The sequence below is a fragment of the Nocardia sp. NPDC058176 genome, from assembly GCF_042883805.1.
In the GTDB taxonomy this organism is placed as follows: Bacteria; Actinomycetota; Actinomycetes; order Mycobacteriales; family Mycobacteriaceae; genus Nocardia.
This window is the reverse complement of record NZ_JBHVVA010000002.1, coordinates 432,793-489,090: the sequence shown is the minus strand read 5'-3', so window position 1 is coordinate 489,090 and position 56,298 is coordinate 432,793. Positions and strand designations below refer to the sequence as shown.

The 56,298-nt window shown below is 67.9% G+C and carries 54 protein-coding genes, 4 tRNA genes and 1 pseudogene (1 of these 59 only partly in view); 36 read left to right on the top strand and 23 right to left on the bottom strand.

What is annotated here, in order from left to right; genetic code table 11:
* Positions 1-280: 280 nt before the first annotated feature.
* From ACFVVM_RS14725 to ACFVVM_RS14715, 3 genes are all read right to left on the bottom strand, one after another.
* The gene (locus ACFVVM_RS14725; RefSeq protein ID WP_387617637.1) at positions 281-817 is read right to left on the bottom strand and encodes a hypothetical protein; all 537 of its coding nucleotides are present in this window, start codon (positions 815-817) and stop codon (positions 281-283) included.
* A 158-nt stretch (positions 818-975) separates the two neighbouring features.
* The gene (locus ACFVVM_RS14720) at positions 976-1,137 is read right to left on the bottom strand and encodes a hypothetical protein (RefSeq protein ID WP_387617635.1); all 162 of its coding nucleotides are present in this window, start codon (positions 1,135-1,137) and stop codon (positions 976-978) included.
* 351 nt (positions 1,138-1,488) lie between these two features.
* Positions 1,489-1,827: a hypothetical protein gene (locus tag ACFVVM_RS14715; protein ID WP_387617633.1), complete on the bottom strand. Its 339-nt coding sequence runs from the start codon at positions 1,825-1,827 to the stop codon at positions 1,489-1,491.
* Between the two features lie 188 nt (positions 1,828-2,015).
* On the opposite strand from ACFVVM_RS14715, the gene ACFVVM_RS14710 reads away from it, so the two are divergent.
* Complete coding sequence (locus tag ACFVVM_RS14710; protein WP_387617631.1) at positions 2,016-2,351, top strand: hypothetical protein; 336 nt, start codon at positions 2,016-2,018, stop codon at positions 2,349-2,351.
* A 144-nt stretch (positions 2,352-2,495) separates the two neighbouring features.
* A complete protein-coding gene (locus ACFVVM_RS14705) occupies positions 2,496-2,930 on the top strand; it encodes a DUF4189 domain-containing protein (RefSeq protein WP_387617629.1) in 435 nt (144 codons plus the stop codon).
* Between the two features lie 3 nt (positions 2,931-2,933).
* On the opposite strand, the gene ACFVVM_RS14700 is transcribed toward ACFVVM_RS14705, so the two are convergent.
* The gene (locus ACFVVM_RS14700) at positions 2,934-3,887 is read right to left on the bottom strand and encodes a MerR family transcriptional regulator (RefSeq protein ID WP_387617627.1); all 954 of its coding nucleotides are present in this window, start codon (positions 3,885-3,887) and stop codon (positions 2,934-2,936) included.
* A gap of 120 nt (positions 3,888-4,007) precedes the next feature.
* Here ACFVVM_RS14700 and acpM point away from each other — a divergent pair, with 120 nt between their 5' ends.
* Together acpM and ACFVVM_RS14690 are read left to right on the top strand one after the other, a co-directional pair.
* Positions 4,008-4,334: a meromycolate extension acyl carrier protein AcpM gene (gene acpM, locus ACFVVM_RS14695; protein WP_387617625.1), complete on the top strand. Its 327-nt coding sequence runs from the start codon at positions 4,008-4,010 to the stop codon at positions 4,332-4,334.
* A 33-nt stretch (positions 4,335-4,367) separates the two neighbouring features.
* Positions 4,368-5,432: pseudogene (locus ACFVVM_RS14690) on the top strand (erythromycin esterase family protein); the annotation flags it as partial.
* Positions 5,433-5,645: 213 nt separating this feature from the next.
* Here the strand turns inward: ACFVVM_RS14690 and ACFVVM_RS14685 are convergent.
* The 3 genes from ACFVVM_RS14685 to ACFVVM_RS14675 form a co-directional block, all read right to left on the bottom strand.
* Positions 5,646-6,296 carry a hypothetical protein gene (locus ACFVVM_RS14685; RefSeq protein ID WP_387617623.1) on the bottom strand — a complete coding sequence of 217 codons (651 nt, stop codon included), beginning with the start codon at positions 6,294-6,296 and terminating at the stop codon, positions 5,646-5,648.
* A gap of 73 nt (positions 6,297-6,369) precedes the next feature.
* A complete protein-coding gene (locus ACFVVM_RS14680; RefSeq protein WP_387617621.1) occupies positions 6,370-6,564 on the bottom strand; it encodes a hypothetical protein in 195 nt (64 codons plus the stop codon).
* Positions 6,565-6,678: 114 nt separating this feature from the next.
* The gene (locus ACFVVM_RS14675; RefSeq protein ID WP_019049435.1) at positions 6,679-6,888 is read right to left on the bottom strand and encodes a BldC family transcriptional regulator; all 210 of its coding nucleotides are present in this window, start codon (positions 6,886-6,888) and stop codon (positions 6,679-6,681) included.
* Positions 6,889-7,050: 162 nt separating this feature from the next.
* Here ACFVVM_RS14675 and ACFVVM_RS14670 point away from each other — a divergent pair, with 162 nt between their 5' ends.
* From ACFVVM_RS14670 to ACFVVM_RS14645, 6 genes are all read left to right on the top strand, one after another.
* Positions 7,051-7,377 (top strand): DUF4229 domain-containing protein, encoded by a 327-nt coding sequence (locus ACFVVM_RS14670; protein WP_071931996.1) that lies wholly within the window; start codon positions 7,051-7,053, stop codon positions 7,375-7,377.
* Positions 7,374-8,459, top strand: a complete 1,086-nt coding sequence (locus tag ACFVVM_RS14665) for a PLP-dependent cysteine synthase family protein (protein ID WP_387617618.1) — start codon at positions 7,374-7,376, stop codon at positions 8,457-8,459. The genes ACFVVM_RS14670 and ACFVVM_RS14665 overlap by 4 nt, the downstream gene beginning before the upstream one ends.
* A 57-nt stretch (positions 8,460-8,516) precedes the next feature.
* On the top strand, positions 8,517-9,059 hold the full coding sequence (locus ACFVVM_RS14660) for a dihydrofolate reductase family protein (RefSeq protein ID WP_387617616.1): 543 nt from the start codon (positions 8,517-8,519) through the stop codon (positions 9,057-9,059).
* A 52-nt stretch (positions 9,060-9,111) separates the two neighbouring features.
* Positions 9,112-9,333 carry a hypothetical protein gene (locus ACFVVM_RS14655; protein WP_019049431.1) on the top strand — a complete coding sequence of 74 codons (222 nt, stop codon included), beginning with the start codon at positions 9,112-9,114 and terminating at the stop codon, positions 9,331-9,333.
* On the top strand, positions 9,333-9,914 hold the full coding sequence (locus tag ACFVVM_RS14650; protein ID WP_387617614.1) for a Clp protease N-terminal domain-containing protein: 582 nt from the start codon (positions 9,333-9,335) through the stop codon (positions 9,912-9,914). Before ACFVVM_RS14655 ends, ACFVVM_RS14650 begins: the two co-directional genes overlap by 1 nt.
* A gap of 64 nt (positions 9,915-9,978) precedes the next feature.
* Positions 9,979-10,374: a phage holin family protein gene (locus ACFVVM_RS14645; RefSeq protein ID WP_387617612.1), complete on the top strand. Its 396-nt coding sequence runs from the start codon at positions 9,979-9,981 to the stop codon at positions 10,372-10,374.
* A gap of 9 nt (positions 10,375-10,383) precedes the next feature.
* Here the strand turns inward: ACFVVM_RS14645 and ACFVVM_RS14640 are convergent, their stop codons facing one another.
* Positions 10,384-11,253 (bottom strand): 1,4-dihydroxy-2-naphthoate polyprenyltransferase, encoded by an 870-nt coding sequence (locus ACFVVM_RS14640; RefSeq protein WP_387617610.1) that lies wholly within the window; start codon positions 11,251-11,253, stop codon positions 10,384-10,386.
* Positions 11,254-11,275: 22 nt separating this feature from the next.
* Positions 11,276-11,740, bottom strand: a complete 465-nt coding sequence (locus ACFVVM_RS14635; RefSeq protein WP_387617608.1) for an SRPBCC family protein — start codon at positions 11,738-11,740, stop codon at positions 11,276-11,278.
* 115 nt (positions 11,741-11,855) lie between these two features.
* On the opposite strand from ACFVVM_RS14635, the gene ACFVVM_RS14630 reads away from it, so the two are divergent.
* Positions 11,856-15,365, top strand: coding sequence for a BTAD domain-containing putative transcriptional regulator (locus tag ACFVVM_RS14630; RefSeq protein ID WP_387617606.1), 3,510 nt, complete (start codon positions 11,856-11,858; stop codon positions 15,363-15,365).
* 48 nt (positions 15,366-15,413) lie between these two features.
* Here the strand turns inward: ACFVVM_RS14630 and ACFVVM_RS14625 are convergent, their stop codons facing one another.
* The 5 genes from ACFVVM_RS14625 to ACFVVM_RS14605 all read right to left on the bottom strand — a co-directional run bounded on the left by ACFVVM_RS14625 (position 15,414) and on the right by ACFVVM_RS14605 (position 19,918).
* Positions 15,414-16,238 carry an ABC transporter permease gene (locus tag ACFVVM_RS14625; RefSeq protein WP_387617604.1) on the bottom strand — a complete coding sequence of 275 codons (825 nt, stop codon included), beginning with the start codon at positions 16,236-16,238 and terminating at the stop codon, positions 15,414-15,416.
* The gene (locus ACFVVM_RS14620; protein ID WP_387617602.1) at positions 16,235-17,221 is read right to left on the bottom strand and encodes an ATP-binding cassette domain-containing protein; all 987 of its coding nucleotides are present in this window, start codon (positions 17,219-17,221) and stop codon (positions 16,235-16,237) included. The genes ACFVVM_RS14625 and ACFVVM_RS14620 overlap by 4 nt, the downstream gene beginning before the upstream one ends.
* Positions 17,222-17,296: 75 nt before the next feature.
* Positions 17,297-18,430: an o-succinylbenzoate--CoA ligase gene (gene menE / locus ACFVVM_RS14615; protein ID WP_387619203.1), complete on the bottom strand. Its 1,134-nt coding sequence runs from the start codon at positions 18,428-18,430 to the stop codon at positions 17,297-17,299.
* 187 nt (positions 18,431-18,617) lie between these two features.
* Complete coding sequence (locus ACFVVM_RS14610) at positions 18,618-19,010, bottom strand: VOC family protein (RefSeq protein ID WP_387617600.1); 393 nt, start codon at positions 19,008-19,010, stop codon at positions 18,618-18,620.
* A 14-nt stretch (positions 19,011-19,024) separates the two neighbouring features.
* Positions 19,025-19,918, bottom strand: coding sequence for a 1,4-dihydroxy-2-naphthoyl-CoA synthase (locus tag ACFVVM_RS14605; RefSeq protein WP_387617598.1), 894 nt, complete (start codon positions 19,916-19,918; stop codon positions 19,025-19,027).
* 141 nt (positions 19,919-20,059) lie between these two features.
* Here ACFVVM_RS14605 and ACFVVM_RS14600 point away from each other — a divergent pair, with 141 nt between their 5' ends.
* From ACFVVM_RS14600 to menD, 3 genes are all read left to right on the top strand, one after another.
* Entirely contained in the window at positions 20,060-20,506 is a 447-nt protein-coding gene (locus tag ACFVVM_RS14600; protein ID WP_071930539.1) for a DUF6918 family protein, read from the top strand.
* 432 nt (positions 20,507-20,938) lie between these two features.
* Positions 20,939-21,319 carry a hypothetical protein gene (locus ACFVVM_RS14595; RefSeq protein WP_387617595.1) on the top strand — a complete coding sequence of 127 codons (381 nt, stop codon included), beginning with the start codon at positions 20,939-20,941 and terminating at the stop codon, positions 21,317-21,319.
* A gap of 253 nt (positions 21,320-21,572) precedes the next feature.
* Entirely contained in the window at positions 21,573-23,204 is a 1,632-nt protein-coding gene (menD, locus tag ACFVVM_RS14590; protein ID WP_387617593.1) for a 2-succinyl-5-enolpyruvyl-6-hydroxy-3-cyclohexene-1-carboxylic-acid synthase, read from the top strand.
* Here menD and ACFVVM_RS14585 read toward each other — a convergent pair.
* A complete protein-coding gene (locus ACFVVM_RS14585; RefSeq protein WP_387617591.1) occupies positions 23,201-23,431 on the bottom strand; it encodes a hypothetical protein in 231 nt (76 codons plus the stop codon). The two genes, menD and ACFVVM_RS14585, sit on opposite strands and share 4 nt — an antisense overlap.
* 162 nt (positions 23,432-23,593) lie before the next feature.
* Between ACFVVM_RS14585 and ACFVVM_RS14580 the strand changes: the two genes are divergently transcribed.
* Positions 23,594-24,196 (top strand): TIGR03086 family metal-binding protein, encoded by a 603-nt coding sequence (locus tag ACFVVM_RS14580; RefSeq protein WP_387617589.1) that lies wholly within the window; start codon positions 23,594-23,596, stop codon positions 24,194-24,196.
* A gap of 18 nt (positions 24,197-24,214) precedes the next feature.
* Here the strand turns inward: ACFVVM_RS14580 and ACFVVM_RS14575 are convergent, their stop codons facing one another.
* Positions 24,215-24,826 (bottom strand): TetR/AcrR family transcriptional regulator, encoded by a 612-nt coding sequence (locus ACFVVM_RS14575; protein WP_387617587.1) that lies wholly within the window; start codon positions 24,824-24,826, stop codon positions 24,215-24,217.
* A gap of 82 nt (positions 24,827-24,908) precedes the next feature.
* On the opposite strand from ACFVVM_RS14575, the gene ACFVVM_RS14570 reads away from it, so the two are divergent.
* The gene (locus tag ACFVVM_RS14570; RefSeq protein ID WP_387617585.1) at positions 24,909-25,955 is read left to right on the top strand and encodes an aldo/keto reductase; all 1,047 of its coding nucleotides are present in this window, start codon (positions 24,909-24,911) and stop codon (positions 25,953-25,955) included.
* 1 nt (position 25,956) lies between these two features.
* On the opposite strand, the gene ACFVVM_RS14565 is transcribed toward ACFVVM_RS14570, so the two are convergent.
* From ACFVVM_RS14565 to ACFVVM_RS14550, 4 genes are all read right to left on the bottom strand, one after another.
* Positions 25,957-30,177, bottom strand: coding sequence for a molybdopterin-dependent oxidoreductase (locus ACFVVM_RS14565; protein ID WP_387617583.1), 4,221 nt, complete (start codon positions 30,175-30,177; stop codon positions 25,957-25,959).
* A gap of 186 nt (positions 30,178-30,363) precedes the next feature.
* Positions 30,364-31,077: a demethylmenaquinone methyltransferase gene (locus tag ACFVVM_RS14560; protein ID WP_387617581.1), complete on the bottom strand. Its 714-nt coding sequence runs from the start codon at positions 31,075-31,077 to the stop codon at positions 30,364-30,366.
* A gap of 33 nt (positions 31,078-31,110) precedes the next feature.
* Positions 31,111-32,253, bottom strand: coding sequence for a glycosyltransferase family 4 protein (locus tag ACFVVM_RS14555; RefSeq protein WP_387617579.1), 1,143 nt, complete (start codon positions 32,251-32,253; stop codon positions 31,111-31,113).
* Positions 32,254-32,325: 72 nt separating this feature from the next.
* A complete protein-coding gene (locus ACFVVM_RS14550) occupies positions 32,326-32,766 on the bottom strand; it encodes a DUF3592 domain-containing protein (protein ID WP_387617577.1) in 441 nt (146 codons plus the stop codon).
* Between the two features lie 104 nt (positions 32,767-32,870).
* Between ACFVVM_RS14550 and ACFVVM_RS14545 the strand changes: the two genes are divergently transcribed.
* Entirely contained in the window at positions 32,871-33,368 is a 498-nt protein-coding gene (locus ACFVVM_RS14545) for a DUF2505 domain-containing protein (RefSeq protein WP_387617575.1), read from the top strand.
* Positions 33,369-33,447: 79 nt separating this feature from the next.
* Here the strand turns inward: ACFVVM_RS14545 and ACFVVM_RS14540 are convergent, their stop codons facing one another.
* The gene (locus tag ACFVVM_RS14540) at positions 33,448-34,713 is read right to left on the bottom strand and encodes a geranylgeranyl reductase family protein (RefSeq protein ID WP_387617573.1); all 1,266 of its coding nucleotides are present in this window, start codon (positions 34,711-34,713) and stop codon (positions 33,448-33,450) included.
* A gap of 145 nt (positions 34,714-34,858) precedes the next feature.
* Here ACFVVM_RS14540 and ACFVVM_RS14535 point away from each other — a divergent pair, with 145 nt between their 5' ends.
* Positions 34,859-35,881: a polyprenyl synthetase family protein gene (locus ACFVVM_RS14535; RefSeq protein WP_387617571.1), complete on the top strand. Its 1,023-nt coding sequence runs from the start codon at positions 34,859-34,861 to the stop codon at positions 35,879-35,881.
* Between the two features lie 36 nt (positions 35,882-35,917).
* A complete protein-coding gene (htpX, locus tag ACFVVM_RS14530) occupies positions 35,918-36,778 on the top strand; it encodes a zinc metalloprotease HtpX (RefSeq protein ID WP_387617569.1) in 861 nt (286 codons plus the stop codon).
* A 15-nt stretch (positions 36,779-36,793) separates the two neighbouring features.
* Here the strand turns inward: htpX and ACFVVM_RS14525 are convergent, their stop codons facing one another.
* Entirely contained in the window at positions 36,794-37,285 is a 492-nt protein-coding gene (locus tag ACFVVM_RS14525; protein WP_071930525.1) for a YajQ family cyclic di-GMP-binding protein, read from the bottom strand.
* Positions 37,286-37,461: 176 nt separating this feature from the next.
* On the opposite strand from ACFVVM_RS14525, the gene ACFVVM_RS14520 reads away from it, so the two are divergent.
* The 11 genes from ACFVVM_RS14520 to ACFVVM_RS14470 all read left to right on the top strand — a co-directional run bounded on the left by ACFVVM_RS14520 (position 37,462) and on the right by ACFVVM_RS14470 (position 43,117).
* Positions 37,462-37,544, top strand: a tRNA-Tyr gene (locus ACFVVM_RS14520).
* Between the two features lie 229 nt (positions 37,545-37,773).
* Positions 37,774-37,846, top strand: a tRNA-Thr gene (locus ACFVVM_RS14515).
* An 86-nt stretch (positions 37,847-37,932) separates the two neighbouring features.
* Positions 37,933-38,008 (top strand) — tRNA-Met (locus tag ACFVVM_RS14510).
* A 36-nt stretch (positions 38,009-38,044) separates the two neighbouring features.
* On the top strand, positions 38,045-38,215 hold the full coding sequence (rpmG, locus tag ACFVVM_RS14505) for a 50S ribosomal protein L33 (RefSeq protein ID WP_019049401.1): 171 nt from the start codon (positions 38,045-38,047) through the stop codon (positions 38,213-38,215).
* Between the two features lie 106 nt (positions 38,216-38,321).
* Complete coding sequence (locus tag ACFVVM_RS14500) at positions 38,322-39,383, top strand: fused (3R)-hydroxyacyl-ACP dehydratase subunits HadA/HadB (RefSeq protein ID WP_387617566.1); 1,062 nt, start codon at positions 38,322-38,324, stop codon at positions 39,381-39,383.
* 202 nt (positions 39,384-39,585) lie between these two features.
* Positions 39,586-39,658, top strand: a tRNA-Trp gene (locus ACFVVM_RS14495).
* Positions 39,659-39,689: 31 nt separating this feature from the next.
* A complete protein-coding gene (gene secE, locus ACFVVM_RS14490) occupies positions 39,690-40,070 on the top strand; it encodes a preprotein translocase subunit SecE (RefSeq protein ID WP_387617564.1) in 381 nt (126 codons plus the stop codon).
* A gap of 113 nt (positions 40,071-40,183) precedes the next feature.
* Positions 40,184-40,999 carry a transcription termination/antitermination protein NusG gene (gene nusG / locus ACFVVM_RS14485; RefSeq protein WP_387617562.1) on the top strand — a complete coding sequence of 272 codons (816 nt, stop codon included), beginning with the start codon at positions 40,184-40,186 and terminating at the stop codon, positions 40,997-40,999.
* Positions 41,000-41,236: 237 nt separating this feature from the next.
* Positions 41,237-41,671, top strand: a complete 435-nt coding sequence (gene rplK / locus ACFVVM_RS14480) for a 50S ribosomal protein L11 (protein WP_387617560.1) — start codon at positions 41,237-41,239, stop codon at positions 41,669-41,671.
* A gap of 80 nt (positions 41,672-41,751) precedes the next feature.
* Positions 41,752-42,465, top strand: coding sequence for a 50S ribosomal protein L1 (gene rplA, locus ACFVVM_RS14475; RefSeq protein WP_387617558.1), 714 nt, complete (start codon positions 41,752-41,754; stop codon positions 42,463-42,465).
* A gap of 112 nt (positions 42,466-42,577) precedes the next feature.
* The gene (locus tag ACFVVM_RS14470) at positions 42,578-43,117 is read left to right on the top strand and encodes an NADPH-dependent FMN reductase (RefSeq protein WP_387617556.1); all 540 of its coding nucleotides are present in this window, start codon (positions 42,578-42,580) and stop codon (positions 43,115-43,117) included.
* Between the two features lie 51 nt (positions 43,118-43,168).
* On the opposite strand, the gene ACFVVM_RS14465 is transcribed toward ACFVVM_RS14470, so the two are convergent.
* On the bottom strand, positions 43,169-44,785 hold the full coding sequence (locus tag ACFVVM_RS14465) for an MFS transporter (protein ID WP_387617554.1): 1,617 nt from the start codon (positions 44,783-44,785) through the stop codon (positions 43,169-43,171).
* A gap of 405 nt (positions 44,786-45,190) precedes the next feature.
* On the opposite strand from ACFVVM_RS14465, the gene rplJ reads away from it, so the two are divergent.
* The 6 genes from rplJ to ACFVVM_RS14435 form a co-directional block, all read left to right on the top strand.
* On the top strand, positions 45,191-45,736 hold the full coding sequence (rplJ, locus tag ACFVVM_RS14460) for a 50S ribosomal protein L10 (protein WP_071930519.1): 546 nt from the start codon (positions 45,191-45,193) through the stop codon (positions 45,734-45,736).
* Between the two features lie 64 nt (positions 45,737-45,800).
* Positions 45,801-46,187: a 50S ribosomal protein L7/L12 gene (gene rplL, locus ACFVVM_RS14455; protein WP_071930518.1), complete on the top strand. Its 387-nt coding sequence runs from the start codon at positions 45,801-45,803 to the stop codon at positions 46,185-46,187.
* A 243-nt stretch (positions 46,188-46,430) separates the two neighbouring features.
* On the top strand, positions 46,431-47,498 hold the full coding sequence (locus ACFVVM_RS14450) for an ABC transporter ATP-binding protein (RefSeq protein ID WP_387617551.1): 1,068 nt from the start codon (positions 46,431-46,433) through the stop codon (positions 47,496-47,498).
* Between the two features lie 534 nt (positions 47,499-48,032).
* Positions 48,033-51,533, top strand: a complete 3,501-nt coding sequence (locus ACFVVM_RS14445) for a DNA-directed RNA polymerase subunit beta (RefSeq protein ID WP_387617549.1) — start codon at positions 48,033-48,035, stop codon at positions 51,531-51,533.
* 109 nt (positions 51,534-51,642) lie between these two features.
* Entirely contained in the window at positions 51,643-55,596 is a 3,954-nt protein-coding gene (locus tag ACFVVM_RS14440) for a DNA-directed RNA polymerase subunit beta' (protein WP_387617547.1), read from the top strand.
* Between the two features lie 127 nt (positions 55,597-55,723).
* Positions 55,724-56,298 carry the 5' portion of an SDR family oxidoreductase gene (locus ACFVVM_RS14435; protein WP_387617545.1) on the top strand. It continues 259 nt past the right edge of the window, so the window shows 575 of its 834 coding nt (coding positions 1-575); its start codon is at positions 55,724-55,726; its stop codon lies beyond the right edge, outside the window.

Here is a 56,298-nt window from a genome sequence, read left to right as displayed (position 1 = left end):
TCGGGCGCACCTCACCGCCCGGCGCGTCGGCACGTCGGCGGCGTGCACGCCGTATCAGCAGGCGGCCCACTCCTGACAGCTCAAACAGCATCGACCCGAGCTGTTGACCGGGACCCTACGTGATGGCGCCACCCTTGACCCGCGGGCCTCTGCGCACGAAGGGCAGGCCCTACGGGGCAGGCGGGTAGCCAGCCCCTTCATGCGCAGGCCAACCCAGACCAGGGCCAATCGGGGACCGGGGGATTTCACTCCCTGGGCGGAGTTCGGAATCGATTACTGGTCACCAGGATGGAAACTCTGACCGCACCCGACCCGTCCAGATTTCATCCAGTAGGTCCCGGAGGTGCGCTGGCTCGTCGAACACTTCCTCGGCGGTCTCGATCGCCGCGTACACGTCGGGGTGTGCGTCGATGAACTCTGCGGCTCCGTCGAATCGGGGGTAGTGGCACCTCAGTTCCTCAGCCCATGGTTCGACCAGCACGCCGATTTGCCACATCGCTGTCAGGATGTCTGCGAGCCGCATCTGTGCGGGTATCACCGCATCGGTATCGAGATCCGGTTCCGTCCACCCGCCGGCGAGTATGGACAATCGCAGTCGTGAGGACCATGCCGAGACTCGGTGAGCTCGATCCCAGATGCTCGAGGGCAGTGGGTAGGGCTCGAGATTCACCATCGGATACGAGCCATTGCACAACAGGTACGCCACGTGTCGTTCGAAATCGGCGGGAATCCAACTTCCGCGCCGCAACTGCCGACGGGCCTCCACGACGATCGCTCGCGCATGCATTACGCGCGCGTTGAAGGCAGTGAGATCCACAGGCGAACGATAGCGAACGACCCGCTCATCGGCATGAGCGGACGTTGGGCTGACCCCAGCAGATTCGGTGCGCAGTGAGTACGCGGCGCTGCCCAGCAGTACCCATTTCATCCAACGCTGTGACCGGACACGACGAAGCCGCGGACCATCTCGCACGTTCACAGCAATCGGTAGGAGTACTGACGCATCTGCCACTCGCCCGCATACCGCTCACTCCAGCCCGAAGGGCGGACGAGTACGAGTTCGTCGTCCTCGACCCAGAATCGAGTGCCGCGTTCCACGAACACTGGCGCGAACAGGACGAAGGCAGAGGCGCACATTCCCGGCCCGTCCGACTCGACTGCATCGATCAGTAGCGCGCGCGGCGCTGTGTACCGGCCATGCTGGTCCTCGAATCGCACCTGTGCATTCTCGCGTCCGACAGCGGAAACCTGCCATCTTGCATGTCATTCCGGTACGCACTGACGCCATTCGGTGCCAGGACCGCCTAGCCCTCGAGCGCCTGGCCCAACGGAAACGTGGGCACAATAGCCGCAGTCAGGCATCCCCTGTGGGCGAACAATTCCTGGCGTGAGTGGGGCGCAGACACCAGCACCGAACGGAACTCGTCGTCCGCTTCGTCGACAGTGGTATCGCAGAAGGCGCAAAGGTAGGAATTCATTCGCCAACTACTACTTCGACGGCTTCTTGTTCAGCCCGTCCCAGACCTGATTCAACCAGGCACGAGGTTTCGGAAACGCCATCAGGGGTAGCGATAACACGCGCAGCGCGACCAGCAGGTAGCCCACGACTTCCCCGAGCACCTGCGCAGCGACGGCCACCAAGCAGGCGATTGCCACAACTGCCAACAGCGCGAAAAGGGGCCAATGCCCTTGACCCCAGGCTTCGAAGGAGCCGAACCCGGCGGCACCACCGGCAACAACGACCAGCAGAAAGACGGGAACGTCCCACCAGCTGTTCGATCCGCTGGACCACCACCTGATGACTGGATGGGTGTTGGGCACGGCCATGTGGGATCTCCCTATCGATGAACAGGATCGGACACTACACTCCGCCGAGCCGAATCCAGCCCATCAGCACGAACGCAGGGACAGTCATCAACATGGTGATCAGCGGGTTGCACAGCTACGCGGGACTGAACTGAACGGTCCTCCAAGCGTCCTCGGCGTTCGGGCCTGGTGTCACCTAGGCTTTTGGGGTGCCGAAGCTCATGTTGTCCAACTCCGACTCGGACAAGACCCTTGTGGTCTGGCTCGAACCGCTGGGCGAGGACTACTGGATGAATCCAGGCGATGAGCTCACCTTCGATTACGAGGATGCCGACTACTGCGAGAGCGTGATCGGCGAGGGCAACGGGCACTTTCTGGTGTCGTGGCTGGCCGAGGGCTTCGTGGTCTGGCCGGCCGCCCGCTATGGCAGCACCGTCCGCGATCGATCAGGCGCCGAGGTCGATTGCGGTCATCAGCGCCCGGCGGATGTTGATCTCGCGTGGCGACGCGCCGGATGCTTCGGCCCGCGCGACCAGGGCCGATAGCAGCATTCTGGGCACTGACGGCGACGGTGGTGATAGCCATCGGTGGTGGGTGTGATCCCGTGGAAAGAATTGGGCGAATCGGACAGTGGTCCGGCATGATTCGTCGGTTCGTGTCGACGTGTGTTCACAAAGGAAAAGTGCTTGATGAAGTTCATGGGTAAGGCTGTCGTCGCGGTGGCGGCGGTGGGTCTTGCGGCCGGGTCGGTGTTCGGTGCCGGTGCGGCGAATGCGGCCGGGTTGCACGGTGCGATCGCGTTCAGTGTCGAGGACTGGAGTTACGGGACCAGTATCGACGCGCCGAGTCGCGACGAGGCCATCGACGAGGCGCTCGCGTGGTGCGGGCTGGGTGGGATCTCCGACTGTGTCGTGCTGGTGGATTGGGCGAATGGCTGTGGCGCGCTCGTCTACACCGACGGTGCGGTCGCCTCGGGCGCCGGCTTCAACAGCTCGGCCGCGTTGTTCGGCGCCTACACCAGTATGGCCGGCTACCACCCGCCCGCGATGCTCGCCAATGTCGGTTCCGCGGACAAGTCCGATACGAAGGTCAGTGAGGTGCTCTGCACCGCCAACGCGAGCTGACCGTCAAAGTCGTCGGCGGCGCTGATCGACGCGCGGTGCTTCGGTGGAGTGGGTCAGGGCGTTGTACAACCAGTTGTGGGCTCTGCCGACGGTGACGCGGGATCCGAAGAACTGTTCCGTCAGGGTCCAGTAGCGATGGATTCGGTGGTCGGAATCGGTTGCGTCGGTGCGCAATCGCCGACGGAAATCGGGAGAGTCGCGTTCTCCTCGGGCGTGCGCGTGGGCGTGGACGAAACGGTCGAGTTCGGTTCCGGCGTGCGGAAGCACGTCTGCCGAAACGAGTGGTGCGACGTCCCGCATCACCTCGTCCATGTCGGCGTAGAGTTCGCGACTGTCCCGGATCAGCTCCGACCGGTGTCGCCAGTATTGCCGTCGGACGGCGCCGTGCATGCCCGGCGAGGCGGCAAGGGCAGCCAATTCGGCATAGGCGACGACGTCCTCGACGGACGGATCAGCGGGCGGCTCCGGGACGTTCCAGTACACCCACAGATCGATGTCGTGCCGAGGTATCGGCGCGAGGACGCGCCGCCAGAACTGGATGAGGCCATCGTGTACGACGCCACCGTCCTGTGCGGCGGCCAGCAGCGCGAGCCGCTCGGTTCGCTGTAGTGGGCCGGCCGACTCCACCGCCCGCAGTGCTGCCCGCCGCCACGCCAGCGATCTGAATTCGATGTCGAGTCGGGCACTTTCGGCGGCGATGGCTTCGGCGATCGACTGTTCACCGCGCAGCACATCGACGATCGAACCGAGTCCGAGGCCGAGCGCGCGCAACCGGCGCACCAGGAGCAGTCGTTCGGTTGCGCTGTCGGCGTCGAACAGGCGATGCCCGCCCGCGCTGCGCTGGGATTCCACGATGCCTTCGTCGCAGTAGAACCGAATCGTGCGCACGGTGAGGCCGGTGCTGCGCGCCAACTCCCCGATACTCACCAGCCCGCTGCGCAGTGTGTCGTCCGTCACAAGCAGTTGCACCTCCACCCCACTGGAGCTTTTAGCGTACTGACACCGCCGCTCGACCCCGTCGAGGCACCGGGCCTCCGGCCGACGCGGACAGGTGATCGCACCGAGGAAGGGTGATTCGTGGCTACCACGCAGGAAGAGATCGTCGCAGGCATCGCGGAGATCGTGGAGGAGGTGACCGGCATCGACGCCGAAGAGGTGGTGCTGGAGAAATCGTTCGTCGAGGATCTGGAGATCGACTCGCTGTCGCTGGTGGAGATCGCCGTGCAGTTGGAGGACAAGTACGCGGTGAAGATCCCCGACGAGGACCTGGCGAGCCTGCGCACCGTCGCCGACGCGGTCGCCTATGTCCAGAAGATGGAGGCCGAATTGCCGCAACTCGCTGCGGAAATGGAGGCGAAGTACAAGGAGGGACAGGGAGGTGCCGGCGGCCCGGCGGTGTCTTGACCTGAAGTGTGGTTGGGGATTCAGAGTGGTGGCATGGAGTTCTCGGGCGTTGAAGGGCAAGGCGACGATGCGGTGCTGCTGTCGGAGGCGATGACCGTCCGGGAGTGGGTGGCTCGGGCGGCTCGGCCGTTGACGACGGTGCAGCCGTCGGCGCCGCTCGATGACCTACTGCCGCTGGTGGCGATGGTGGGGGAGGCGTCGGTGGTGGGTTATGGGGCCGGTACGCGTGGCGCCCATGAGGTGTTCTCACTGCAGGACCGCATCGCCCGTTTGCTGGTGGGGGAGGCGGGGTTCCGGGTGATCGCCTTGGATCAGGATTGGACCTTGGGTCTGCGGTTGGACGCGTTCGTGCGTACCGGCGTCGGAGATCCGCGCGAGATTCTGGCCGAGGCGGAGGCGTTCGCCGCTACCGAAGAGGTCCTCGCGCTGGTTCTGTGGATGCGCGCGTTCAATCGGGAGCATCCCGCGGATCCGGTGCGGGTGGTGGGGGTGAGCCCGCACGCGGTCGATCGCAGTGTCTATGACGCGGTTGTGGAGTACGTGCGGGAGGTCGCTGCCGACCGGGCGGCCGAGCTGGCGGATCTGTATGCCGATGCACTGCCGAGTGGGAACATCGACGCTCATGTCGACCGATTCCGCGGACTGTCGCATCGTGCGGACCGGGTCGAGCGGGTGCGCGACGCGTATCGGCTGGTCGCGGAGGTGGCCGCCGGACAGTCGGGGTGGGCGGTGCAGGCGGCGCGGGTGATCGTGCAGTTCCATGAGCTGCACGATCACGACAGCAGTCCCGATGATCCGTTGAACATGGCCTATTACGAGGCGGCGTTCGCCGAGAACGTCGAATGGTGGCACCGCTACACCGGGCAGAAGGTGCTGTTCTGGTCGTCGAGCTCGCACACCGCCAATGCCCGCCACCGGGGATTTCCGCCCGACCCGGCGGCGGAGTCCCGCAACGCGGGCAGTTACCTGCGTGAACGCCTCGGGGCCGGCTACAAGTCGGTGGGGCTCACCTTCCGCGACGGTGACCTGGCCACGTTCGACGACCAGAAGTCCGTGCACGTACCAGGCGTCTCACCACGGTTGTTCGAGGCGTTCTTGAGCGCCGTCGACCTCGACCACTACCTGCTCGACCTGTCGACCGACGCACCGGCGGCGGTGACCCGACCGGCTTTCCCGCACGGCCGAATTCAGAATGATCGGTCGCGACTACGACACCGACGACGACCACTACATGACGGGCGGATCAGCCAGGGAATTCTTCGACATCATCGTGCACTGCCGACAGGTCACACCGGCCCGCTCTTTGTGACCTCAGCAGTAGTAGCAGACCTTGTTGGCCGGGAGTTCCACGTGGCAGTTCAGGCAGACGGGCTTGCGGACCGGTTCCGGCTTGGGAACGGTGACGGCGCGGCGGGAGGTGGCGGTGCGCTTGGCTTCGACCGCCTCGGCGGCTTCGGTGGCGGCCAGGTCCTCGGAGGTGCGGTGGCGGACGGCGGCGACCTTGGGGGGCAGGGTGGGCAGGCCGCCGTCGGCGGGGAGGTCGGTGGCGTAGTGCTGGTAGCACTGCCAGCGGGCCGCGGCGGCGTGCATCTCGAGATCGTCGGGGATGGGCAGGCCCGCGAGTTCGAGGATGTAGCGGTAGCCGGTGCCGACGGTCTGGTTCTTGCGCACGCACAGCGCGCTCAGCGGCGGCTCGTTGTTCTTGTGACAGCGCTCGGCGACCTTGTCCAGCACGACGGGCAGCCAGTGCTGCCACTTCACCTGGGTCCGGATGCCGGACTCCTCCTGCACCAGCTCGGCGAGCTCGGTGTTGACGATGAAGTTGTTGAAGCGGCTCGCGGTCGCGGCCAGCACTTCGTGTGCCGCGTCCGTCCACGCCGACCGTGCCTCGGTGAACGTCACGGCGCTGCCGTCGGCCGCGCGCCAGGTGGTCGGGACGGAACTCTGCTGCACATCGATCACCGGAATACGTTATCTACCCGGCTGTTTCGATGCGCATCGGGGGTATGTGCGTCAGCTCACGCCCGGCCATGGATCAGTGTTCGTTCGGACCGGAGTCGTCGCGGTGTTGCTTGCCCAACCGCCACAGGAACTCCGGGTCGTCGTCGGGGCCGAGGACCGGTCTGCGCGGGGGCGGTCCGGATCCCGGTCGGGGATTCTCTGGGCCGAACGCCTTCCAGCACAGCACCGCTACGGCCACGATCGCGATGAGTGCCAACAGGTACGTCACGTCGCTCACCTCCTGCTATCGAGGGTAGCCGTGTCCGCCCCGTGTGCACATCCGCAACGGAAGGGAAATTTCCGGCAAACGCGAGCCGAGTGGCCCGCGTCGGCCGGAGGTGAGTCAGCGGGGCGCTGCCTCGGTGGTGAGCGACTTCAGCAGCTGCAGAACTTCGGACTCGCGGAATCGACGGTGTCCGCCCGGCGTACGCAGCGAACCGAGCCTGCCCGCATGAGCCCACCGAGTGACGGTCTTGGGGTCTACGTGGAACATGGCAGCCACTTGGCCTGGTGTCAGCAGAGTGTCCTGGCCGCCGACGGTGATCGCAGTCATAGCTAACCTCTCCGTTCTCGACAGTTCCCTCATCAGATGGCGTCATCGTCGCACTGCGACCCCCATGTAGTCGAACCACCTACTGTTGGTAAAGGGGAAGTAATAGACAAAAGCCGCGAACGGGGCCGCATCGCGCGAATCGGTCCGGGTTAGGCTGGGGTGGTGAGCGAAGCAACTGGTCAGCAAGGTTCTGGTGCGGGCAAGCGGCTGGTCCGCAATCTGGCCCTCTACACGCTGGCCCGGCTCGGGCTCGTCGTGCTGATCGCCGGTGCCATCATCGGCGTCGCCGCGCTCATCGGGGTCGAGGTGCCGATCATCGTCGCGGCGCTGTTCGCGCTGCTCGTGGCGATGCCGCTCTCGCTGACCCTGTTCAAATCGCTGCGCACGAAGGTGAACGAGGACATCGCCGTCGTCGACGCGCGCCGCCGCCAGGACAAGGCGCAGTTACGGGCCCGGCTGCGGGGTGACGACGACGGAGCCTCGGCGTGAAATACCTCGACCGCAGCGCGCCACGTGACTGGGTCGACAACGCCGTCCGGCTGATCGACGCCGACAGCCAACGCTCCGCCGACACCCACCTGCTGCGGTATCCGCTGCCCGCCGACTGGCCGGTGCAGCTCTACCTCAAGGACGAATCCACCCACATCACCGGCAGCCTCAAGCACCGGCTCGCGCGCTCGCTGTTCCTGTACGCGATCTGCAACGGCTGGGTCACCGAGGGCACGACGGTGGTCGAGGCGTCCTCGGGATCGACCGCGGTCAGCGAGGCCTATTTCGCGAAGCTGCTCGGGCTGGACTTCGTCGCGGTGATGCCGGCGAGCACCTCGCCGCAGAAGGTGGCGCTGATCGAAGCCCAGGGTGGGCGATGTCATTTCGTCGATCGGCCACCGGAGATGTACACCGAGGCCAAGCGTCTCGCCGCCGAATCCGGTGGGCATTTCATGGATCAGTTCACCCACGCCGAGCGGGCCACCGACTGGCGCGGCAACAACAACATCGCCGAATCCATCTTCCAGCAACTGGCACTGGAGACGAATCCGGTGCCGGAGTGGATCGTGGTCGGCGCGGGCACCGGCGGCACGAGCGCGACCATCGGCCGCTACATCCGCTATCGCAGGCACACCACGCGATTGGCCGTCGTCGATCCGGAGAACTCGGCGTTCTACGGCGGCTACGAGACCGGTGACGCGGGCTATCAGACCGGAATGCCCTCGCGGATCGAGGGAATCGGCCGTCCGCGGGTCGAGCCGTCGTTCGTCGGGCAGGTGGTCGATCGGATGATCATGGTTCCCGACGCCGCCTCGATCGCCACCGCTCGACATGCCAGCGCGGTGCTCGGCCGCCGCGTCGGCGGCTCGACCGGCACGAATCTGTGGGGCGCGTTCCATCTGGTCGCCGAGCTGGTCGCGCAGGGCCGCACCGGCAGTGTGGTCACCCTGCTGTGCGACGGTGGCGACCGGTACGCGGGCACCTACTTCGACGATGCCTGGGTGGCCGCCCAGAACATCGACCTCGCCGCGCCCACCGCGGTGCTCACGGAGTTCGCCGCCACCGGTCGCTGGAACGGCTGAAACCCGTCGCGCAACCCTGACATAAGATGTCAGGTTCCGGTGTGAGGATCGACGTCCATGACGACTCGTTACTACACCGCCACCAGCCTCGACGGCTATATCGCCGACCCGGACAACTCCCTGGACTGGCTGCTGGCCGTGGCCGACGCCGAGGACGCCACCGATGACGTGGGCGAGTTCCTGCGCGAGGTCGGCGCCCTGTGCCTGGGCGCGACGACCTACGAGTGGATGGCCGCGAACGACCCGCCGGGGTCCTGGCGCGAGAACTACGGTGACCGCCCCAGCTGGGTGTTCACCCATCGTGAGCTGCCCGTGATTCCCGATGCGAACGTCCGGTTCGTCCAGGGCCCGGTGCGGCCGGTGCACGAGCTGATGGTCGCGGCGGCGGGGGAGCGCGATGTCTGGATCGTCGGCGGTGGCGAGTTGGCGGGACAGTTCGCCGACGCGGGGTTGCTCGACGAGGTGGTCGTCGGGATCACGCCGGTGACGTTGGGCGGCGGGGCGCCGCTGCTGCCGCGCCGAATCCTGTCCGACCGGATGACGCTGGTCGACGTCGCGCGGATGGGGCAGTTCGCCAAGCTCACCTATCGGCTGGCCTGACCGTCGTCAATTTTTGTTGACAACGCTCGAATCGTCAATCAAAATTGACGGCATGACCGATGCGACAACCCTCGCCTCCGCGGCGGGCAATCCCGACCCGGCGGTCGGCCTGCGCGCGGTACTCGCGCTGCGCAGGCTGGCCGACCGGCTCGAGACCATCCAGGTGGCCAATGCCAGGGCCAACGGCTGGTCGTGGCAGGCGATTGCCGAGGCGCTCGAGGTGAGCAAGCAAGCGGTGCATCAGAAACACAACCGAAAGGGCGGTACCCGCTGATGTTCGAGCGATTCACCCGAAATGCCAGGGAGGCCGTGGTCGCGGCACAGGAGGAGGCAAGGGGGCTCACGGCGCGCCACATCGGGCCGGAGCATCTCCTGCTCGGCGTGCTCGCCCATGCCGAACCCGGCCTGACGGCGGTCCTGGCCGCCCGCGAGATCACCGCCGAGGGCGTGCGCGCCCAGCTCGCCGAGCGGGCGACCAAGACTCCGCTCGGCACCGACGACGCCGAGGCGCTGCGATCGATCGGTATCGATCTGGACGCGGTGCAGGCCAGCGTCGCCGAGAACTTCGGACCCGATGCCTGGGATCAGGCCGAACCCCCGCCCAAGCGTGGGGTGTTCGGTCGGCTCCTCGGCGGCGACCGCGGACACATCCCCTTCACGGCCGAGGCCAAGAAGTCACTGGAACTGTCGCTGCGCGAGGCGGTCCACCGCAAGGCGCGGGAGATCGACTCGGCGTACCTGCTGCTCGGCATCCTGCGGGCCGCCGAAGCGCCCACCGCCGACCTGCTCGGCGGCCGCGAGGTGGTGGCCGGTCTGCGCGCCGACATCTACGCCACGCTCGACCGGGCGGCGTGAATTCGGCCCGGCCGAATGTGTCAGACCCGCCGCGGTGTCGGTTCCCCGGCTTAGCATTGCGGGTATGCAGCTAGCAATACGGTTGGTCATCAACGCCATTGCCCTCTGGGCTGCGGCCGCGTGGATCGACAAGATCGATATCTACGTGCCGCCCGAGTGGTCAGCGGAGTGGGGCAACTGGGGCAAGGCCCTGGTCCTGCTCATCGTCGCGGCCGTGTTCACCGCGGTCAACGCGGTGATCAAGCCGATCGTGAAACTCCTGTCCCTGCCCTTCGTGATCCTCACGCTCGGCTTGTTCCTGCTGGTGGTGAACGCGGCGATGCTGTGGCTCACCGCCAAGATCACCGAGATCACCGACTACGGCCTTCGCGTCGATGGCTTCTGGGCCGCGGTGTGGGGTGGCGTGATCATCATGCTGGTCAACTGGGTGCTCGGCATTCTGGTCCCCGACCGCGACTGACGCCGGGGCTCAGCCGAGGCCGACGGCCAGCGCGCTCAGCGCCGACCAGGCCAGCAGGGCCAGCCCGGAATCACGCAGGGCGGGAATCAGTTCCAGCCCGCCCTTGCCCGTGCGCACCGGGGCGTTGGCCCGGACCGCCAGCGGTAACGCCAGCAGTCCGGCCAGCGCCCACGGCGTGCGGGCGATCAGCGCGAGGCTGATCACGAACGGTGCGACGAGCAGCGCCAGGTGCAGGGTGCGGGTGCGCGCGTCACCGAGCTTCACCGCGAGGGTGACCTTCCCGGATTCGGTGTCGGTGGGGATGTCGCGCAGATTGTTGGCCACCAGCACCGCGCTGGAGAACGCGCCGACGCCGATCGCGAGCAGCAGACCCACCCAGTCCACGCGCAGCGCCTGCACGTACTGGGTGCCGAGCACCGCGATCAGGCCGAAGAACACGAACACGGCGATCTCGCCGAAACCGCTGTAGCCGTAGGGCTTGCTGCCGCCGGTGTAGAACCAGGCACCGGCCAGGCACAGCGCGCCGATCAGCACCAGCCACCAGGCGGTGGTCGCGGCCAGCACCAGACCCGCGACGGCGCCGATCGCCAGACTCAGCACGGCGGCGGTGCGAACGGCGGTGGGGGAGGCCAGCTTCGACCCGACCAGCCGCAGCGGACCCACCCGCACGTCATCGGTGCCGCGGATGCCGTCGGAGTAGTCGTTGGCGTAGTTCACCCCGATGATCAGGGCCAGCGAAACCAGCAGCGCCAGTATCGCTTTCCACCAGACGGCCCCGTCGATCGATGCCGCCGCGCCGGTGCCGGCGATCACCGGGGCGATCGCGTTGGGCAGCGTCCGCGGCCGGGCGCCTTCGATCCATTCCGCTGCTGTTGCCATGGATCGAAGCGTAGCCCCGCGCTCAGGACTCGGCAGATTCGGCGATCGTCTTCAGCCGGGCCAGGCCCTTGTCGAAGTCCTTGCCGACGAGGTTGTCCATCGGGAACACCTTGCCGAGCACGCCCATCAGCCCCGTCTGGGTGCCGGTCATCTTCCAGGTGACCTCGGTGCCGGTGGGGGTGGGGTCGAGGGTGAAGGTGACGAAGTTGGTGGCCTTGAACGGTTTCTCGAAGGTCAGCTCGATGCCGATCTCGTGCTCGGCGTCGGCCTTGATCTCCATCGAGCCCGCACCGGCCTTGCGGTTGCCGCGCCAGGTGTAGCGGGCGCCGACGCCGGATTCGGGCCCGGTGTAGGTGCGGGCCAGCTGCGGGTCGGCGTCCTCCCACGGCGACCACAGCCGCCACTGCCGGAAATCGTCGATCAATGCGTGGATTCGTGCCGGTTCGGCGGCGATGGCCGTGCGCCGGATCACCTCGAAGTTGCCCATGACCGTGAGCCTAGGACGCGGCGGTGACATATTTCGGCTGTGCGCGGCCGGGTGTCGGCGGGCGGTCGTCGGCGTCGGGAGTTCGTCGGCGCGCTCGCCTACGATGAGTTCCGGCATGTCTGCACACCTTCACGGCCCCGACGGGCCGCCGCCCGCCATCTCGGCGGTCACCTCCCGGGTCGTCGTGGGGGTACTCGGCGCGATCGCGATCCGCCGCGACCACGCTCTCGTGACGCTGCCGGGCGCCAGGGCCCGACTGCTGCTCGCGGCACTGGCGGTGCGACCCGGCCGCGCGCGCAGTGCCCAGGCGCTCGTCGACGAGGTGTGGGGCGAACAGCCGCCGCGCGCGCCGATGAACGCGCTGCACACCCAGGTGTCGCGCCTGCGGGCACTGTTGCCCGACGGCGCGCTCGAGGTCGGCCCGGCCGGGTACCGGCTCGTGCTCGACGCCGACGCTGTCGACCTGTCGTCCGCGTCCGCTCTCGCCCGGCGCGCCGAGGACTTCCTCGCGATGGGCACAGTCGCCGACAGCCTCACCGCGATCACGGCCGCTCGTGCGCTCTGGCGCGGCGAGCCCGCCGCCGACCTCCCCGACTCCGGGCCTGCCGAGGAGCTGCGCGCGGTCACCGAGCAGCTCGAACGCACCCTCGACGGCCTGGAACTCACCGCCCGGGTCCGTCAGGGCGACCTGACCACCGCCGTCTCGCTGGCCCGCGCCGACGCCGCCGCACGACCATTGGACGAACCCGCGCACGCGACGCTGATCCGCCTGCTCGCTGCGGCGGGCCGCACCAGCGAGGCGCTCGACGTGTTCGCGGGCTACCGCCTCCGCCTGATCACCGACCTGGGCGCCGACCCCGGTCCCACGCTGGTGTCCCTCAACGCCGCGATCCTGCGCGGTGAGCCCATCGACCTGTCCGGTCCATCCGGGAACGGGGTATCGGGCGAGTCGGATGTTGCCGAGAGGTCCAGCGGAGTGACGGGTCCGCACACGAACGGGGAGACACCGGCCGGCCGACTCGACGGGGCAGGCACGAAGTCGACATCAACCGACGGCTCGCAGGCCGGATCCACCGGCAACCCCGCCGACCCGCTCACCCGCGACCGGACCCCATCGACCGATCGCCACGACACACCCACCGCGCTCGGCCTGCGCGCCGCACCGAACGCCCTGCTCGGTCGGGCCACCGATCTCGACGGCATCGTGGACATGGTCGGCCGTTCCCGGGTGACGACGGTGCTCGGTCCGGGCGGCACCGGCAAGACCAGGGTCGCCAACGCGGTGGGGGAACGGCTCGCGCGATCGGTGCCGGTCGTCCTGGTGGAGCTGGCGCCGATCCAGGCGGCCGGTGCCGACGCGCGCACCGAGATCGAGGCCGCGATCAGCCATGTCATGGGGCTGGGTGAGGTGGTGCGGGAGCCGGTCGGGATCCGGCAGGGCAGGCAGTTCGACGCGCGCGGCAGGTTGCGCGAGGCGCTGGCGGCCCGGCCGACGGTGCTGATCCTGGACAACTGTGAGCACGTCATCGACGCCGCCGCGGAGGTGGTGGCCGATCTGGTCGGGGCGTGCGCGCAGCTCACGGTGCTCACCACCAGTCGTTCGCCGCTGGCGATCACCGCCGAGACCGTCTATCCGCTGGCGCCGTTGGCCATCGACGCGGCGGGTTCGCCCGCCACCGACCTGTTCTCGGCGCGCGCCCGCGCGGTGCGCCCTGACGTGCGCCTCGACCCCGACACCGTGGCCCGGCTGTGCCGGACCCTCGACGGTCTGCCGCTGGCGATCGAACTGGCGGCGGCGCGGGTGCGCACGATGAGCGTGGCCGAGATCGAGACCGGGCTCGAGCATCGGTTCGCCCTGTTGCGCAGCGGTGATCGGTCCGCGCCGCAGCGGCATCGCACGCTGCACGCGGTGATCGCGTGGAGCTGGAATCTGCTCGAACCCGATCAGCGGATCGTGCTGCGCAGGCTGTCGCGGTTCGCGGACGGGTTCACCGCGCCCGCCGCCGGGATCGTCGCGGCGGGCCCCGAGGTGCCCGATGTCGCCGCCGCGGTCGACGGGCTGGTCGGGCAGTCCCTGCTCACGGTGCTCGACGACCCCGATGGCGCGGGCAGCAGATATCGCATGCTCGAGACGGTCCGCGAGTTCGGCGCCGAACAGCTCACCGCCGTCGACGCGCTGACCGACGGCACGGAATCCACTCTCGTGCGGGATCGGATGGCCTGCTGGGCCCGGCAATTCAGCCTCGACGCCGCCCAGCGCTACGCCGCGGGCGACCAGGTGAGCGCCGTACTCGCGGTGACCGCGGAACTGGACAACCTGGTGGCGGTGTTGCGCACGGCGATCGAGACCGCCGACGCCGACACCACCCACACCGTGTTCCCGGTGGCCGCGACGGTGTGGGTGATGCGCGGCGCGCACCTGGATTTCACCGGCTGGGCGCTGCGCGTGGTGCCGGTCGTGCCGCCGGTCCCGTCCCACGGGCTCGCCGCCGATCTGCAGATGGTCACCCATGTGCTGACGAGCCTGCACCTGCTGTTCGTCAACGACGGTGACCTGCGGCTGGTCGCGATCGTGCGCATGCGGGTCCGGCGCCTGCTCGCCGTCACCACCGAGCTCGATCCGGGGCTGCGCTTCCTCGGCGAGCTGATCAGCGGACCACTCACCGCGGTGCGGCTGGCCCGGCTCTTCGCCGAGGGCGCCCGCTCGCCCGAACCGCACGTCCGGCTCGCGGCCCGGATCGCCCGCGCCAACTTCTGGGAGAACTCGGGCAACGTCTTCGGCTCGACCAGGGAGGCGCTGCGCTCCCTGGACTCGCTCGATCCCGAGGACGTCTGGCTCACCGCCATGGTCTGTCAGCACCTGGCGCAGCTCAGTGGCCAGTCCGCGCGCTACGGCGAGGCGGTGGGCTACTACGGACGTGCCGTCGACCTGATGCGCCGCTTGCAGATCCACGACGAGGTCACCGAGATCCGCTGCTATCAGGCCGCCGCCCTGGTCGGCGCCGGACGACTCGACCAGGCTCGCGCCGAACTCGCCTTCGCCCTGCGACCGGGCGAGTCGGGTCTGCGCCAGATCGACGACCCCTCGATCCGGCGCAACCATCGCCTCTCCGCCGTCGCCACCGCCGTCGCCGAACTCGACCTGGCCGACGGCGACATCGACGCGGGCCTGCGCCATCACCGCCGGGCCCTCGACCTGCTCGGCTGGCCCGACTACGAGCTCGCTCCCGGACCCGGCGCCCTGATGGTGGCCGCGGTGACGGTCGACGCGTTCGTGCTGCACGGCCGCGTCGACGAGGTGGCCGACGTGGTCGAGGCGCTGCGCGCGACCGCCGAACAGCGCCTGTCCCAGTACGTCGACCTGCCGCAGATCGGCGCCGTGGCGTGCGCGCTCGGCTCGGCCCTGCTGGCCACGGGCGAGGAGGTCGGCCTCGAACTCCTCGCCCTGGCCACGGCCTCGAAGGGCCGCCAGGACAATCCGTCGATGGAAGTGGCCCGCCACCTCGCCCTGCACCGGCCCGTGGTCGGCGCGGCGGCGGTGGAACGGGCGCGGCGCGCGGCCGCGGGACTGCGCCGGATCGATGCCGCGCGGCGCGTTCTCGCCATCATCGGCGAGCTGTCGTGACACTGCACCGCCTCCGACCCGGGTGGATCGGAGGCGGTGCATCGGATTTCAGGCCCGGCGCATGTAGGCCCGCACGGTCAGCGGCGCGAACACCGCGATGACCACCAGCGAACCGAGCAGCGACCAGACCAGATCGGCGCCGTAGCTGTTGGCGTTCATCAGCTCCCGGCAGGCGTTGACCAGGTAGTACACCGGGTTGAGGTGGTTGAGTCCCTGCATCCAGCCGGGCATGGTGCTCACCGGGGCGAAGGCGCCGGACATGAACGTCAGCGGGAACATCACCATCATCGAGATGCCCTGCACGGAGGCGGCGCTCTTGCCGGTGACGCCCACCAGCGCCCACACCCAGCTGATCGCGAACGAGCACGCCACGACCACCAGGCAGGCCGCGATCACGCCGATCGGTCCACCGGCGGGCCGATAGCCGAGGCACAGGCCGACGATGACGGTGAGCGTCGAGGCGATGCCGTAGCGCACCATGTCGGCCAGCAGCGCGCCCGCCAGGGCCGAGATGCGGGCGATGGGCAGGGATTTGAAGCGGTCGAACACGCCCTTGTCCATGTCCTCGCGCAGCTGGGTACCGGTGACCACGGAGGTGATCAGCACCGTCTGCACGAGGATGCCGGGAATCAGCACGGGCAGGTATTCGGCCACGCTGCCGGAGATGGCGCCGCCGAAGATGTAGGTGAACATCGCCGTGAACAGGATCGGCTGCACCGTCACGTCGAAGAGCTGTTCGGGATTGTGCTTGATCTTGAGCAGGCCGCGATAGGCCATGGTGAACGAGTGGGAGACCGTCTCGCGCAGGCCGACCCGGTCGCTGACCCGCGGGTCGGCTTCGGTGGGCGCGGGAGCGGTGAGGACTGCGGTCATGCCGCGCTCCGTTCGGTGTCGTCGGATTCGTCGGCCGGGTGACCGGTGATGGTGAGGAAGACCTCGTCGAGGGTGGGCTTGCTGACCGTGATCTCCTCGACGCCGATCTCCCACTCGCGCAACCGGATCAGCAACTCGGCGGTGAGGTTGGGATCGGTCAGCGGCGCGGTGAGCTTGCCCGCCTCGGGGCTGGTCTGCACGCTCACGTCGAGGAAGTCGGCGATGATCCGGCGGGCCTCCTCGAGCTGAGCGCGTTCGACCAGGGTCAGGTGCACCGAGGAGCCGCCGATGGAGGCCTTGAGCTCGTCGGCGGTGCCGTCGGCGATGACCCGGCCGTGGTCGATCACGGCGATCCGGTCGGCCAGCTGATCGGCCTCGTCGAGGTACTGGGTGGTGAGCAGCACGGTCGCGCCCTCGGCGACCAGCCTGCGGATGGTGTCCCACATCTGGGCGCGGGTGCGCGGATCGAGGCCGGTGGTCGGTTCGTCGAGGAACAGCAGCGGCGGGGTGGCGATGAGGCTGGCGGCCAGGTCGAGGCGCCTGCGCATGCCGCCGGAGAAGTTCTTCAGCGGCTTGTTCGCCGCCTCGGTGAGCGCGAACTCCTCGAGCAGTTCGGTGGCACGGCGGCGGGCGTCGGTCCTGCTCAGGCCCAGCAGGCGGGCGAAGATGATCAGGTTCTCGGTGGCGCTGAGTGCCTCGTCGACCGAGGCGTACTGCCCGGTGACGCCGATCAGCGAGCGCACCGCGTTGGGCCGGGCGACCACGTCGTGCCCGAAGATCCTGGCGCTGCCGCCGTCGGGGTCGAGCAGGGTGGCCAGCATCTTGATGGTCGTCGTCTTGCCCGCGCCGTTGGGGCCGAGCACGCCGTAGACCGAGCCGCGCGGCACCGCCAAGCTCACCCCGTCCACGGCGCGCTGCTTACCGAACACCTTGACCAGGCCGTCCGCCTCGACGGCGAGCGCTGAAGTGGGTGTGAAAGTCATGCGGGCCACGTTGCCCGCCCCCACTTGCACCGCTCTTGCACGGCGCTGGCACGGCCCGTGCAAGGCCGTGCGAGCTCAGTGCGGGGTGTTCGCCAACAGGTGCTCGCGCAGGGCCGCGCGGTCGGGTTTGCCTGGTCCGCGCAGCGGGATCTCGTCGAGTACGGCCAGCTCGCGCGGTGCCGCGATCGAGTCGAGTTCGGCGACCACGTGGGCGCGCAGTTCCTCGAGCGTCGGCGCCGCGCCGGGTGCCGGCACGATCGCCACCGCCACGCGCTGGCCCAGCCGCTCGTCGGGCAGGCCGAGCACGATGCACTCACGGATACCGGGGTGATTGGCCAGCACGGCCTCGACGACCTGCGGGATCACCAGCAGCCCGCCGGTCATGATGGCCTCGTCGAGGCGGCCGGTGATCGTGAGGACACCGTCGTCGAAGGTGCCCGCGTCCTCGGTGCGGAACCAGCCCGGCTCGGCGAAGGCGGGATGATCGGGCAGATTGCGGTAGCCGCGCGCGATCATCGCACCGCCGAGCAGCACCCGGCCGTCCTCGATGCGCACCTGCGTGCCGTCCAGCGGCACGCCCTCGTAGACACAGCCGCCGCAGGTCTCGCTCATCCCGTAGGTGCGGACGACGTTGATGCCCAGCTCCCGCGCCCGGTCCAGGACGGGCAGCGGAGTCGCCGCCCCGCCGACCAGGACCCCGTCGAGCTCGGCCAGCGCCTTGGCCGCCACCGGCGAATCCAGCGACTTGATCAGCTGCGTCGGCACCAGCGCGGTGTAGCGCCGCGGCCCGCGCATCGCGCCGACCGCACCGGCCAGCGCCTCGGGCAGGAATCCGCCCGACACGTCGAGCACGGTGGGCTCGGTCCCGGCCAGGATGCTGCGCAGCAGGACCTGGATGCCCGCGATGTGATGGGTCGGCAGCGCCAGCAGCCAGCTACCCGGCCCGCCGAGGCGGTCGTGGGTGGCGTTGCCGCTGGCCCGCAGGGCTTCGGCGCCGAGCAGGGCGCCCTTGGGGATGCCGGTCGTGCCCGAGGTCGTCACCACCAGGGCGACGTCGTCGTCGATCGGATCGCCGGGCTTGAGCGCGTCGGAGAGCCTGCGCGCCTCGCGGCGATCGGTGGTCGGGATCGGCAGCCAGGCCGGACCGTTGCCGTCGAGCGCTTGACGCAGATGGGGAAGCACTTCGCCGACACCGGAACCGGTCGGCATCTGCAGCGTCCGCAGGGTCCTGCTCACGCCACCACCTCCGGATACAGCTTCCTGCGCGCCCTCACGGCTTCGATCGTGTCATGCGACCGAGCAGACCCGGCCGACGGGTCTGTTTGCGCTTGCTCGCAGCTATCGTGCGCGGCCGGACCCGTATCGGCAACTCGGGTCGGCCGCCCTCGATCACCGTTCACTCCGGCGACCAGCGCTGGTCCCGCCGGATCGGATGGTCGACCGGCACCTGGACCAGCACGATCGCCACTCCGTCGGGATCACGCACCCACATCTCCCACAGGCCCCACGGCTCGAGCACCGGTGCGCGCTCGATGGCAATTCCCTTCAGCGCCAACTCCGCCGCCGCGTCGGTGACATCGCGGACCTGCAGCCAGATCGCGCCGTCGAAGCCGCCCGATTCGCCGCTGCCGCCGTGTGCGGCGACCTCGATCAGCGACTGTCCGGCGAACAACACCGTGCCGCCCGGATACTCCCTGGCGATCGCCAGACCGAGTCCGTCGCGGTAGAACTCCAGCGTGCGCGCGTAATCGCTGGGGCGCACGATGATCCGGCTGTTGAGAATCTCCATCGACTCTTCCGTTCTCAGAAGTACCAGGGATAGGGCGCCCAGTCGGGCTTTCGCTTCTCCAGGAACGAGTCTCGGCCCTCGACCGCCTCATCGGTCATGTACGCCATTCTGGTCGCCTCACCGGCGAACAGCTGCTGGCCGACCAGGCCGTCGTCGAGGAGATTGAACGCGTACTTCAACATGCGCTGCGCCTGCGGGGATTTGCCGTTGATGTCGGCGGTCCACTCCAGCGCGACGTTCTCCAGCTCGTCGTGATCGACGACCTTGTTCACCGCACCCATCTGGTGCATCTCCTCGGCCGTGTAGGGCCTGCCGAGGAAGAAGATCTCGCGCGCGAACTTCTGCCCGACCATCTTGGCCAGGTAGGCGCTGCCGTAACCGCCGTCGAAGGAGCCCACGTCGGCGTCGGTCTGCTTGAACCGCGCGTGCTCGCGCGAGGCCAGGGTCAGATCGCAGACCACGTGCAGGCTGTGCCCGCCGCCGGCGGCCCAGCCGTTCACCAGCGCGATCACGACCTTGGGCATGAACCGGATCAGCCGCTGCACCTCGAGGATGTGCAGCCGGCCCGCGCGCGCGGTGTCGACGGTGTCGGCGGTCTCGCCCTCGGCGTACTGATAGCCGTTGCGGCCGCGGATGCGCTGATCGCCACCGGAGCAGAACGCCCAGCCGCCGTCCTTGGGGCTGGGCCCGTTGCCGGTGAGCAGCACCGCGCCCACATCCGGCGACATCCGCGCGTGATCGAGCGCGCGGTAGAGCTCGTCGACGGTGTGCGGACGGAACGCGTTGCGCACTTCGGGCCGGTCGAACGCCACCCGCACCGTGCCCTGCTCGATGTGCCGGTGATAGGTGATGTCGGTCAGGTCCTCGAACCCGGGGACGGGTCGCCACAACTTCGGATCGAAAGTCACGACCACGATTATTGCCCTACCGTCGGGCGGCTCGGTACGAGGTCGTAACACCGCAGGTGGAGCGGTCGCCGCGTGTACCGAGGACCCGATGCGTATAGTTGCGCCTGCTCGTTCAACGAACCGATCCGGAGGAACCTGAAAGTGGTTGCAGCACTGTCTGAATCCCTGCTCGACGACACCAAGCGTCCTGCTTTCCTAGCTGACGCCGTCGAGGTTCTCGACGCCGAGGTCTCGGACAAAGGTGGTGCGTCCGGCCTGGCCGTGAAGGGTGGCTACGCGGCGGTCAAGAAGATCAGCCCGACCATCGTTCCCGATGCCCTCGCATCGCTGGCGCCGAAGCTGCTCGACCAGCTCCAGCCGTACTGGGCCGAATTCACCGCCTCGGGCACCGGCACCTTCGCCGATCTGCTGACGGCGAAGTCCGACGAGGCGGCCGAGGCTCTGCTGGCCGTCACCGATGCCAGGGCCGAGGCGTCCACCCGCCCCGCGCTCAAGAAGGTGTACTCGTCGATGCGTGGTTCTGCCAAGAAGCACGTCATCGAGGCCCTGCCGCGCGTGGCCGACCTGGTGCAGAAGCACGCGGGCTGATCGTTTTCGCGTTCGACGGCGAGTCCGTGCTCTTCCGGCTCGCCGTCGGCCGCGGCTGGTAGTTCTCCAGGCCGCACACCTCCCGACGGTGTGCGGCCTGGAGTGTTTCCGAGCCGCCGAGGCCGAGCCGAGACCTGCGCTGTGCCCTGGGTCACGAATCGGCAATTAACATTCGTAACCTGTTCGTGGCCCCCGGTCCCGGGTGCTGCCGGGTGTTAGCCACCCCGTTCCCCGCCGATAGCGGCGTTTTTGCGTGCGGACGCGACATGGGAGTTTCGCGCTGATTTAACATTCCGAAAATATGCGGTTAGCGCAGAATTCACGGTGATTATCGCCACGTATAACGGATTGGATAATTCGATCTGGAATCGATTAGCTTTCGATTGTCCGCAAGAAAGTCAGCCTGCCCCGGCGGGCCGAAAGGAATTTCTCATGATGCGCAAGTCTCTCGTCGTCGCCGGTGCTGTCGCCCTCGCCCTGGCCGGTCCGGCCGCCATGGCCAACGCCGTCACCGGTTCGGCCAGCGGTTCGGCCGCCCTCGGTGCCGCGGGTTCCGCCGCCGCCGGTGGCTCGGGTTCGGCTGCTGCCGCAGGTGGCACGGGTTCCGCCGCCGCGGGCGCCCCCGCGCTGGCCACCGCGCTGGGCACCGGTTCGGCCGCCCTCGCCGGGCTCGGCACCGGCTCCGCCGCGCTGGCCGATGGTGTCGGCATCCTCGACACCGGCAGCTCGGCCCTGAACAACCTCACCTCGACCGGTGTGAACATCATCGACATCATCCTCGGTGTCAACGAGCTGAATGCTCCCGCCGAGTAATTCAGCGGAACCGCACAATAAAACGGTAGTGCGCCGAATGGTGTACTACCGTTTTATTGTGTGTTATTTCCATCGTGAATTTGCCACATCGATAGCGGCATGATTGCTGTTCTCGCCGGGCGGGGTGGCGTCGCCACTTCGCCTGCGGCGCAGCGGATTGCCGCCGCGGCGGCGTAATCGGCGGCGCATAGGTGTCCCGGTTAACAGGGGGCAGCAGCAGCGCTTCGGTGACAGGTCTGTCAGGCTGGTAATCGTGAATCCGTCAACAGCGCAGGCGCGCGTGGTCGTCGACGAACTCGTGCGCGGGGGTGTGCGCGAGGTCGTGCTGTGCCCCGGATCGCGCAACGCCCCGCTGGCCTTCGCCCTGCAGGCGGCGGATGTGGCCGGGCAGTTGCGGCTGCACATGCGCATCGACGAGCGCACCGCCGGATTCCTCGCGGTCGGTCTCGCGGTGTCCTCGGGGCGGCCGGTCCCGGTCGTGATGACCTCGGGAACCGCCGTCGCCAATCTCGGCCCCGCGGTGCTCGAGGCCAACTACGCGCGGGTGCCGCTGATCGTCGTCAGCGCGAACCGGCCCTACGAGATGCTCGGTACCGGCGCCAATCAGACGGTGGAACAGCTCGGGCTGTTCGGCAGCCAGGTCCGCGCCACCATCAGTCTCGGTCTGGCCGAGGCAGAGGCGGGGGAGTCGGCGTATCCGCGGCAGAACAGCGTGTGGCGCTCGGCGGTCTGCCGGGTCCTCGCCGCCGCACGCGGTACCCGTTCCGGCAACGCGGGCCCGGTGCAGTTCGACATTCCCCTGCGCGAACCGCTGGTCCCCGAGCTGTCCGACGACCCGTTGCCCGCTGGCCGCGACGGCGAACGCCCGTGGACGGCGACCCAGTACGCCACCCTCGACGTGCCACTCGACATCGATCTCACCCCCGACACCGTCGTCATCTCCGGCCACGGCGCCGGGTTGCGTCCGGAACTGGCCGAGCTGCCGACCGTGGCCGAGCCCACCGCGCCGATGCACGGTCCCGCCTTGCACCCGCTGGCGCTGTCGCTGCTGAAGCCCACCCAGGCGATCATCACCGGTCGTCCGACCCTGCATCGCCAGGTCTCGCGGGTGCTGGCCGATCCGAACGTCACCGTGTTCGCGCTCACCACCGGTCCGCGCTGGCCCGATGTCTCCGGCAATGTCGTGGGCACCGGCACCCGCGCGGTCACCACCGGTGCCCCGCGTCCCGAGTGGCTCACCCGCTGCGCGGAACTCAACGAGCAGGCCGAAGCCGTCGTGCGCGCCGAGCTGGCGACGCACCCCAAGGCCACCGGTCTGCACGTCGCCGCCGTCGTCATGGACGCGCTGCGCGTGGGTGACCAGCTGCTGCTCGGCGCCTCGAATCCGGTGCGTGACGCGGCGCTCGTCTCCAGCCCGCGCCCCGGCGTGCGGGTGCTGTCCAATCGCGGCGTCGCCGGGATCGACGGCACCGTCTCCGGCGCGGTCGGCGCCGCGCTGGCCCATTCCGGCCGCACGGTGGCCCTGATGGGCGACCTGACCTTCCTCCACGACGCGTCCGGCCTGCTGATCGGCCGCGGCGAACCGCGCCCCGACAACCTCACCATCGTCGTCGCCAACGATGACGGCGGCGGCATCTTCGAACTGCTCGAGCAGGGCGATCCGCAGTACGCGGGCGTGTTCGAGCGCGTCTTCGGCACGCCGCACGGGATGGACCTGGCCGCGCTGTGCGCCGCCTATCGCATCCCGCACCGCCAGGTCGACCCCGCGCAACTGGCCGTGGAACTGGCCTCGGACGCGCACGGGCTGCGGGTGCTCGAGGTCGCGACCGAGCGGTCGAGCCTGCGTGAACTGCACGCCACCGTGCGGGCGAAGATCGCCGGTTAGGGCTCCTCGCCGACGAACTCCTCGTCGAACGGGACGGGGATGGTCTGCTCGATCACATCCGCCGGATTGGCGTGGTCGGCTTCGCGAGCGACAGTGGCCGCCATCTCGTCGGCGGTGTCGAGGAAGGCCGGATCATCGGGGTCGTCGTCGCGGAAGGCCGACTGCTCCTGCTCGACGCGATCGGCCTCGGGAACCTCGTCCAGTGGCCGGGCGGATTCGTCGATCATCGGTGCTCCTGTTCGTCGTCGTTGCCTCGGACGTGGTGTCACTGATCTGGCCTTGCACGTCCAGGGTGCGCCGATCCGGCCCGCGCGGCAACCCGCGTCGATGAGTTCGCGGTACGAACATCGTCTGTATTGGTGCCGCAGTACGCCGCCTAAGGAGCGCTCATGGAACCGCAGTTCGATTTCGCCCCCGCCGCCCGGTCGCTCGCCGCCGTTGTCGGCGAGATCACCGAGGACCAGTTCACCGACCCGACACCCTGCGCCGGCCTCACCGTCCGCGACCTGCTCGCGCACGTCGTCGGGCTGAGCGAGGCCTTCCGTCAGGCCGCGACCAAGGAGGCGGTCGGCCGCTCCGCGTCACCGCCCAGCGGCGCCGACAGCCCGCTGCCCGACGATTGGCAGACCCGTATCCCGGCCCAGCTCGACGCGCTGACCGCCGCGTGGCGCGCCCCCGAGGCGTGGGAGGGCGACACGGAGGCCGGTGGGGTCGTCATGCCCGCCGTGGTGATGGCGACCGTCGCCCTCGACGAACTCGCCATCCACGGCTGGGACCTCGCCGTCGCGACCGGTCAGCAGCTTGCCGTCAGCCCTGACGACCTGGCGATCCTGACCGAGTTCCTGCGTGAAACCGACCCCGAGGGCACCCCGGGACTGTTCGGTCCGATCGTTGCCGTCCCCGCGGACGCGCCCGCTCTCGATCGCTTGCTCGGCCTCACCGGCCGCGACCCGGGTTGGCTGCCCGCCATCGCAACCGACCCGCGGTCCTGACCGGTTTCCGTGATGGTCTCAGCCGACGAAAGTCCCGGCGGCCGTGGCGAGCGCGGCTGCCCGGGCCGATCGATCGGCGACGTCCTGGTCGATCGGGTCGCCGGTCGCCAGCAGGCGGTAGTAGAGCGGGGCTGACACGGCGGACAGGACGGCGCGCGGATCGGTGCCGACGGGCGCTTCGCCGCGGATGACGGCGTCCTCGACGCACGGTGCCCACTCGGCGAGGCGGGTGTCGTAGAAGGTGTGCAGCGCGGCGGCGGTGAGTTCATCGCCCGCGGCGGCGGCGATCACCGCGCGGAACAGGTTGCCCTGTCTGGGGTCGGCGAGGGTTTTCGCGACCAGCCGGGCGTTGGCGGTGAGGTCGTCGAGCAGCGTGCCGGTGTCGGCGCGGGGGAGCGACTGTTCGGCCATGTCGACGAGCAGGTCGGCGACCAGGCCGGCCGGGGTGCGCCAGCGGCGGTAGACGGTGGTCTTGCCGACGCCCGCGCCCGCGGCCACCTCGGCCAGGTCCAACTGCGCGAAACCCCGATCGGCGAGGACGTCCCCGGCCACCTCGAGGACCGCTTCGCGCACCCGTGCGGTGCGCCCACCTGGGCGAACAGAGCCGGGCCAGGCAATGTCGTGCTCCATAACGGAACTCCTGTTTCATTTGGTGCGGATCGGGTGTACTGTCGATCGTATTAACGGAACTATAGACCCCTTAGGAGTTCTCATGGAGTATCGGCGGCTCGGCGCATCCGGTCTGCTCGTTCCCGCACTCGGATTCGGGGCGGGCACCTTCGGCGGTCGCGGCGCCCTGTTCAGCGCATGGGGCGATACCGATGCGGCGCAGGCGAGGCGGTTGGTCGACATCAGCCTCGAGGCGGGCGTCACCCTGTTCGACACGGCCGACGTCTACTCCGACGGCGCCTCGGAAGAGGTGCTCGGCGCGGCGATCAAGGGCAGGCGTGATCAGGTGATCCTGTCCACCAAGTCCGCGCTGCCGACCGGGCCGGGCGCGCACGAGGCCGGTTCCGGCCGGGCCAGATTGATCCGTGCCGTCGACGCGTCGCTGCGCCGGCTCGGCACCGACTACCTCGACCTGTTCCAGCTGCACGCCTTCGACGCGGGCACCCCGCTCGCGGAAACCCTCACGGCCCTCGACGATCTCGTGCGCGCGGGCAAGATCCGCTATCTCGGGGTCTCCAACTTCGCGGGCTGGGAACTGATGAAGACCCTGTCCACGGCCGAGACGCTCGGTCTGGAAAAGCCGGTGGCGCACCAGGTCTACTACTCGCTCGTCGGCCGCGATTACGAATGGGAGCTGATGCCGCTCGGTACCGACCAGGGCGTCGGCGCGATCGTCTGGAGCCCCCTCGGCTGGGGCAGGCTCACTGGCAAAATCCGTCGCGGGCAGCCACTTCCGGCCGGCAGCCGGTTGCACGAGACGGCGCAGGCGGGCCCGCCCGTCGACGACGAGCACCTCTACACCGTGGTCGAGGTCCTCGACCGCATCGCCGCCGAAACGGGCCGCAGCGTCCCGCAGATCGCCCTGAACTGGCTACTCACCCGCCCCACCGTCGCCACCGTCCTCATCGGTGCCCGCAACGAGCAACAGCTACGCCAGAACCTCGGCGCCGTCGGCTGGCAGCTCGACCCGGAGCACGTGGCCGCCCTCGACGCCGCGAGCGCGACCACACCGCCGTACCCGTACTACCCGTACCACCGGCTCCCCGATTTCACCCGCCTCAATCCACCGGCGGTCCGGGCGGCGGCCTGAGTCAGTACACGTCGCGCACGTACCGCTTCTCGGCGACCAACTGCTTCTTGAAGGCCAGGGCGGCCGGTTCGTCCAGCTTGCCGTGGATCCGGGCGATCCGCAGCAGGGTGTCGTCGACATCCTTGGCCATCCGGGCGGCATCGCCGCAGACGTAGAAGTGGGCGCCCTCGCGCAGCCACGACCACAGTTCGGCGCCGTGCTCGATCATCCGGTGCTGCACATAGACCCGCTCGCGCTGATCACGGGAGAAGGCCAGGTCGAGGCGGGTGAGGAAGCCGGAGCGGAACATGTCCTCCAGCTCGGTGCGGTAGTAGAAGTTCTGTTCGGCGTGCTGATCGCCGAAGAACAACCAGTTGCGACCGGTCGCGCCCAGCGCCCGGCGCTCGTGCAGGAAGCCGCGGAAAGGAGCGATGCCGGTGCCGGGGCCCACCATGATCATCGGGACGTTCGGGTCGGCGGGCGGGCGGAAATGCGGTGCCCGCTGCAGGAAGATCGGCACCTCGGCACCCGCGCGGTCGGCCAGGAAGGTCGAGCACACGCCGCCGCGGCGAGCCGCGCTGCCCACCGGGTCGCCGTAGCGGACGACGCCGACCGTCAGCTGCACCTCGTCCGGGGTGGTCAGTGGGCTGGAGGAGATCGAATACTGGCGTGGCTGCAGCTTTTTCAAGACGCCGAGCCAGTCGACGAGATCGGTGCGCACCGGGAAATCGCGGAGCACGTCCACGGCCTGGCGGTCCCACAGGTAGCCGGCGAGCTCGTTGCGGTTGTCGCGGCGCAGCAGTTTGGCCAGCTGCGGGTGCGGGTTGCGTTCGGCGATGAAGCCGAGCAGGTCCTGGTTCACCTTGGTGATGTCGTAGTGGGTGCGCAGGGCCTCGGTGAGGGTGAGTTCGCGATCGTCGACGTCGATCACGCGGTGACCGTCCAGGCCGGTCGAGGTCAGCCATTCCTCGACCAGTTCGGGGCTGTTGGCGGGCAGCACGCCCAGTGAGTCGCCCACTTCGTAGTCGGCCTCGAGGTCGCGCAGGTCGAAACCGAAGCGGCGCACCTCTTTCGTCGAACCGGCGGCACTGAGCGTCTCGTTGCGGACGAGAGTGGCGCGGACCGGCGCGTGCCGGGTGAAGGGTGCGGGGGTGCGCTGAACCCGGCCGGGCGCGGGCGCGATGGCACGCTCGAGCACGGTCGCGCCGCCACCGCGGCCGGCGGGGAAGGTGCGTGCCGGATTCGGCTGGGGTGCGGAGTTGTTGGTGGTGATGGGTGAACCGCCGCGCGGTGGCGTGGTGTCCTGCGGTGCGTTCCCTGGGTCGGCGGTTCCGGGGGTGAGCACGGCCAGCACCTCGTCGAGCCATCGCTCGGCGGCGTCGAGGAAGTCCGGCTCACTGTCCACCCGCGGCAGCAGTCGCTGCCCGCCACGCTCGGCGAGCAGGGTGTCGAGCTTGCGGCCGTGGCCGCAGAAGTCGTCGTAGGAGGAGTCGCCGAGGGCGAAGACCGCGTACCGCACCCCGGTGAGCCGGGCGGCGCTGTCCTCGAGCCTGGTCCAGAAGTCGGCGCCGTTGTCCGGTGGCCCGCCGTCACCGAAGGTGCTGGTGACGACGAGAACATCGCCCGAAAGCGAGGTGAGCTCACAGGAATCCATATCGAGCACCGACGGGGTGAGTCCCCCCTCCGACAGTCGCGCGGCGACGGTCGCGGCCAGTTCCTCGGCGTTGCCGGTCTGGGAGGCCCACAGCACCGTGACCGGAGATGCGGTCGGTGCGTCGGCTGTGGTCTCGGTCGCGCTGTCGGTACCGCGGGAGTACATGCCCGCCAGCAGGCCGTCGACCCACAATCGCGATTGGGTGGACAGTGGTGCGCTGGTCGGCAGCACGGGCTGGCCGGTGACCGGAAGCGACTGCAGTGCGGCGAGATAGCCGCTGAGATAGACCCGCTCGGTCTCACTCAGGGAAGGCGCGGTGCGTGTGTCGAGGCCGAGGATCGCGGCCAGCGGGTGCGCGACCGGCTGTGACGGCGCCTGCTCGGGCTTCGCGACCGGCCCGACCCGCCGCAGTGCCACCGCGCACGCCTTGAACTCCGGTTGCAGGGAGGCCGGATCGACCGCGTCATTGGTGACCGCGTTGATCGTCAGGTACTCGCCCTGCTCGTCGTTCCAATGGAACGGGGCGAAGCAGTCCCCCGGGCGCACCCGGTCGCTGATCTGCACCGGCAGCACGGCACGGCCACGGCGCGAGGCGATCTCGAGCTCATCGCCCGCGGCGAGACCGAGCCGCTCCGCGTCGGTGGGATGCACCTCGACGAAGGGCGCGCCGTTGAGCTTGGTCAGCTTGGTGACCTTGCCGGTCTTGGTCATCGTGTGCCACTGATGCTGCAGGCGACCGGTGTTGAGCAGGAAGGGGTAGTCGTCATCGGGCAGTTCGGCGGCGGGCAGGTGCGGGCGGGCGAAGAACACCGCGCGCCGGCTCGGCGTCGCGAACGCCAGCCGCGGGGTGACGCCGTGCTCGTCGACGTGCAGTGGCTGATGGATGCCGTCGTTGCGGTAGCGGATCGGATTGCGTCGCGAGTCGCTGTCGCCGCACGGCCACTGCATCGGTCCCTCGCGCAGCAGTTCGTAGCTCATCCCGCTCAGGTCGTAGCCGGTCGCCGGGTTGGTGAACCGCTGGATCTCGGCGAACACCTCGGCACTGGAGGTGAAGTCGAAACCGGGGAAGCCCATGGCCGTGGCGACCTGGGCGATCAGCAGCCAGTCCGGCCTGGCGTCGCCGACCGGATCGACGGACTGCTGCAGCAGGGTGACATTGCGCTCCGAGTTCACCATCACCGCATCGGTTTCCGCCCACAGGGCGGCGGGCAACAGCAGGTCGGCGTAGGCGTTGGTGGCCGTCTCGCCGTAGGCGTCCTGCACGACGACCAGCTCGGCGGCTTCCAGCCCGGCGATCACCGTCTTGCGATTGGCCACGGTGGCAACGGGATTGGTGCAGATGATCCAGGCGGCCTTGATCTCGCCGTCGGCCAGGCCGCGGAACATGTCGATGGTGCCGGGCCCGGCTTCGGTGCGCAGCGTGTCGGCGGGCAGGTCCCACGCGGTCTCGACGAAGGCGCGGTCGGCGGGGGAGAGCAGGCTGCGCTGGCCGGGCAGGCCGGGGCCCATGTAGCCCATCTCGCGCCCGCCCATCGCGTTGGGCTGGCCGGTCAGCGAGAACGGGCCGCTGCCCGGCCGGCAGATCGCCCCGGTCGCCAGGTGCAGGTTCACCAGGGCGTTGGTGTTCCAGGTGCCGTGCGTCGACTGGTTGAGGCCCATCGTCCACAGCGACATCCACTCGCCGGCCTCGGCGATCATGGTCGCCGCGGTGCGGATGTCGGCCTCGGCCAGTCCGGTCAGCTCGGCGACGCGGGCGGGCGGATAGTCGGCGAGGAACTCGGGCATGGCGTCCCAGCCCTCGGTGTGCTCGGCGATGAACGCGGTGTCGATCGCGCCGTCGGCGACGAGCAGATGCAGCAGCCCGTTGAGCAGGGCCAGATCGGTGCCGGGCGCGATCTGCAGGAACAGGTCCGCGCGGGTCGCGGTCTCGGTACGGCGCGGATCGACCACGATCAGTTTCGCGCCCGCCTTGAGCCGGTCGGCCATCCGCAGGTACAGGATCGGGTGGCAGTCGGCCATGTTCGCGCCGCTGACCAGGAACAGGTCGGCGTGCTCGAAGTCGTCGTAGGAACCGGGCGGGCCGTCCGCGCCCAGCGACTGCTTGTAGCCGGTGCCCGCGCTGGCCATGCACAGTCGCGAGTTGGCCTCGATGTGCTTGGTCCGCAGGTAGCCCTTGGCGAGTTTGGTGGCCAGGTACTGGGCTTCCAGCGACATCTGTCCGGAGACGTAGAGGGCGATGGCGTCGGGGCCGTGCTCGTCGAGGATCGCGCGCAGCCGGGTGGCGGTTTCGTGCACGGCCTCGTCGACCGGCATCGGCACCGGGACCTGGCCCCGCTCGGGCCGGCGGTAGGCGGTGTCCATCCGGCCGGGCGCGGCCATCATCTCGGCGTGGGTCGCGCCCTTGGTGCACAACCGGCCCGCGTTCGCCGGATGCAGCTTGTCCCCGCTGACCTTGGCGATCACCCGCGTGCCAGACTGATCAGTCTTGGACTGGACGCTTATGCCGCAGCCGACACCGCAATACGAGCACTGCGTACGCACAGTGTCCGCGCCGCGGATGTCAGCTTCCCCTGTCATACCCACGATCATCCGCACCTGTCGTTGCGCTCGATTTACCGAACGTTATGTCCAGGTGACAATCGACCTCACGCGCCGAAATCGGCCCTGTGAGGAGATGGCCGCAATATCAGCCCTGATCAGGGCGGGTTCCGGTCGCATGCGCCGACCGCGGTCCACGGCCGGAGTGACCGGATTCACCCGGCTGCGCACGTGCCCTCAGCGCAATTTGTAGCCGCGATGCAATGCCACCACACCGCCGGTCAGATCGCGCCACTGCACCGAGTCCCAGCCCGCGTCCGCGATCCGGCGGGCCAGCCTGCGCTGATTCGGCCAGGCGCGGATCGATTCGGCCAGGTACACGTACGCGTCCGGATTGGAGCTGACCGCGCGCGCCACCCGGGGCAGCGCCTTCATCAGGTACTCCATGTAGATCGTGCGGAACGGCCCGAACACCGGCGTGGAGAACTCACACACCACCACCCGCCCGCCCGGCTTGGTCACCCGCAGCATCTCGCGCAGCGCCACGTCGATGTCGGCGACATTGCGCAGACCGAAGGAGATGGTCACCGCGTCGAAGGAGTCGTCGGCGAACGGCAGGGCCATCGCGTCCCCGGCCACCATCGGCACCTGCCGGAACCGGCCCGCCGAGAGCATGCCCTGGGAGAAGTCGGCCGCCACGCACCAGGCGCCGGACTTGCCGAGCTCCACCGTGGACACCCCGGTGCCCGCGGCCAGGTCGAGCACGCGCTCACCGGGGCGCAGCCCGAGCGCCCGCCGCGTCGCCCACCGCCAGTAACGGTCCTGCCCGCCGGAGATCACCGTGTTGGTGAGGTCGTAGCGTTTCGCCACACCGTCGAACATCGACGCGACCTCGTGGGGTTGCTTGTCCAGCGAAGCCCGAATCGGTTCCCGCTGCTCTGTTGTCGCCACGAATCGAGCTTATCCGGCGGTGGCCGCCGCCTTCTAGGCCGAGCGCAGCAAGCGCTCGCGTGTCCCGGTGACCTCGGCGTAGTGCCCCATCAGCTCGGTGCAGATCGCGGGCCAGGTGCGGTGCAGCACCGATTTGCGCGCCGCGGCCGAGAACCGGGCGCGCACCGCGGGGTCGCGCAGTGCCGAGACCGCGCTGGGCAGCAGTTCGGCGAATCGGTCGACCGGCAGCAGGTACCCGTTGCGGCAGTGCGCGATGAGATCGCGCGGCCCGCCCGCGTCCGGCCCGATCACCGGAACGCCCGAGGACAGCGCCTCCTGCACGCCCTGGCAGAAGGTCTCGTGTTCGCCGGGATGCACCATCACGTCCAAGCTCGCGTAGTGGTCGGCCAGCTCGCTGCCGCCGAGTTCGCCGGTGAACACCGCGCCCGGCAGCAACCGGTTCAGCCGCGCCCGCTCCGGCCCGTCGCCGACCACCACCAGCTGGATCGACGGGTCATCGGCCAGGGCAACCAGCCGCTCCACATGCTTTTCCGGCGCGAGCCTGCCGACGAACCCGACGACGAGCCGATCCTCGCCGCCCAGCCAGCTCGTCCGCAGCTCGGTGCTGCGCGCACCCGGGGAGAACCGTTCGATGTCGACCCCGCGTCCCCAGCGGTGCACGCGCGGAATGCCGTGCTCGGCGAGATCCTGGGCGGCCGCAGAGGACGGTGCCAGCGTGCGGGTGGCGCCCTCGTGGATGCGCCGGGTCCACGCCCAGGCCGCCCGGGACGCCAGGCCGAGCCCGTAGCTCTTGGCGAATCCGGCCACATCGGTCTGATACACCGCGATCGAGGGCAGGTCGAGCCGGGTCGCCGCCGCCAGTCCGCCCGCACCGAGCAGGAACGGCGAGGCCAGATGCACCACATCGGGGTCGAAGGCCGCGATCGCCGCGGTGATCCCCGGTTGCGGCAGCCCGACCGGCAGGGAACTCACCTTCGGCACCATCATCGCGGGCACCCGGTGCACCGGGAACCGCCCGTGGAAGCGCGGCGCGGGTGGCGCGCCGCGCAGGGTGTCCGGCGCGACGATCATCGCGTCGTGTCCGTGCTGGTCGAGGTGGTCCAACACCCGCAGCACGGAGTTGACGACGCCGTTCATGTTCGGCAGGAAAGACTCCGAGACGATGGCTACGCGCACGATCTCAGGGTGACCGCCGCACCGCGCGACACACCCACACCGACGTGACGTCGGAACGAACAGCAGGCGAAGTTACTGCTCGCGCTGCTTGCGCCGCACCAGCCACAGCGCGGGCAGGGCAAGCCCCCACGCCACCACGATCACCGACGCCGCCGGAATGATCGCCACGCGCGCGTCGCGCCCCGCGACCCGCACCAGATCGGGATCCCGCGTGCTGTACTCCACGTTGATCCGCTGCCCCGCGGTCAGATTCGTCGGATACAGAATCCCGACCTTCGGATTGTGCGTCACGCTGTCGGGCGTCACATACATCACCGCCGACCGCAGCCGCCCCGCCGAGAGCACCTCACCGGAAGTGACTCCCCGATGCCGCTCGATCTCGAAGTCGTTGCGCCACGCGGCCAGCACCAGCAGCACCATCAGCACACTGACCACCGTCGCGGCACCGATCACCCCGACCCGCACCCGCCGCAGGCGCCTGATCCGCCCATCCGACTGGCTGATTTCCGACACGCGCCACACAGTACCGCCCGCGTCCACACCCCCGGCCACCCGTCATTTCGGGGTCTTCGGGAGACCGCGCCAGCGCGCCGAAAACACTGCTAGCGTGGGCGCCCATGTCCCGCAAATTCAGCTTCACCGTGCCCTACGCAGTCCCGGTCGAAGAGCTTCACCGGGCACTCGTCGACGATGCGGTCTGGCAGGCGCGATTCGCCGCCGCCGAGACCGCGACCCTCGAACTCTCCCATCCGGACGGACCGGGTTCGATTCGCATCCACATGACGGAAACGCCAGGTCAGGACAAGGTTCCCGGGCTGGTGCGCAAGGTACTCAAGAGTGATCTGGTGCTCGAGCGCACCGATGACTGGCAGCCGCTGCAGGGCGAGGTCGCCAAGGGTGCGTTCACCGGCCGGACCGGCGGTATCAACACCGAGATGTCGGGCACCTACGAGCTGCGGCCCACCGCGGAGGGCAGCGAGATCGAGGTCGTCGGTTCGGTGACCGTGAAGGTGCCGCTGGTGGGTGGCGCGATCGAGCCGCTGGCCGAGCAGTTGCACCAGCGGGTGCTCAACAGTGAGCGCAAGTTCATCGAGGGTTGGTTCGCCAAGCTGTAGGTCGCGGGGCCCGCGGTGCCGCCCGAGGCGGGTGGCACCGCGGGTCTGGCAACCCGGGTTCGAGGAGAGCCGAGGCCGCTCAGCTGAACGGCGGCCGTTCGTCGGCGCGCAGCGAGGCCCGGCCCGCCGCCCGCCAGGCGCGGGCGGTGATGTCGAGGTCCTCGTCGGTGACCAGGTTGCCCATCACGCGAACGGCTGTGCGCTGCAGGTATTTCGACCGCATCACCGGCGGTCCGCCCAGCGGCACCATCTTCGGATGGGTGGCCAGCCCGGCGATCCGGCGGGCGACCGAGAACGTGCGGCCGTAGCGCTCGCGCAGCAGCTGCGGCCACACCGCGCTCAGATCGGGCTCGTCGAGCAGCCCGGCGAGCAGGTGCCCGCCTTCCAGGCCGTAGTCGATGCCCTCGCCGTTGAGCGGGTTCACGCACCCGGCGGCATCGCCGACCAGTACCCAGTTCGGTCCGGCCACCCCGGAGACCGCACCGCCCATCGGCAGCAGCGCCGAGGCGACGGCGCGCAGTTCGCCCTCGAGCTGCCATTCCTCGCGGCGTAGCCGGGTGTAGTGCTCGATGAGCGGTTTGAGCGCGATGTGCGATGGCCGCTGCTCGGTGGCCAGCGAGCCGACGCCGATGTTCACCTCGCCGTTGCCGAGCGGGAAGATCCAGCCGTAGCCGGGCACCAGCTCGTCGGCGGCGTTGCGCAGTTCCAGGTGCGAGGAGATCCACTGGTCGTCGCTGCGACCGGACTTGATGTAGGCGCGCGCCGCGGTGCCGTAGGCGTAGCGGCGATGCCAGGTGCGCCCGAGCTGCTTGCCGACGGGGGAGCGCACGCCGTCGGCGACGACGAGCACCCGGCAGCGCACCGTCTGCGTGGTGTCACCGAGCCGCACCGTCACCCCGGTGACCCGCGCACCCTCGCGCAGCGCCTCGGTGACCTTGGCGCCGTCGACCATCCGCGCGCCCGATTTGATCGCCGTCTCGCGCAGTTTGTCGTCGAGTTCGGTTCGGGGAACGGCACTCCCGTAGGTCGGGAACGACCCGCCCGGCCAGGGCAGCAGCGCCTCCCGGCCGAACCCGGCCATCCGCAGCCCGTGGTTCACGGTGTGCGCGCGCAACCATTCGCCGAGCCCGAGGTGTTCGAGCTCGGCGGTGGCGCGCGGGGTGAGCCCGTCCCCACAGGTCTTGTCGCGCGGGAAGACGGCCGAATCGAGCAGCAGCACATCGCGTCCGGCCCGGGCCGCCCAGGCCGCCGACGCCGAGCCCGCCGGCCCCGCGCCGACCACCAGCACCTCGACGGCGGTGGGCAGCGGCGCGCGGTCGGCGGGGGTGAGATCCGGTGAACCCATGGCTCAATACTGGCACCCCCGGCCGCTGTGCGAGAGTGTCGGGTACACCGGGAATAGTCACTGTGTGACGGTGTTCATCGGCCGTTGCGCCGGAACACGCTAGGTTGCTACCCGTCGGGGTCGGACGCATCGCTGGGAGAAGATAATGAGCACATCGGCTGTGAGCGACGAGAGCACCGTGGTTGCCGGGGTCGATCTCGTCGATCCGCAACTCGCCGTCACCGTGCGCGATGCCCTGGCCGCGGTCGAGAAACTGCTCGTCGACGAACTCTCCGACGGCGAGGAATTCCTCCAGGAAGCGGCGCTGCACCTGGCGAAGGCGGGCGGCAAGCGCTTCCGGCCGCTGTTCACCGTGCTCACCGGCCAGCTCGGCCCCAATCCCACCGACCCGGCGCTGATCACCGCGGGCACCGTGGTGGAGCTGGTGCACCTGGCCACCCTCTACCACGACGACGTGATGGACGAGGCCTCCCAGCGGCGCGGCGCCGTGAGCGTCAACGCCCGCTGGAACAACAACATCGCGATCCTGGCCGGCGACTACCTGTTCGCCCACGCCTCGCGCCTGACCTCCACGCTCGGCCCGGACGCGGTCCGCATCATCGCCGAGACCTTCGCCGAGCTGGTCACCGGCCAGATGCGGGAAACCATGGGCGCCAAGCAGTCCCAGGACCCGGTCGAGCACTACCTGCGCGTGGTCTGGGAGAAGACCGGTTCGCTCATCGCCGCCGCGGGCCGTTTCGGTGGCACCTTCTCCGGCGCCGACGACGAGCACGTCGAACGGCTGGCCCGCCTCGGCGACGCCGTCGGCACCGCCTTCCAGATCTCCGACGACATCATCGACATCTCGTCCTCGGCCGAGCAGTCCGGCAAGACCCCCGGCACCGACCTGCGCGAAGGCGTGCACACCCTGCCCGTCCTCTACGCCCTGCGCGAGTCCGGCGCCGACGGCGACCGCCTGCGCACCCTGCTGGCCCGCCCCCTGGAAACCGACGCCGAGGTCGAGGAAGCACTGGAGCTGCTGCGCCGTTCCCCCGGCATGGCCCAGGCCAAGGAGAAGCTGCAGGAATACGCCGACCTGGCCGACACCGAGCTCACCGCCCTGCCCGCCGGTCCCGCCAACGACGCACTCACGCGACTGGTCCGCTACACCATCGAACGGGTCGGCTAGCCGGAACTATCCCGGCTCCATCCACGTTTTCCGTTCATGCCCAATGGGATCAAAACGTTCGGTTTGATGGTCGGGCTGTCGGCGCTGATCGTCGCCATCGGGGCGATGTTCCGCAGTCCGACGATTCTGATCATCTCGATCGTGCTCGCGGTCGGCATGAACGCCTACGCCTACTTCAACAGCGACAAACTGGCGCTGAAGGCGATGCACGCCCAACCGGTCAGCGAACTCGAGGCCCCGGTCATGTACCGGATCGTGCGCGAGCTCGCGACCACGGCCCGCCAGCCCATGCCGCGGCTCTACATCAGCCCGACCAACGCGCCCAACGCGTTCGCGACCGGCCGCAATCCCCGCCATGCCGCGGTCTGCTGTACCAGCGGCATCCTGCAACTGCTCGACGAGCGTGAGCTGCGCGCGGTGCTGGGCCACGAACTGTCGCACGTCTACAACCGCGACATCCTGATCTCCTCGGTGGCCGGCGCGATGGCCTCGATCATCACCGGCCTGGCGAACATGGCCTTCTTTGCCAGCTCGTTCGGCAGCCGGGACAACGGACCCAACATCATCGGTGTGCTGCTGGTCTCGCTGCTGGGCCCGATCGCCGCCGGCCTGATCAAGATGGCGGTGTCGCGGTCTCGGGAGTACCAGGCCGATCAATCCGGCGCCGAACTCACCGGCGACCCGTTGGCGCTGGCCTCGGCGCTGCGCAAGATCGAACGCGGCGTCCAGGCCGCCCCGCTGCCGCCGGACCCCAAGCTCACCAGCGAATCGCACCTGATGATCGCCAACCCGTTCCGCGCGGGCGACCGGGTGGCCCGCTGGTACTCCACCCACCCGCCCATGGCCGAACGCATCAAGCGCCTGGAGGAAATGGCGGGCGGCACTCATCGTTACTGAGCGCCGCCCTCGCCCCTACCGGTAGTTGACGAACTGTAAGGCGATACCGAAGTCCTCGCCCTTGAGCAGCGAGATCACGGCCTGCAGATCATCGCGCTTCTTGCTGCTCACGCGCAGCTCCTCGCCCTGGATCTGCGCCTTCACGCCCTTGGGGCCCTCGTCGCGGATCTTCTTGGAGATCTTCTTCGCCTTCTCGGTGTCGATGCCCTGCACCAGCGTGCCGGTGATCTTGAACACCTTGCCCGAGGGCTGCGCCTCGCCCGCGTCGAACGCCTTGAGCGAGATGTCGCGCCGGATCAGCTTCTCCTTGAACACCTCGAGCGCCGCCTTCACCCGCTCCTCGGCGTTGGCGGTCAGCACGATGGCCTCCTCGCCGGACCACGCGATCGAGGCGTCGGTGCCCTTGAAGTCGTAGCGGGAGTTCAGCTCCTTCTCCGCCTGATGCAGCGCGTTGTCGACCTCCTGACGATCGACCTTGCTCACGACGTCGAATGACGAATCGGCCACACTGCGCTCCTGTCCATGAAGGTCTGCCCAACTCCGGGCCGGAGATCTACCGGCCGCCGAGACAGTTGTACCCGTACCGGTGCTCGACTACCCCTCGCAGGGGGTCTGTGCAGGCGGTTTGCATTGTGGGTGTGGGTTCGTTGTAAGCTGCTCAGCGCACCGGAAACGGCGCACAAGGCAGATTGCCCGAGCGGCCAATGGGAGCAGACTGTAAATCTGTCGGTGAAAGCCTACGTAGGTTCGAATCCTACATCTGCCACATCGAACCCCGTCGATCACAAGATCGGCGGGGTTCTTTGGTTCACGGGCCGGCAAGGCGGGCCCAGCGCCTGACCCGCGGGTGATCAGCAGGTTTCACAGCGGTGGAAATGTGCTGTGACCTGCCGGTTTGGAACTCTCGGCAGGTAGTGTGTAATCTCGTTCAGGACGCCGGAGCACGGGGTCGCGCTGGTCGGGTTTCCGATCAAGACTCTGTGCCACGTTGTCATGCCCCCTTAGCTCAGTCGGCAGAGCGTTTCCATGGTAAGGAAAAGGTCAACGGTTCGATTCCGTTAGGGGGCTCGCCGGATTGCCGGTGGTGACCGACTCGGCATCGCACTCGCGTTCACGCGGGGGTGGGCGCGGCATCATCGTGATAGGTCCGCCGTGGCGGTGTAGCTCAGTCGGTAGAGCAAACGACTCATAATCGTTGTGTCGCCGGTTCAAGTCCGGCCATCGCTACCAATAACGACTCAGCCCAGACCGGAAAGAAGGCATATCGTGGCCGCGAAGTCCACCGATGTCCGGCCAAAGATCACCTTGGCCTGCGAAGAGTGCAAGCACCGTAACTACATCACCAAGAAGAACCGGCGTAACGACCCGGATCGCCTCGAGCTGAAGAAGTTCTGCCCGAACTGCGGAACTCACCGGGCGCACCGCGAGTCGCGCTGATTCTCCACCAGTATTTGCCGAAGGCCGGACGAAAGTCCGGCCTTTGTGCTTTTCCGGACCGGCCGCCATTGGTGACTTACGGGTGAGTAAGGTCCATTCTGTGACAGTGAACACCGGAACTGACGAAGCGGTCTCCACCGCAGCTGCCGAGCCTGTCGATCCCGCGGCCCACGCGGCGTCGATGGTCGGCCACCACTATCGGGTCGACGACTTTTACGAGGTCGGTCGCGAGAAGGTGCGCGAATACGCCCGCGCCGTGCAGGACTACCACCCGGTGCACTGGGAGGAAGACGTCGCAGGCGAGTACGGCCACGACGGGCTGGTCGCCCCGCTGACGTTCATCTCCCTGGTCGGCATCCTCGCGCAGCGCAAACTGTTCGAGCAGATCGTCACCGGCTACGACCTGAGCCAGATCATGCAGACCGACCAGATCCTGGAGTTCCACCGGCCGATCCGGGTCGGCGATCAACTCACCTGCGATGTGTACCTGCATTCGTTCCGGCAGGCCTTCGGCGGCGACATCATCGTCACCAAGAACATCGTGACCGCCCAGGACGACGAACTGGTGCTCACCACCTACACCACGCTGATCGGCCGCAGCGGCGGTGACATCGATCCCAGGATGTCGGACGCGGTGCGCAACGTGCTCATGCACGGCCTCGGCGAGGACGAGCCCGCCCATCACGCGCCCGGCGAGATCACCCCCGATCCGGTCACCAAGCTGCCGGAACCGGTGCTCACTTCGCACGCGCTCGCGTTCGACAGCGTGTCGGCGGGCGACGCGCTGCCTCCGCGCGTGGTCCGCCTGACGCGCGGCGACCTGGTCAACTACGCCGGGGTCTCCGGCGACGCCAATCCGATCCACTGGAGCGACGAGATCGTCAAACTGGTCGGCCTGGACGATGTGGTCGCGCACGGCATGCTCACCATGGGTCTCGGCGGCGGATTCATCACCTCCTGGCTGGGTGATCCCGGCGCGGTGAAGGAATACAACGTGCGTTTCACCAGTCCGGTCTATGTCGCCGCCGACGTCCCCGCGGAGGTCGAATTCACCGGTAAGGTGAAGTCGGTCGACCCGGAGAACAAGACCGCCGTCATCGCCATCACGGCGAAGTCGGCGGGCAAGAAGATCTTCGGCCGCGCCACGGCAACCGTTCAGCTGTCCTGACCTGGTCGACTATCCCGGATTGGCGAATACGGCACGCGGTAACGTACACTCGGGAATCTGGGGTCACCGGCTGCTGCGCGCTGATCTTCCCGGGGAGCGGAGCTCCCTCTGGAAGCGGCGCGCGTGTTGTGTGAGTGACACCGGGCTCGATAATCGAATATCGACTGTGGTTGGACGCAACGGCCTCGGCTGGTCCAACCGAAGGGGCGTAGCTCAATTGGCAGAGCAGCGGTCTCCAAAACCGCAGGTTGCAGGTTCAAGTCCTGTCGCCCCTGCCCTTAATGCCAGCGACGAGGAAGGATCGACGTGAGCGACGAGCGGGATACTCGCGCCGAAGACGGCGACGACACCGCCGCTGCCACTCGACCGAGCGGCAAGCGGTCTACTCGTCGTCCGCGTCCGACGGATCCTCCGGCGGACAACGGCAACGGCGGGGTAGCCATGCTCGACCGGCCCTCGTCACCGCGCAAGGCGGACAAGACTGTCGGTAAGTCGAGCAACCCGTTCAAGCGGGTGCTCAAGTTCCTGCGAGAAGTCATCGCGGAACTGCGCAAGGTGATCTGGCCCAACCGGAAGCAGATGGTCACCTATACGGCCGTCGTTCTGGTGTTCGTGGTCTTCATGGTCGCGTTCATCAGTGGGATCGACGTGGTGTACGTCAAGGCTGTCGACTGGCTGTTCGGCTGATAGCCGACACCGACGCCGGAAGCCGACCCCGCGGAGCGGCGGAGAGTGCTCCGCGCACCCGACCCGGCCCGGTCCAGAGCATGTACGTGACGACACAGGAAGCGAGTGCCTCAGTGAGCACCCCGGAGAACGACACCAACAACGAGTTCCCGGTTGACGACGCTGTCGTGGCGGAGACCGCCACCGATGAGGTCGAGGCCGCCACCGAGCTCGCTGACGAGGCCCCCGCGGCCGACGAGGATGCCGACGCCGTCGCCGAGGCGCCCACCGAGGAAGACCCCGAAGCCGACCCGGTCGAGTCGATGAAGGCCAAGCTGCGCCGCGTCCCCGGCGACTGGTACGTCGTGCACTCCTACGCCGGCTACGAGAACAAGGTCAAGACCAACCTCGAGACCCGTGTGCAGAACCTCGGCCTCGAGGACTACATCTTCCAGGTCGAGGTGCCGACCGAAGAGGTCACCGAGATCAAGAACGGGCAGAAGAAGAACGTCAACCGCAAGGTGCTGCCCGGTTACATCCTGGTCCGGATGGAACTGAACAACGAGTCGTGGGGCGCGGTCCGCAACACCCCCGGCGTCACCGGCTTCGTCGGGATGACCGGCGGTGGCCCCGGCGCCAAGCCGACCCCGCTGACCATCAACGAGGTCGTGAAGTTCCTGGTTCCGGCCGGCGCGCAGGCGCAGAAGAAGGCGGCCGCCGCCGCTGCTTCGTCGGGTTCGGATGCCGGTGCCGCCGCTTCGGGCAAGCCGGTCATCGAGGTCGACTTCGAGGTCGGCGAGTCGGTCACCGTCATGGACGGCCCGTTCGCGACGCTGCCCGCCAGCATCAGCGAGGTCAACGCCGAGCAGCAGAAGCTCAAGGTGCTCGTCTCGATCTTCGGTCGCGAGACCCCGGTCGAGCTGAACTTCACCCAGGTCTCCAAGATCTAGGTTTTCCCGCTTCGCGACGGCACCGCCTCGGCGGTGCCGTTCGCGTTTTCCTACCGGTCCCCGGCTGCGGTCGCCGCGACGCGGTTCGGTAGAGTGTGACAGTTCGTGTGTAGACCCGCACCGGTGATTTTCCGCCGGTGCCGTGGTCGTGCGCGAATGCCGGGCTGGACCCGGCGTGGGAGCGATCCCGCAACAGGCTTACGGCAACCGTAAGGAACCGAAACCCAAGGAAGAAAGATGCCCCCCAAGAAGAAGAAGCTCGCCGGGATCATCAAGCTGCAGATCCAGGCCGGCGCCGCGAACCCGGCCCCTCCGGTCGGCCCCGCGCTCGGTCAGCACGGCGTCAACATCATGGAGTTCTGCAAGGCGTACAACGCCGCGACCGAGTCGCAGCGTGGCAACGTCATCCCGGTCGAGATCTCGGTGTACGAGGACCGGACGTTCGACTTCAAGCTGAAGACCCCGCCCGCCGCCAAGCTGCTGCTCAAGGCCGCCGGTGTGCAGAAGGGCTCGGCCGAGCCGCACAAGACCAAGGTCGCCAAGGTCACCCTGGACCAGGTCCGGGAGATCGCCAAGACCAAGGCCGAGGATCTCAACGCCACCGATCTCGATCAGGCCGTGAAGATCATCGCCGGTACCGCGCGTTCGATGGGTATCACCGTCGAAGGCTGAGCGAACCCTCGCTCACTGTGGGAGGGCCGGCCAGGCCCGTAACACCACATCTGAACTCGAAACTTTAAGGACAGAACAACATGGCAAAGCGAAGCAAGGCGTATCTCGCCGCTGCTGAGAAGGTCGATCGCGACAAGCTGTACTCCCCGCTGGCCGCCGCGCGTCTGGCCAAGGAGACCGCCACCACCAAGACCGACGCGACCGTCGAGGTCGCCGTTCGTCTCGGCGTGGATCCCCGTAAGGCCGACCAGATGGTCCGCGGCACCGTCAACCTGCCGCACGGCACCGGTAAGACCGCGCGCGTCATCGTGTTCGCCGCCGGTGAGAAGGCCGCCGAGGCCGAGGCCGCCGGTGCCGACGCCGTGGGCGCCGAGGACCTGATCGAGCGGATCCAGGGCGGCTGGCTCGACTTCGACGCCGCGATCGCCACCCCGGACCAGATGGCCAAGGTCGGCCGCATCGCGCGTGTCCTCGGCCCGCGTGGTCTGATGCCGAACCCGAAGACGGGCACGGTCACCAACGACGTGACCAAGGCCGTCAACGACATCAAGGGCGGCAAGATCAACTTCCGCGTCGACAAGCAGGCCAACCTGCACTTCGTCATCGGCAAGGCGTCCTTCGACGACGCCAAGCTGGTGGAGAACTACGGCGCCGCGCTGGACGAGATCCTGCGTGTGAAGCCGTCGACCGCCAAGGGTCGCTACGTCAAGAAGATCACGGTTTCGACCAACACCGGACCGGGCATCCCGGTGGACACGAACCGCACCCGCAACCTCCTCGACGAGGATGCGTGAGCTTCAGCTGACGGGTAACTCCTGATCGACCACGAGGGTGGGAACGCACTGCGTTCCCACCCTCGCGGTTTTCCGGGGACTTTTCGCCCGAGCGGGCCGGTTGTGCACGGGTGTGACCAGGATTCTGCTGATCTCGGGGAGTACCAGGAACGGCTCGACCAATACCGCCGCCCTGCGTACCGTGGCCGTGCTCGCGCCCGCGCCAGTGCGCGCCGATCTCTATACCGGCCTGCGTGAGCTGCCCGCTTTCGTCCCCGGCGACGACCCGGACGACCATCCCGCGGTGATCGCCTTGCGCGCCGAGCTCGCGACGGCGGACGCGGTGCTCATCTGCACGCCCGAGTACGCGGGCACACTGCCGGGCAGCATGAAGAACCTGCTGGACTGGACTGTCGGGACGGCGGATCTGCACGAGAAGCCCACGGCCTGGCTGACCGTGGCGGCACCCGGCCGGGGCGAGGGTGCGGTGGCCACGCTGGCCACGGTGCTCGGTTATGTCGGTGCCGAGGTGGTCGGGCGGGCCTGTTTGCGGCTTCCGGTCGCCGGCGCCGATGTCGGCGACGACGGATTGGTCGGCGATCCGGTTTTCCGGGCGGGCGCGAGTACGGTGCTCGCCACGTTGGTCGACCATCTGGCCACCGCGGGGGAGTGAGAACGCCGGGGACTCGGCGCGCCGGGCGGTTGCCGCCCGGCGCGCGATCGGTCAGTTCTTCGACTCGGCGTCGTCCTTGTCGCGCCAGCCGAGCAGGACGGACTCGCCGCCCTGTGGCTTCCACGGCAGGAAGATCGCCACGATCACCGCGCAGACGATGACCGCGCCCGCGCCGACCATCGAGGCGGTGTGCGCGCCCTGCAGGGTCGCCGTTTTCATGGCGACGATCAGGTTCTCGCGCTGGGTCTCGAAGAAGGGCGCGAGTTCGCGTTTGCGCAGTTCCAGCACGCTGAGTGGGCTGGCCTTGACCAGGCTCTTCTCGTTGTCGTTCATGATGCCCAGCGGGATGGCGTCGACGCGCTCGGCGATGCGGCTGGTGTAGTACGAGGCCACGATCGACCCGAGTATCGCGACGCCGAGGGTGCCACCGACCTCGCGGGTGGTGTCGTTGACGGCCGAACCCGCGCCCGCCTCGTTCAGCGGCAGCGAGGACATGATCGACTCCGTCGCCGGACCCTGCACGATGCCGAGACCGAGTGCCATGAACACCATCGCGGGCAGCACGCCCATCACATAGGTGCTGTCCACGGTGACCTGTCCACCCAGGTAGAGCCCGAGGCCGATGAGCAGCAGGCCGGTCACCAGGACCGCCGTCGTGCCGATCCGCTGCGCGAGCAGGGTGGCCACCGGTGCGCCGATCGCCACCGAGAAGGCGAACGGCAGTGAGGCGATACCGAATTCGAGCGGGGTGTATTCGCGGACGCCCTGGAAATACTGGGTGATCAGGAAAAGGAAACCGAACATCGAGAAGTAACCGATGGCAATCGCCAAGGCGGGTAACGAGAATCGGCGATTGCGGAACAGTCGCATGTCGAGAATCGGTGCGGCCGAACGCAATTCCCATGTCACGAAAGCAGCGAGAAGAACGAGGCCGAGCGTGAGTGTGCACAGGGTGACGAGCGAGAGCCACCCGTTGTGCGGCGCCTCGATGATGGCCCACACCACCAGCGTGATGCCCGCGATCGAGAGACCGATCCCGACCAGGTCGAGCCTGCCCACCTGGGTGGCCCGTGATTCGGGCACCCACAGCAGCGTGGCGACCAGCGCGACCAGCGCCACCGGCACATTGATCCAGAACACCGAGTGCCAGCTGAAGTGTTCGAGCAGCCAGCCGCCCGAGATCGGGCCGATGGCGATGGCGAAGCCCGCCATCGCGGTCCAGGCGGCGATGGCGAACGCGCGTTCGCGCCGGTCGGTGAAGATGTTGATGATCAGGGCCAGGGTGGCCGGGAAGACCGCGGCGGCGAAGACGCCCATGGCGGCGCGGGCCGCGATGACCTGGGTCATCGAGTCGGCGAGCGCGCCACCGACCGACATCACCGCGATACCGATCAGGCCGACGATCATGATCCGGCGGCGGCCGTAGCGGTCGCCGAGGTTGCCCGCCGCGAGCAGCAGTCCGGCGAAGGTGAGGGTGTAGGCGTCGACGACCCACTGCAGGCCGGAGACCCCGGTCTGGAGCTGGACGCCGATCGAGGGCAGGGCCACGTTGACGATGGTGTTGTCGAGCACCACCAGCAGTTCGGCGAGGCAGATGACGACGAGCGCGAGGATCCGCTGTGGACGCCGGTCCAACAGCACTGGTGGAGCGACTATGGAGGTTGCCATAGTTGAGGAGTGAACCAGGTTACTGTCACCGGATGTAACACCTTTCCGGTGAGATTGCTGCCACTTCAACCACTGGAAAGTGATCCACACCACAACTATTGCGGGCGAATCGGACGCTGCCTGAGGCGTTTTGGCAGATGGGGGTGGGTGCAGGTACAGTGAACTCCGGTCATCGACGCGTTCGATGACTACCCATTCGTTCTACCGAAGACCGTTGGTCGTCGATGCCGCTCGCACGGTGTCGATCGAAGGTCCGGCGACATTGCCGGCGACCCACGCAGGGAGAGCTGAGGCCGAAGTAATTCCGCGCCCCGGTACGCCTTGCGTCCGGGGCGTTCGTTTTGTCGCCGGCCCCTGAATTCGGTAGTGCGCGTTCACGAACCGACATCAGAGAGGAGGCGAAGTATGGCGAAGCCTGAAAAGGTCACCGCTGTCGCGGAGATCGCGGAGCAGTTCAAGAACTCCACGGCCACTGTTGTCACGGAATACCGTGGCCTGTCGGTCGGCAAGCTCACCGAGCTGCGTCGCGCGCTCGGCGCGGACGCTACGTACTCCGTCGCCAAGAACACCCTGGTCAAGCTCGCTGCCGGCGAAGCCGGTGTCGCGGGACTGGACGACCTGTTCGTCGGCCCGACCGCGATCACCTTCATCCAGGGTGAGCCGGTCGACGCGGCCAAGGCGCTCAAGCAGTTCGCCAAGGAGAACAAGGCCCTTGTGATCAAGGGTGGGTACATGGACGGCAAAGCGCTGTCCGTGTCCGAGGTCGAGCGCATTGCCGACCTGGACTCCCGCGAGGTGCTGCTGGCCAAGCTGGCCGGCGCGTTCAAGGCCAAGCCCGCGCAGGCCGCAGGCCTGTTCAACGCCCCCGCTTCCCAGGTCGCCCGGCTCGCCGCGGCCCTGCTGGAGAAGCGTCAGGGCGAGGCTGCCGCCGCCCCGGCCGACGCCGAATAAAGACCACTAATACCCGCCTCGTGACGCGCATGCGGCGCGAGGTACACCATCGGAAGGAAACATCATGGCCAAGCTGAGCACCGAAGAACTGATCGGCGCCTTCAAGGAGCTGACCCTGCTCGAGCTCGCCGAGTTCGTCAAGGTCTTCGAGGAGACCTTCGAGGTCACCGCCGCTGCCCCCGTCGCCGTCGCCGCCGCGGGTGCCGCCCCGGCCGCCGCCGACGCCGCCGAGGAGCAGGACGAGTTCGACGTCATCCTCGAGGGTGCGGGCGACAAGAAGATCCAGGTCATCAAGGTGGTCCGTGAGATCGTCTCGGGCCTGGGCCTGAAGGAAGCCAAGGACCTGGTCGAGGGTGCCCCGAAGCCGATCCTGGAGAAGGTCGCCAAGGATGCCGCCGAGGCCGCCAAGGCGAAGCTGGAAGAGGCCGGCGCCAAGGTGTCCGTCAAGTAATTCAGCGCCTCGCGTGTGCGAACGGGCGGTCCCATTTCGGGGCCGCCCGTTTGTTATTTGTGCGGACATGCGATGGTGATACGCGCTGTATCAACCGGACGGGTTACTCTTCAGTCATATGAGGGTGTGCCCCGTCTCACTGATGGGATACAGTGACCGGACCCACAGTGTCGTGACGCACCGCCGTGATGTGAGCGCGCGGTCAGCGGGGTGGGGTGCTCGCAGGGATCAATGGAGGTAGGCGTGGGCGTCGAGGTCAGGACCGAGGGTGTAACCAAGTCCTTCGGTTCACAGCGAATTTGGCAGGACGTGTCGATCACGCTCCCCTCGGGCGAGGTGAGCGCACTGCTCGGACCCTCCGGTACCGGTAAGTCGGTGTTCCTGAAGTCGCTCATCGGTCTGTTGCGGCCCGAGCGCGGCTCCATCTTCATCGATGGCACCGACATCATGACCTGCTCCAACAAGGAGCTCTACGAGATCCGCAAGCTGTTCGGCGTGCTCTTCCAGGACGGCGCGCTGTTCGGCTCGATGAACCTCTACGACAACATCGCGTTCCCGCTTCGTGAGCACACGAAGAAGTCGGAAACCGAGATCAAGCGCGTCGTGATGGAGAAGCTCGAGCTGACGGGTCTGCTCGGCGCCGAGAACAAGCTGCCCGGTGAGATCTCCGGCGGTATGCGCAAGCGCGCCGGTCTGGCCCGCGCGCTGGTCCTCGACCCGCAGATCATCCTCGTCGACGAGCCCGACTCCGGCCTCGACCCGGTGCGTACCTCGTACCTGGCCCAGCTGCTGCTCAACATCAACGCGCAGATCGACGCCACGATCCTGATCGTGACCCACAACATCAACCTGGCCCGTACCGTGCCGGACAACATCGGCATGCTCTTCCGCCGCAATCTGGTGATGTTCGGCCCCCGCGAGGTGCTGCTCACCAGTGAGGAGCCGGTGGTCAAGCAGTTCCTCAACGGTCGCATGATCGGCCCGATCGGTATGTCGGAGGAGAAGGACGAGGCGCAGATGGCGCGCGAGCAGGCGCTCGTCGACGCCGGTCACCACCACGGTGGCGCCGAGGAGATCGACGGCATCATCCCGCAGATGAAGGCCGAGCCCGGCATGCCGGTTCGCCAGGCGGTCTTCCGCCGGCAGGCGCGGGTGCGCGAGATCATGCACACCCTGCCGCACGCGGCCCAGGTCGCGATCCGCGAGTCGCTGGATCAGTCCGACGACACCCAGGTGATGGCGGCCTACGGCTCCGACGCGCCCACCGAGACGTTCAGCAAGACGGTTCCGCACGGCCAGATCAACGGCTGACGCACGTTCCCGTTCCACAGAGCCCCGGCCCCCCGGTCGGGGCTCTGTCGCGTCCTGGCCGCCGGGAAAACCGCCTCTGACCGGCTGTTCCACGGGTTGGCGCGCACGGCGTGTCGCGGGTAAAATGACCGCCGTCCTGGCCGGGGATGCCCAGCGCGCCAGGCGATCTCACTTGCCGGGCAGTCGACGCCGCGCCACTTGACGAGGCGCGCGCGAACCGTCACCCTATTCACAACAGCCAGCTGTCACAGGGGCTCCAGCGCCCGAGAAACACCCGACGCAGCCAGCGTCACGGGTCTTCGGCGAGTTGCCGTGCGAGCAGTCGCACGGATGGTATGTTGACACTCCCTTGTCTTGGGGTGTAAGTTTGGACGTTGCGCTGGCTGCCTCCTGTCCACACCTTGATTCGCACTCGTGAGTTCCACCTTCCGGTGTTACTTCCGTTGCTGCCTGTTCGGGTTTCGTTCGGGTTGTAACCAGCGGAATTCGTAGCAGACAAGCGACGGTCGCGGACCACCACGCGACGCGCGTGAGGTGCTGGAAGGACGCATCTTGGCAGTCTCCACCCAGACCAAGGCTGGAATCCCCGGAGCCCCGTTGAGGGTTTCGTTCGCGAAGATCCGAGAGCCCTTGGAGGTGCCCGGACTTCTCGACCTACAAACGGACTCGTTCGCCTGGTTGGTCGGTACACCCGACTGGCGTGAGAAGGCGGCCGCACGCGGCGACGTCGGTCTCGCAGGCGGCCTCGAGGAGGTGCTCGAGGAGCTCTCGCCCATCGAGGACTTCTCCGGCTCGATGTCCCTGTCGTTCTCCGATCCACGATTCGAAGAGGTCAAGGCCTCCATCGATGAGTGCAAAGAGAAGGACATGACCTACGCGGCGCCCCTGTTCGTCACCGCGGAGTTCATCAACAACAACACCGGCGAGATCAAGAGCCAGACGGTCTTCATGGGCGATTTCCCCATGATGACCGACAAGGGCACCTTCATCATCAACGGCACCGAGCGTGTCGTCGTCTCGCAGCTGGTGCGTTCCCCCGGCGTCTACTTCGATCACAGCATCGACAAGGGCACCGAGAAGGACCTGCACAGCGTGCGCGTGATTCCCTCGCGTGGCGCGTGGCTGGAATTCGACGTCGACAAGCGCGACACCGTCGGCGTGCGCATCGACCGCAAGCGCCGTCAGCCGGTCACCGTGCTGCTCAAGGCGCTGGGCTGGTCGACCGAGGAGATCGTCGAGCGTTTCGGCTTCTCCGAGATCATGATGTCCACCCTGGAGAAGGACAGCACGCCCGGCCAGGACGAGGCGCTGCTCGACATCTACCGCAAGCTGCGCCCGGGCGAGCCGCCGACCAAGGAGTCCGCGCAGACCCTGCTGGAGAACCTGTTCTTCAAGGAGAAGCGCTACGACCTGGCGCGCGTCGGTCGCTACAAGATCAACAAGAAGCTCGGCATCCACGTGCACGAGCCGGTGACCTCCTCGGTGCTCACCAAGGAAGACATCGTCACCACCATCGAGTACCTGGTGCGTCTGCACGCCGGTGACCGCTCGATGACCGCCCCCGGTGGCGAAGAGGTCCCCGTCGAGATCGACGACATCGACCACTTCGGCAACCGTCGTCTGCGCACCGTCGGCGAGCTGATCCAGAACCAGATCCGCGTCGGCCTGTCCCGCATGGAGCGCGTGGTCCGCGAGCGGATGACGACTCAGGACGTCGAGGCGATCACGCCGCAGACCCTGATCAACATCCGTCCCGTCGTGGCCGCGATCAAGGAGTTCTTCGGAACTTCGCAGCTGTCGCAGTTCATGGACCAGAACAACCCGCTCTCGGGTCTGACCCACAAGCGCCGCCTGTCGGCGCTTGGCCCGGGTGGTCTGTCCCGTGAGCGCGCCGGTCTGGAAGTTCGTGACGTCCACCCGTCGCACTACGGCCGCATGTGCCCGATCGAGACCCCGGAAGGCCCGAACATCGGCCTGATCGGTTCGCTGTCGGTGTACGCGCGGGTCAACCCGTTCGGCTTCATCGAGACCCCGTACCGCCGGGTCATCGACGGCAAGGTGACCGACGAGGTCAAGTACCTGACCGCCGACGAGGAAGACCGCTACGTTCGCGCGCAGGCCAACTCCCCGGTCGACGCCGAGGGCCGCTTCCTCGAGGAGAAGGTCCTCGTCCGCCGTGCGGGCGAAGAGGTCGAGTTCGTGACGCCGGCCCAGGTCGACTACATGGACATCTCGCCGCGCCAGATGGTGTCGGTCGCGACGGCCATGATCCCGTTCCTCGAGCACGACGACGCCAACCGTGCCCTGATGGGCGCGAACATGCAGCGCCAGGCCGTGCCGCTGATCCGTTCCGAGGCCCCCATCGTGGGCACCGGTATGGAGCTGCGCGCCGCGGTCGACGCGGGCGATGTCGTGGTGAACGAGAAGCCGGGTGTGGTCGAGGAGGTCTCGGCCGACTACGTCACCGTGATGGCCGACGACGGCAGCCGCAAGTCCTACCGGATGCGCAAGTTCAACCGCTCCAACCAGGGCACCTGCTCGAACCAGCGTCCGATCGTGGACGAGGGTCAGCGGGTGGAGTCGGGCCAGGTCCTGGCCGACGGCCCCTGCACCGAGAACGGTGAGATGGCGCTGGGCAAGAACCTGCTCGTCGCGATCATGCCGTGGGAAGGCCACAACTACGAGGACGCGATCATCCTGTCGCAGCGCCTCGTGGAAGAGGACGTTCTCACCTCGATCCACATCGAAGAGCACGAGATCGACGCCCGCGACACCAAGCTGGGCGCCGAGGAGATCACCCGGGACATCCCGAACGTCTCCGACGAGGTGCTGGCCGATCTGGACGAGCGCGGCATCATCCGCATCGGTGCCGAGGTCCGCGACGGCGACATCCTGGTCGGCAAGGTCACGCCCAAGGGCGAGACCGAGCTGACCCCGGAAGAGCGTCTGCTGCGCGCGATCTTCGGTGAGAAGGCGCGCGAAGTGCGCGACACCTCGCTCAAGGTGCCCCACGGTGAGTCGGGCAAGGTCATCGGCATCCGCGTGTTCTCGCGCGAGGACGACGACGATCTGCCTCCCGGTGTCAACGAGCTGGTCCGCGTCTACGTGGCCCAGAAGCGCAAGATCCAGGACGGCGACAAGCTCGCCGGTCGCCACGGCAACAAGGGCGTCATCGGCAAGATTCTCCCCATCGAGGACATGCCGTTCATGCCCGACGGCACCCCGGTCGACATCATCCTGAACACCCACGGTGTGCCGCGTCGTATGAACATCGGCCAGATCCTGGAAACCCATCTCGGGTGGATCGGTAAGGCCGGCTGGAACATCGACGTCGCGACCGACGGCACCCGTCCGGACTGGGCGGCCTCGCTGCCCGAGCAGATGCTGGGTGCTCCGGCCGACTCCAACATCGCGACCCCGGTGTTCGACGGTGCCAAGGACGACGAGCTGACCGGTCTGCTCGGCTCGACCCTGCCCAACCGCGACGGCGAGCGCATGGTCGACGAGAACGGCAAGTCGACCCTGTTCGACGGTCGCTCCGGCGAGCCGTTCCCGTACCCGGTCGCGGTCGGTTACATGTACATCCTGAAGCTGCACCACCTGGTCGACGACAAGATCCACGCCCGTTCGACCGGCCCGTACTCGATGATCACCCAGCAGCCGCTGGGTGGTAAGGCGCAGTTCGGTGGTCAGCGTTTCGGTGAGATGGAGTGCTGGGCCATGCAGGCCTACGGCGCGGCGTACACGCTGCAGGAACTCCTGACCATCAAGTCCGACGACGTGGTGGGCCGTGTGAAGGTCTACGAGGCGATCGTCAAGGGCGAGAACATTCCGGAGCCGGGCATTCCGGAGTCGTTCAAGGTGCTCCTCAAGGAACTCCAGTCGCTGTGCCTCAACGTGGAGGTCCTGTCCTCGGACGGCGCCGCGATCGAGATGCGTGACGGCGACGACGAGGATCTGGAGCGCGCCGCGGCGAACCTGGGCATCAACCTGTCCAGGAACGAAGCGGCCACCGTCGACGATTTGGCGAACTAGGTGGTAAGCGCGGGTGGCCGTTCCCTGGAACGAACGGCCCCCGCGCTCCGCGATCGACAACTAGTGAACTTTTGCTCGAATTCGACCCGAACAGGGGAAAGGAAGTTACGTGCTAGACGTCAACTTCTTCGATGAACTCCGGATCGGCCTGGCCACCGCCGAAGACATTCGGCAGTGGTCCTTCGGCGAGGTCAAGAAGCCGGAGACCATCAACTACCGCACGCTCAAGCCGGAGAAGGACGGGCTCTTCTGCGAGAAGATCTTCGGTCCCACCCGGGACTGGGAGTGCTACTGCGGCAAGTACAAGCGTGTCCGGTTCAAGGGCATCATCTGTGAGCGCTGTGGCGTCGAGGTGACTCGCGCCAAGGTGCGTCGTGAGCGGATGGGCCACATCGAGCTGGCCGCCCCGGTCACCCACATCTGGTACTTCAAGGGCGTTCCCTCGCGCTTGGGCTACCTGCTGGATCTGGCGCCGAAGGATCTCGAGAAGATCATCTACTTCGCCGCCTACGTCATCGTCGGTGTCGACGAGGAGCTGCGCCACAACGAGCTCAGCACCCTCGAGGCCGAGATGGAGGTCGAGAAGAAGGCCGTCGCCGATCAGCGCGACGCCGATCTCGAGGCCCGCGCGCAGAAGCTCGAGGCCGACCTGGCCGAGCTCGAGGCCGAGGGTGCCAAGTCCGACGTGCGCCGCAAGGTCAAGGACGGCGGCGAGCGCGAGATGCGTCAGCTGCGCGACCGCGCCCAGCGTGAGCTGGATCGTCTCGACGAGATCTGGACCACCTTCACCAAGCTGGCCGTCAAGCAGCTCATCGTCGACGAGGTGCTCTACCGCGAGCTCGTCGACCGCTACGGCGAGTACTTCACCGGCGCCATGGGTGCGGAGTCCATCCAGAAGCTGATGGAGAACTTCGACATCGACGCCGAGGCCGAGAACCTGCGCGAGACCATTCGCTCGGGCAAGGGCCAGAAGAAGCTGCGCGCGCTCAAGCGCCTCAAGGTCGTCGCGGCCTTCCAGGCCAACGGCAACTCGCCCATGGGCATGGTGCTCGACGCTGTTCCGGTGATCCCGCCGGAGCTGCGCCCGATGGTTCAGCTCGACGGTGGCCGTTTCGCCACCTCCGACCTGAACGACCTGTACCGCCGCGTGATCAACCGCAACAACCGCCTCAAGCGACTGATCGATCTGGGTGCGCCCGAGATCATCGTCAACAACGAGAAGCGGATGCTGCAGGAGTCCGTGGACGCGCTGTTCGACAACGGCCGTCGCGGCCGTCCGGTCACCGGACCGGGCAACCGCCCGCTGAAGTCGCTGAGCGATCTGCTCAAGGGCAAGCAGGGCCGGTTCCGTCAGAACCTGCTCGGCAAGCGCGTCGACTACTCGGGCCGTTCGGTCATCGTCGTCGGTCCGCAGCTCAAGCTGCACCAGTGTGGTCTGCCGAAGCTGATGGCGCTCGAGCTGTTCAAGCCGTTCGTCATGAAGCGCCTGGTGGATCTCAACCACGCGCAGAACATCAAGTCCGCCAAGCGGATGGTCGAGCGTCAGCGTCCCCAGGTGTGGGATGTCCTCGAAGAGGTCATCGCCGAGCACCCGGTGCTGCTCAACCGCGCGCCCACCCTGCACCGCCTCGGTATCCAGGCCTTCGAGCCGCAGCTGGTCGAAGGCAAGGCCATCCAGCTGCACCCGCTGGTGTGTGAGGCGTTCAACGCCGACTTCGACGGTGACCAGATGGCCGTGCACCTCCCGCTGTCGGCGGAGGCGCAGGCCGAGGCGCGCATCCTGATGCTGTCGTCGAACAACATCCTGTCCCCGGCCTCGGGTCGCCCGCTGGCGATGCCGCGACTGGACATGGTGACCGGCCTGTTCTACCTGACTCGTCTCGACGAGAACGGCAAGGGCAGCTACCGGGCGCCTGCCAAGGACACCCCGGAGCAGGGCGTGTACTCCTCGCCCGCCGAGGCGCAGATGGCGGTCGACCGCGATGAGCTGACCGTGCGTTCCACCATCCGGGTCCGGCTCACCGAGCAGCGCCCGCCGCGCGAGATCGAGGCGGAGCTGTTCCCCGAGGGCTGGAACCGCGGCGACGCGTGGCTGGCCGAGACCACCCTGGGTCGCGTGCTGTTCAACGATCTGCTCCCGGCGGACTACGCGTTCATCAACGAGCCGATGCCGAAGAAGCGGCAGGCCACGATCATCAACGATCTGGCCGAGCGCTACCCGATGATCGTGGTGGCGCAGACCGTCGACAAGCTCAAGGATGCCGGCTTCTACTGGGCCACGCGTTCGGGTGTCACCGTCTCCATGTCGGACGTGCTCGTTCCGCCGGAGAAGGCCGACATCATGGAGCGTTACGAGTCCATGGCCGATCAGATCGAGAAGAAGTACCAGCGTGGTGCGCTCGATCACCAGGAGCGCAACAACGCCCTGGTCAAGATCTGGCAGGAAGCGACCGAAGAGGTGGGTGCCGCGCTGCGTACCCACTACCCGCCGGACAACCCGATCATCACGATCGTCGACTCCGGCGCGACGGGTAACTTCACCCAGACCCGTACCCTGGCCGGCATGAAGGGCCTGGTGACGAACCCGAAGGGTGAGTTCATCCCGCGCCCGATCAAGTCCTCGTTCCGTGAGGGCCTGACCGTGCTCGAGTACTTCATCAACACCCACGGTGCTCGCAAGGGTCTGGCCGACACCGCGCTGCGTACCGCCGACTCGGGTTACCTGACCCGTCGTCTGGTGGACGTCTCGCAGGACGTCATCGTGCGCGAGCACGACTGTGGCACCGAGCGCGGCATCGTCGTGCCGATCGCGGAGAAGCAGGCCGACGGCTCGCTCATCCGGGACGCGCACGTCGAGACCTCGACCTACGCCCGCACCCTGGCGACCGACGCGGTCGACGCCAAGGGCAACGTGGTCGTGGCCAAGGGCGCCGATCTCGGCGACCCGGCGCTGGAGGCGCTGCTCGACGCCGGTATCACCGAGGTGAAGGTCCGCTCCGTGCTGACCTGCACCACCGGCACCGGCGTCTGCGCCACCTGCTACGGCCGCTCGATGGCCACCGGCAAGCTGGTCGACATCGGCGAGGCCGTCGGCATCGTCGCCGCCCAGTCCATCGGTGAGCCCGGTACCCAGCTGACCATGCGTACCTTCCACCAGGGTGGCGTCGCCGGCGACGACATCACCGGTGGTCTGCCGCGTGTCCAGGAGCTCTTCGAAGCTCGTGTGCCCAAGGGCAAGGCGCCCATCGCCGAGGTCTCGGGTCGCGTGCGCCTCGAGGACGACGACCGCTTCTACAAGATCACGATCATCCCTGATGACGGGTCCGAGGAAGTCGTCTACGACAAGCTCTCGAAGCGTCAGCGTCTGCGTGTGTTCAAGCACGACGACGGCTCCGAGCGCCTGCTGGCCGACGGTGACCACGTGGAGGTGGGTCAGCAGCTGCTCGAGGGCGCTGCCGATCCGCACGAGGTGCTGCGCGTGATGGGTCCCCGTCAGGTGCAGGTCCACCTGGTCCACGAAGTCCAGGAGGTCTACCGCTCGCAGGGTGTGTCGATCCACGACAAGCACATCGAGGTCATCGTGCGCCAGATGCTGCGTCGCGTGACGATCATCGATTCCGGTGCCACGGAGTTCCTGCCCGGTTCGCTCACCGAGCGGTCCGAGTTCGAGGCCTCCAACCGTCGCGTCGTCGCCGAAGGCAACGAGCCCGCGTCGGGTCGCCCGGTGCTGATGGGTATCACCAAGGCGTCGCTGGCCACCGATTCGTGGCTGTCGGCGGCCTCCTTCCAGGAGACCACCCGAGTGCTGACGGACGCGGCGATCAACTGCCGCTCCGACAAGCTGATCGGCCTGAAGGAGAACGTGATCATCGGCAAGCTGATCCCGGCCGGTACCGGTATCAACCGTTACCGCAACATCCAGGTTCAGCCCACCGAGGAAGCCCGTGCCGCGGCGTACGCGGTGCCGTCCTACGACGACACCTACTACTCCCCGGACAGCTTCGGCTCCTCGACCGGTGCCGCGGTTCCGCTGGACGACTACGGTTTCAGCGACTACCGGTAGTCGGTAGGTAGTTCGAACCCAACGGCCCCCGCTCTTCGGAGCGGGGGCCGTTGTCGTTGGACTTGACCTCGACTCGAGTTGAGGTTTTAGCGTGAGGGGCAGTTGATCTCACGAAAGCAGGTTGGACATGATTCTGGTGACCGGAGCCACCGGCAACATCGGCGGCTCGTTGCTGAAGGAACTGCGCACAGTCGACGCCGGACCGGTCAGGGCGCTCACTCGCGACCGCGCCGCGGCCCGATTCCCGAGTGGAATCGAGGCGGTCGAAGGTGATCTCGCCGATCTCTCGTCGGTGCAGTCCGCGTTGGACGGCGTGCGATCCCTGTTCCTCGTACCCCGCCTCGGCCCCGACGCCGAGATCCTGGACCTGGCAAGGGAATCCGGCGTAGAGCACGTGGTCCTGGTCTCCTCGATCACCGTGCAGACCCACCCCCACCTCGGCCCCGCCGCCGACAACGCCACGACCGAGAAACTCCTCGAAGCCAGCGGCATGGCCTGGACCATCCTGCGCCCCACCCAGTTCGCCTCGAACGCCCTGCTGTGGGCTCCCTCGATCCGGTCCCGCCAACCGATCGAACTGCCCTACCTCGACGCGACCCTGCCCACCATCCACCCCGCCGACATCGCCGCCGTGGCCCGCGTCGCCCTCACCGAACCGGGCCACACCGGCAACCACTACGCCCTGACCGGCCCCGAACCCCT

Excerpts from the sequence above, each read along its gene's own strand:
- ACFVVM_RS14465 (WP_387617554.1), bottom strand. The coding sequence starts at position 44,785 with ATGGCAACCTCCATAGTCGCTCCACCAGTGCTGTTGGACCGGCGTCCA.
- ACFVVM_RS14570 (WP_387617585.1), top strand. The coding sequence starts at position 24,909 with ATGGAGTATCGGCGGCTCGGCGCATCCGGTCTGCTCGTTCCCGCACTC.
- htpX (WP_387617569.1), top strand. The coding sequence starts at position 35,918 with ATGCCCAATGGGATCAAAACGTTCGGTTTGATGGTCGGGCTGTCGGCG.
- ACFVVM_RS14595 (WP_387617595.1), top strand. The coding sequence starts at position 20,939 with ATGATGCGCAAGTCTCTCGTCGTCGCCGGTGCTGTCGCCCTCGCCCTG.
- ACFVVM_RS14630 (WP_387617606.1), top strand. The coding sequence starts at position 11,856 with ATGTCTGCACACCTTCACGGCCCCGACGGGCCGCCGCCCGCCATCTCG.
- ACFVVM_RS14580 (WP_387617589.1), top strand. The coding sequence starts at position 23,594 with ATGGAACCGCAGTTCGATTTCGCCCCCGCCGCCCGGTCGCTCGCCGCC.
- ACFVVM_RS14620 (WP_387617602.1), bottom strand. The coding sequence starts at position 17,221 with ATGACTTTCACACCCACTTCAGCGCTCGCCGTCGAGGCGGACGGCCTG.
- ACFVVM_RS14610 (WP_387617600.1), bottom strand. The coding sequence starts at position 19,010 with ATGGAGATTCTCAACAGCCGGATCATCGTGCGCCCCAGCGATTACGCG.
- ACFVVM_RS14625 (WP_387617604.1), bottom strand. The coding sequence starts at position 16,238 with ATGACCGCAGTCCTCACCGCTCCCGCGCCCACCGAAGCCGACCCGCGG.
- ACFVVM_RS14540 (WP_387617573.1), bottom strand. The coding sequence starts at position 34,713 with ATGGGTTCACCGGATCTCACCCCCGCCGACCGCGCGCCGCTGCCCACC.
- ACFVVM_RS14565 (WP_387617583.1), bottom strand. The coding sequence starts at position 30,177 with ATGATCGTGGGTATGACAGGGGAAGCTGACATCCGCGGCGCGGACACT.
- ACFVVM_RS14645 (WP_387617612.1), top strand. The coding sequence starts at position 9,979 with ATGCAGCTAGCAATACGGTTGGTCATCAACGCCATTGCCCTCTGGGCT.
- ACFVVM_RS14585 (WP_387617591.1), bottom strand. The coding sequence starts at position 23,431 with ATGATCGACGAATCCGCCCGGCCACTGGACGAGGTTCCCGAGGCCGAT.
- ACFVVM_RS14705 (WP_387617629.1), top strand. The coding sequence starts at position 2,496 with ATGAAGTTCATGGGTAAGGCTGTCGTCGCGGTGGCGGCGGTGGGTCTT.
- ACFVVM_RS14675 (WP_019049435.1), bottom strand. The coding sequence starts at position 6,888 with ATGACTGCGATCACCGTCGGCGGCCAGGACACTCTGCTGACACCAGGC.
- rplL (WP_071930518.1), top strand. The coding sequence starts at position 45,801 with ATGGCCAAGCTGAGCACCGAAGAACTGATCGGCGCCTTCAAGGAGCTG.
- ACFVVM_RS14660 (WP_387617616.1), top strand. The coding sequence starts at position 8,517 with ATGACGACTCGTTACTACACCGCCACCAGCCTCGACGGCTATATCGCC.
- rplA (WP_387617558.1), top strand. The coding sequence starts at position 41,752 with ATGGCAAAGCGAAGCAAGGCGTATCTCGCCGCTGCTGAGAAGGTCGAT.
- ACFVVM_RS14720 (WP_387617635.1), bottom strand. The coding sequence starts at position 1,137 with ATGTGCGCCTCTGCCTTCGTCCTGTTCGCGCCAGTGTTCGTGGAACGC.
- rplK (WP_387617560.1), top strand. The coding sequence starts at position 41,237 with ATGCCCCCCAAGAAGAAGAAGCTCGCCGGGATCATCAAGCTGCAGATC.
- ACFVVM_RS14655 (WP_019049431.1), top strand. The coding sequence starts at position 9,112 with ATGACCGATGCGACAACCCTCGCCTCCGCGGCGGGCAATCCCGACCCG.
- ACFVVM_RS14715 (WP_387617633.1), bottom strand. The coding sequence starts at position 1,827 with ATGGCCGTGCCCAACACCCATCCAGTCATCAGGTGGTGGTCCAGCGGA.
- ACFVVM_RS14640 (WP_387617610.1), bottom strand. The coding sequence starts at position 11,253 with ATGGCAACAGCAGCGGAATGGATCGAAGGCGCCCGGCCGCGGACGCTG.
- rplJ (WP_071930519.1), top strand. The coding sequence starts at position 45,191 with ATGGCGAAGCCTGAAAAGGTCACCGCTGTCGCGGAGATCGCGGAGCAG.
- ACFVVM_RS14545 (WP_387617575.1), top strand. The coding sequence starts at position 32,871 with ATGTCCCGCAAATTCAGCTTCACCGTGCCCTACGCAGTCCCGGTCGAA.
- ACFVVM_RS14535 (WP_387617571.1), top strand. The coding sequence starts at position 34,859 with ATGAGCACATCGGCTGTGAGCGACGAGAGCACCGTGGTTGCCGGGGTC.
- menE (WP_387619203.1), bottom strand. The coding sequence starts at position 18,430 with ATGCCGACCGGTTCCGGTGTCGGCGAAGTGCTTCCCCATCTGCGTCAA.
- ACFVVM_RS14635 (WP_387617608.1), bottom strand. The coding sequence starts at position 11,740 with ATGGGCAACTTCGAGGTGATCCGGCGCACGGCCATCGCCGCCGAACCG.
- ACFVVM_RS14575 (WP_387617587.1), bottom strand. The coding sequence starts at position 24,826 with ATGGAGCACGACATTGCCTGGCCCGGCTCTGTTCGCCCAGGTGGGCGC.
- ACFVVM_RS14650 (WP_387617614.1), top strand. The coding sequence starts at position 9,333 with ATGTTCGAGCGATTCACCCGAAATGCCAGGGAGGCCGTGGTCGCGGCA.